This window comes from Pseudomonas sp. xss_4 (assembly GCF_043104125.1).
GTDB lineage: Bacteria > Pseudomonadota > Gammaproteobacteria > Pseudomonadales > Pseudomonadaceae > Aquipseudomonas > Aquipseudomonas parafulva_B.
In genome coordinates, this window is sequence record NZ_JBICKJ010000023.1 from 1 (window position 1) to 56,394 (window position 56,394).

Annotated in this window: 51 protein-coding genes, 1 tRNA gene and 2 pseudogenes (1 of these 54 only partly in view); 23 read left to right on the forward strand and 31 right to left on the reverse strand. The window is 61.6% G+C overall.

Features of this window, described 5'->3' with window-relative positions:
- Positions 1-185: 185 nt before the first annotated feature.
- A complete protein-coding gene (locus ACF8GB_RS04610) occupies positions 186-3,113 on the reverse strand; it encodes an aminotransferase (protein ID WP_392526639.1) in 2,928 nt (975 codons plus the stop codon).
- Positions 3,114-3,511: 398 nt separating this feature from the next.
- Between ACF8GB_RS04610 and ACF8GB_RS04615 the strand changes: the two are divergent.
- A pseudogene (locus tag ACF8GB_RS04615) lies at positions 3,512-4,087 on the forward strand (PAS domain-containing protein); the annotation flags it as partial.
- Between the two features lie 105 nt (positions 4,088-4,192).
- Positions 4,193-4,624 (forward strand): annotated as a pseudogene (locus ACF8GB_RS04620) (methyl-accepting chemotaxis protein); the annotation flags it as partial.
- Positions 4,625-4,740: 116 nt separating this feature from the next.
- Here ACF8GB_RS04620 and ACF8GB_RS04625 read toward each other — a convergent pair.
- The 7 genes from ACF8GB_RS04625 to gloB all read right to left on the reverse strand — a co-directional run bounded on the left by ACF8GB_RS04625 (position 4,741) and on the right by gloB (position 14,546).
- Positions 4,741-6,348, reverse strand: coding sequence for an ABC transporter ATP-binding protein (locus ACF8GB_RS04625; protein ID WP_058639805.1), 1,608 nt, complete (start codon positions 6,346-6,348; stop codon positions 4,741-4,743).
- 1 nt (position 6,349) lies between these two features.
- Positions 6,350-7,369 carry an ABC transporter permease gene (locus tag ACF8GB_RS04630; protein ID WP_058605100.1) on the reverse strand — a complete coding sequence of 340 codons (1,020 nt, stop codon included), beginning with the start codon at positions 7,367-7,369 and terminating at the stop codon, positions 6,350-6,352.
- Position 7,370: 1 nt separating this feature from the next.
- Positions 7,371-8,444 carry a microcin C ABC transporter permease YejB gene (locus ACF8GB_RS04635; RefSeq protein WP_023534831.1) on the reverse strand — a complete coding sequence of 358 codons (1,074 nt, stop codon included), beginning with the start codon at positions 8,442-8,444 and terminating at the stop codon, positions 7,371-7,373.
- Position 8,445: 1 nt separating this feature from the next.
- Entirely contained in the window at positions 8,446-10,281 is a 1,836-nt protein-coding gene (locus tag ACF8GB_RS04640; RefSeq protein ID WP_058639804.1) for an extracellular solute-binding protein, read from the reverse strand.
- A complete protein-coding gene (locus ACF8GB_RS04645) occupies positions 10,278-12,107 on the reverse strand; it encodes an extracellular solute-binding protein (protein WP_145254643.1) in 1,830 nt (609 codons plus the stop codon). Before ACF8GB_RS04645 ends, ACF8GB_RS04640 begins: the two co-directional genes overlap by 4 nt.
- Positions 12,108-12,235: 128 nt before the next feature.
- On the reverse strand, positions 12,236-13,666 hold the full coding sequence (locus tag ACF8GB_RS04650) for a lytic transglycosylase domain-containing protein (RefSeq protein WP_196141512.1): 1,431 nt from the start codon (positions 13,664-13,666) through the stop codon (positions 12,236-12,238).
- A gap of 100 nt (positions 13,667-13,766) precedes the next feature.
- Positions 13,767-14,546: a hydroxyacylglutathione hydrolase gene (gene gloB, locus ACF8GB_RS04655; protein ID WP_392526641.1), complete on the reverse strand. Its 780-nt coding sequence runs from the start codon at positions 14,544-14,546 to the stop codon at positions 13,767-13,769.
- 86 nt (positions 14,547-14,632) lie between these two features.
- Here gloB and ACF8GB_RS04660 point away from each other — a divergent pair, with 86 nt between their 5' ends.
- The 3 genes from ACF8GB_RS04660 to dnaQ all read left to right on the forward strand — a co-directional run bounded on the left by ACF8GB_RS04660 (position 14,633) and on the right by dnaQ (position 16,726).
- Positions 14,633-15,406 carry a class I SAM-dependent methyltransferase gene (locus ACF8GB_RS04660; RefSeq protein WP_058639801.1) on the forward strand — a complete coding sequence of 258 codons (774 nt, stop codon included), beginning with the start codon at positions 14,633-14,635 and terminating at the stop codon, positions 15,404-15,406.
- A 13-nt stretch (positions 15,407-15,419) separates the two neighbouring features.
- Positions 15,420-15,866, forward strand: a complete 447-nt coding sequence (gene rnhA / locus ACF8GB_RS04665) for a ribonuclease HI (protein ID WP_058639800.1) — start codon at positions 15,420-15,422, stop codon at positions 15,864-15,866.
- Positions 15,867-16,021: 155 nt separating this feature from the next.
- The gene (gene dnaQ / locus ACF8GB_RS04670; protein ID WP_230375146.1) at positions 16,022-16,726 is read left to right on the forward strand and encodes a DNA polymerase III subunit epsilon; all 705 of its coding nucleotides are present in this window, start codon (positions 16,022-16,024) and stop codon (positions 16,724-16,726) included.
- Between the two features lie 88 nt (positions 16,727-16,814).
- Here dnaQ and ACF8GB_RS04675 read toward each other — a convergent pair whose 3' ends face one another.
- A complete protein-coding gene (locus ACF8GB_RS04675; protein WP_023534782.1) occupies positions 16,815-17,033 on the reverse strand; it encodes a hypothetical protein in 219 nt (72 codons plus the stop codon).
- A gap of 155 nt (positions 17,034-17,188) precedes the next feature.
- On the opposite strand from ACF8GB_RS04675, the gene ACF8GB_RS04680 reads away from it, so the two are divergent.
- A complete protein-coding gene (locus ACF8GB_RS04680; RefSeq protein WP_078478309.1) occupies positions 17,189-17,749 on the forward strand; it encodes an NADPH-dependent FMN reductase in 561 nt (186 codons plus the stop codon).
- 82 nt (positions 17,750-17,831) lie between these two features.
- Here the strand turns inward: ACF8GB_RS04680 and ACF8GB_RS04685 are convergent, their stop codons facing one another.
- A complete protein-coding gene (locus ACF8GB_RS04685) occupies positions 17,832-19,904 on the reverse strand; it encodes a TonB-dependent receptor domain-containing protein (RefSeq protein ID WP_196186360.1) in 2,073 nt (690 codons plus the stop codon).
- A gap of 218 nt (positions 19,905-20,122) precedes the next feature.
- On the opposite strand from ACF8GB_RS04685, the gene ACF8GB_RS04690 reads away from it, so the two are divergent.
- Genes ACF8GB_RS04690 through ACF8GB_RS04700 form a run of 3 tightly spaced genes read left to right on the forward strand, consistent with a single transcriptional unit; the run spans position 20,123 to position 21,112 of the window.
- A complete protein-coding gene (locus ACF8GB_RS04690) occupies positions 20,123-20,407 on the forward strand; it encodes a helix-turn-helix domain-containing protein (protein WP_288399204.1) in 285 nt (94 codons plus the stop codon).
- An 8-nt stretch (positions 20,408-20,415) separates the two neighbouring features.
- Positions 20,416-20,757: a head completion/stabilization protein gene (locus ACF8GB_RS04695; protein WP_078478311.1), complete on the forward strand. Its 342-nt coding sequence runs from the start codon at positions 20,416-20,418 to the stop codon at positions 20,755-20,757.
- Between the two features lie 34 nt (positions 20,758-20,791).
- Entirely contained in the window at positions 20,792-21,112 is a 321-nt protein-coding gene (locus ACF8GB_RS04700) for a hypothetical protein (protein WP_228385183.1), read from the forward strand.
- Here the strand turns inward: ACF8GB_RS04700 and ACF8GB_RS04705 are convergent.
- Complete coding sequence (locus ACF8GB_RS04705; protein WP_058605088.1) at positions 21,109-21,498, reverse strand: helix-turn-helix domain-containing protein; 390 nt, start codon at positions 21,496-21,498, stop codon at positions 21,109-21,111. The genes ACF8GB_RS04700 and ACF8GB_RS04705 overlap by 4 nt on opposite strands.
- Positions 21,499-21,697: 199 nt before the next feature.
- Here ACF8GB_RS04705 and ACF8GB_RS04710 point away from each other — a divergent pair, with 199 nt between their 5' ends.
- The gene (locus tag ACF8GB_RS04710) at positions 21,698-21,958 is read left to right on the forward strand and encodes an ogr/Delta-like zinc finger family protein (protein WP_058605087.1); all 261 of its coding nucleotides are present in this window, start codon (positions 21,698-21,700) and stop codon (positions 21,956-21,958) included.
- 98 nt (positions 21,959-22,056) lie between these two features.
- On the opposite strand, the gene nuoN is transcribed toward ACF8GB_RS04710, so the two are convergent.
- The 13 genes from nuoN to ACF8GB_RS04775 all read right to left on the reverse strand — a co-directional run bounded on the left by nuoN (position 22,057) and on the right by ACF8GB_RS04775 (position 37,038).
- Positions 22,057-23,526 (reverse strand): NADH-quinone oxidoreductase subunit NuoN, encoded by a 1,470-nt coding sequence (gene nuoN, locus ACF8GB_RS04715; protein WP_058605086.1) that lies wholly within the window; start codon positions 23,524-23,526, stop codon positions 22,057-22,059.
- Positions 23,527-23,533: 7 nt separating this feature from the next.
- Positions 23,534-25,066: an NADH-quinone oxidoreductase subunit M gene (nuoM, locus tag ACF8GB_RS04720; RefSeq protein WP_058639795.1), complete on the reverse strand. Its 1,533-nt coding sequence runs from the start codon at positions 25,064-25,066 to the stop codon at positions 23,534-23,536.
- A gap of 49 nt (positions 25,067-25,115) precedes the next feature.
- On the reverse strand, positions 25,116-26,969 hold the full coding sequence (nuoL, locus tag ACF8GB_RS04725; RefSeq protein WP_078478313.1) for an NADH-quinone oxidoreductase subunit L: 1,854 nt from the start codon (positions 26,967-26,969) through the stop codon (positions 25,116-25,118).
- A complete protein-coding gene (gene nuoK, locus ACF8GB_RS04730) occupies positions 26,966-27,274 on the reverse strand; it encodes an NADH-quinone oxidoreductase subunit NuoK (RefSeq protein WP_003251446.1) in 309 nt (102 codons plus the stop codon). Before nuoK ends, nuoL begins: the two co-directional genes overlap by 4 nt.
- Positions 27,275-27,277: 3 nt before the next feature.
- Positions 27,278-27,778, reverse strand: coding sequence for an NADH-quinone oxidoreductase subunit J (gene nuoJ, locus ACF8GB_RS04735; protein ID WP_023534783.1), 501 nt, complete (start codon positions 27,776-27,778; stop codon positions 27,278-27,280).
- A gap of 10 nt (positions 27,779-27,788) precedes the next feature.
- Positions 27,789-28,337 carry an NADH-quinone oxidoreductase subunit NuoI gene (gene nuoI / locus ACF8GB_RS04740; protein ID WP_023534793.1) on the reverse strand — a complete coding sequence of 183 codons (549 nt, stop codon included), beginning with the start codon at positions 28,335-28,337 and terminating at the stop codon, positions 27,789-27,791.
- A gap of 11 nt (positions 28,338-28,348) precedes the next feature.
- On the reverse strand, positions 28,349-29,356 hold the full coding sequence (gene nuoH / locus ACF8GB_RS04745) for an NADH-quinone oxidoreductase subunit NuoH (RefSeq protein ID WP_027916254.1): 1,008 nt from the start codon (positions 29,354-29,356) through the stop codon (positions 28,349-28,351).
- Entirely contained in the window at positions 29,353-32,067 is a 2,715-nt protein-coding gene (nuoG, locus tag ACF8GB_RS04750; RefSeq protein WP_078478314.1) for an NADH-quinone oxidoreductase subunit NuoG, read from the reverse strand. The genes nuoH and nuoG overlap by 4 nt, the downstream gene beginning before the upstream one ends.
- Before the next feature lie 133 nt (positions 32,068-32,200).
- Positions 32,201-33,580 (reverse strand): NADH-quinone oxidoreductase subunit NuoF, encoded by a 1,380-nt coding sequence (nuoF, locus tag ACF8GB_RS04755; protein ID WP_023534745.1) that lies wholly within the window; start codon positions 33,578-33,580, stop codon positions 32,201-32,203.
- The gene (gene nuoE / locus ACF8GB_RS04760) at positions 33,577-34,074 is read right to left on the reverse strand and encodes an NADH-quinone oxidoreductase subunit NuoE (RefSeq protein ID WP_027916252.1); all 498 of its coding nucleotides are present in this window, start codon (positions 34,072-34,074) and stop codon (positions 33,577-33,579) included. Before nuoE ends, nuoF begins: the two co-directional genes overlap by 4 nt.
- Before the next feature lie 2 nt (positions 34,075-34,076).
- A complete protein-coding gene (nuoC, locus tag ACF8GB_RS04765; protein ID WP_023534867.1) occupies positions 34,077-35,858 on the reverse strand; it encodes an NADH-quinone oxidoreductase subunit C/D in 1,782 nt (593 codons plus the stop codon).
- 79 nt (positions 35,859-35,937) lie between these two features.
- Positions 35,938-36,615 (reverse strand): NADH-quinone oxidoreductase subunit B family protein, encoded by a 678-nt coding sequence (locus ACF8GB_RS04770; protein WP_023534774.1) that lies wholly within the window; start codon positions 36,613-36,615, stop codon positions 35,938-35,940.
- 9 nt (positions 36,616-36,624) lie between these two features.
- Positions 36,625-37,038, reverse strand: coding sequence for an NADH-quinone oxidoreductase subunit A (locus tag ACF8GB_RS04775; RefSeq protein ID WP_008096178.1), 414 nt, complete (start codon positions 37,036-37,038; stop codon positions 36,625-36,627).
- A gap of 901 nt (positions 37,039-37,939) precedes the next feature.
- Between ACF8GB_RS04775 and ACF8GB_RS04780 the strand changes: the two genes are divergently transcribed.
- Together ACF8GB_RS04780 and ACF8GB_RS04785 are read left to right on the forward strand one after the other, a co-directional pair.
- The gene (locus ACF8GB_RS04780; protein WP_197844715.1) at positions 37,940-38,182 is read left to right on the forward strand and encodes a hypothetical protein; all 243 of its coding nucleotides are present in this window, start codon (positions 37,940-37,942) and stop codon (positions 38,180-38,182) included.
- A 153-nt stretch (positions 38,183-38,335) separates the two neighbouring features.
- Positions 38,336-38,599, forward strand: a complete 264-nt coding sequence (locus ACF8GB_RS04785; protein WP_058605078.1) for a DUF3077 domain-containing protein — start codon at positions 38,336-38,338, stop codon at positions 38,597-38,599.
- Between the two features lie 183 nt (positions 38,600-38,782).
- Here the strand turns inward: ACF8GB_RS04785 and aceA are convergent, their stop codons facing one another.
- Both aceA and ACF8GB_RS04795 read right to left on the reverse strand, forming a co-directional pair.
- Entirely contained in the window at positions 38,783-40,108 is a 1,326-nt protein-coding gene (aceA, locus tag ACF8GB_RS04790; RefSeq protein ID WP_023534769.1) for an isocitrate lyase, read from the reverse strand.
- Between the two features lie 485 nt (positions 40,109-40,593).
- On the reverse strand, positions 40,594-41,328 hold the full coding sequence (locus ACF8GB_RS04795) for a secretin N-terminal domain-containing protein (RefSeq protein ID WP_196186363.1): 735 nt from the start codon (positions 41,326-41,328) through the stop codon (positions 40,594-40,596).
- 207 nt (positions 41,329-41,535) lie between these two features.
- On the opposite strand from ACF8GB_RS04795, the gene ACF8GB_RS04800 reads away from it, so the two are divergent.
- Entirely contained in the window at positions 41,536-43,245 is a 1,710-nt protein-coding gene (locus ACF8GB_RS04800) for a S8/S53 family peptidase (RefSeq protein ID WP_196186364.1), read from the forward strand.
- An 85-nt stretch (positions 43,246-43,330) separates the two neighbouring features.
- Complete coding sequence (locus ACF8GB_RS04805) at positions 43,331-44,773, forward strand: SulP family inorganic anion transporter (protein WP_196186365.1); 1,443 nt, start codon at positions 43,331-43,333, stop codon at positions 44,771-44,773.
- A 36-nt stretch (positions 44,774-44,809) separates the two neighbouring features.
- Here the strand turns inward: ACF8GB_RS04805 and ACF8GB_RS04810 are convergent, their stop codons facing one another.
- Positions 44,810-45,235, reverse strand: a complete 426-nt coding sequence (locus tag ACF8GB_RS04810) for a hypothetical protein (RefSeq protein WP_078478317.1) — start codon at positions 45,233-45,235, stop codon at positions 44,810-44,812.
- 177 nt (positions 45,236-45,412) lie between these two features.
- On the opposite strand from ACF8GB_RS04810, the gene ACF8GB_RS04815 reads away from it, so the two are divergent.
- Complete coding sequence (locus ACF8GB_RS04815) at positions 45,413-45,715, forward strand: hypothetical protein (protein WP_027916244.1); 303 nt, start codon at positions 45,413-45,415, stop codon at positions 45,713-45,715.
- 8 nt (positions 45,716-45,723) lie between these two features.
- Here the strand turns inward: ACF8GB_RS04815 and ACF8GB_RS04820 are convergent, their stop codons facing one another.
- Positions 45,724-46,977: an aspartate aminotransferase family protein gene (locus ACF8GB_RS04820; RefSeq protein ID WP_392526646.1), complete on the reverse strand. Its 1,254-nt coding sequence runs from the start codon at positions 46,975-46,977 to the stop codon at positions 45,724-45,726.
- Between the two features lie 334 nt (positions 46,978-47,311).
- Between ACF8GB_RS04820 and ACF8GB_RS04825 the strand changes: the two genes are divergently transcribed.
- From ACF8GB_RS04825 to ACF8GB_RS04860, 8 genes are all read left to right on the forward strand, one after another.
- On the forward strand, positions 47,312-48,694 hold the full coding sequence (locus tag ACF8GB_RS04825) for an amino acid permease (RefSeq protein WP_100851900.1): 1,383 nt from the start codon (positions 47,312-47,314) through the stop codon (positions 48,692-48,694).
- 57 nt (positions 48,695-48,751) lie between these two features.
- Complete coding sequence (locus ACF8GB_RS04830) at positions 48,752-49,249, forward strand: PaaI family thioesterase (protein WP_196127929.1); 498 nt, start codon at positions 48,752-48,754, stop codon at positions 49,247-49,249.
- A 37-nt stretch (positions 49,250-49,286) separates the two neighbouring features.
- Complete coding sequence (locus ACF8GB_RS04835) at positions 49,287-49,730, forward strand: GNAT family N-acetyltransferase (RefSeq protein WP_197844712.1); 444 nt, start codon at positions 49,287-49,289, stop codon at positions 49,728-49,730.
- Between the two features lie 109 nt (positions 49,731-49,839).
- Complete coding sequence (locus ACF8GB_RS04840; protein WP_392526647.1) at positions 49,840-50,229, forward strand: helix-turn-helix domain-containing protein; 390 nt, start codon at positions 49,840-49,842, stop codon at positions 50,227-50,229.
- Positions 50,230-50,292: 63 nt separating this feature from the next.
- Entirely contained in the window at positions 50,293-50,931 is a 639-nt protein-coding gene (gene uvrY / locus ACF8GB_RS04845; protein WP_027916239.1) for a UvrY/SirA/GacA family response regulator transcription factor, read from the forward strand.
- A 5-nt stretch (positions 50,932-50,936) separates the two neighbouring features.
- Positions 50,937-52,760, forward strand: coding sequence for an excinuclease ABC subunit UvrC (gene uvrC, locus ACF8GB_RS04850; protein ID WP_058605068.1), 1,824 nt, complete (start codon positions 50,937-50,939; stop codon positions 52,758-52,760).
- A gap of 33 nt (positions 52,761-52,793) precedes the next feature.
- On the forward strand, positions 52,794-53,354 hold the full coding sequence (pgsA, locus tag ACF8GB_RS04855) for a CDP-diacylglycerol--glycerol-3-phosphate 3-phosphatidyltransferase (RefSeq protein WP_023534788.1): 561 nt from the start codon (positions 52,794-52,796) through the stop codon (positions 53,352-53,354).
- Positions 53,355-53,418: 64 nt separating this feature from the next.
- A tRNA-Gly gene (locus tag ACF8GB_RS04860) sits at positions 53,419-53,494 on the forward strand.
- Positions 53,495-53,634: 140 nt separating this feature from the next.
- Here ACF8GB_RS04860 and ACF8GB_RS04865 read toward each other — a convergent pair.
- The 3 genes from ACF8GB_RS04865 to ACF8GB_RS04875 all read right to left on the reverse strand — a co-directional run.
- Positions 53,635-54,810, reverse strand: a complete 1,176-nt coding sequence (locus ACF8GB_RS04865) for an integrase core domain-containing protein (RefSeq protein WP_196186370.1) — start codon at positions 54,808-54,810, stop codon at positions 53,635-53,637.
- 138 nt (positions 54,811-54,948) lie between these two features.
- The gene (locus tag ACF8GB_RS04870; protein WP_197844709.1) at positions 54,949-55,605 is read right to left on the reverse strand and encodes a hypothetical protein; all 657 of its coding nucleotides are present in this window, start codon (positions 55,603-55,605) and stop codon (positions 54,949-54,951) included.
- Positions 55,606-55,886: 281 nt separating this feature from the next.
- Positions 55,887-56,394: the end of a hypothetical protein gene (locus ACF8GB_RS04875; protein ID WP_196186372.1), read on the reverse strand. Its footprint extends 641 nt past the window's final position; 508 of the gene's 1,149 nt are visible here — the last part of the coding sequence; its start codon lies beyond the right edge, outside the window; its stop codon occupies positions 55,887-55,889.

A 56,394-nucleotide genomic window follows, 5' to 3' on the forward strand; every position in this document is an offset into this window, starting at 1 on the left:
ATCAAGATCAAGATCAAGATCAAGATCAAGATCAAGATCAAGATCAAGATCAACAGCAACAGCAGAAAGTTGACTATTTATGGTCAGGAGTTGATACATGGCGTACGAGCAGAGTTCAGAGTTTGCCCGCGTTGCCGCAGGCTCACGTCCACGGCTCAAACGCTCCGGATTAACAGGCTATCGCCTCACACCCCCTGCGAAAGCACCCGATCAATACAGTCCACAAAATAATCCACACTTGCCCGCGTGGTGCACATCGGCGGTTTGATCTTCAGGATGTTCAGGTAATCGCCCGTCGGCTGCATGAAAATCCCCAGCTCGCGCAGACGGTTACACAGCACCATGGTTTCCTCGGTCGCAGGTTCCAGCGTATCCCGGTCGCGCACCAGTTCCAGCCCCAGATAAAAGCCCGAACCATGCGCCGCACCCGCCAAGGGATGCTTGTCGACCAGCGCTTGAAGGCGGGCCTTGAAATAGCGCCCCGTCTCGCGGGCGTTGTCCCACAGGCCCTCCTGCTGCAACACATCCAGTACCGCCATGCCAATGCGGCAACTGACCGGGCTACCGCCGGCAGAGGAAAAGAAGTAACCCTCAGCCTCCAGCGCCTCGGCGATTTCGCGACGCGTGATTACCACCCCCAGCGGCTGGCCATTGCCCATGCCCTTGGCCATGGTGATGATATCCGGCACCACGCCTTGCTCCTCGAAACCCCAGAAATGTTCCCCTAGACGGCCATAGCCCACCTGCACTTCGTCGGCGATGCATACCCCGCCGCGTGCGCGCACCTTGGCATAGGCCGCTTGCAGGTAGCCCGGCGGCAAGGCAATGCCGCCGGCATTGCCATACACAGGTTCGCAGATGATTCCAGCCAGCTGGCGCCTGCTCGCATCGAGTTCGGCCAGCCGGTTATCGACGTCGCGCAGGTAGTCAGCGGCGCTGTCCGGGCCTCGGAAACGGCCGCGGAACGTGTTTGGGGCTTCGACCGGGTGCACCCAGGCGGGGCGGGTTTCCAGGGCCTGCGGGTTGTCGGCAATGGACGTGGAGATCGCATCGGTCGCCACCGACCAGCCATGGTAGGCCTCCAGTACGCTGAGCATGTCGCGTCCACCGCTGTAGGCCCATGCCAGGCGGATTGCCAGGTCATTGGCTTCAGTACCGCTGTTGACCATGAAAACGCGGTCGAATCCGTCGGGCGCCAGGGCCAGCAGGCGTTCGGAGAATTCGGTGACGGCGGCGTAGTGAAAGCGCGAATTGGTGTTGAGCAGCGACCATTGCCGTGCCGACTCGGCCGCCATGCGCGGATGACCATGCCCGAGTACGGCCACGTTGTTGAGCATGTCTAGGTAAGAGCGACCTTGCAGATCGATCAGGTAGTTGCGCCAGCCGCGCTCGATCTGGGGTGGGTCTAGGTAATAATGCTTCTGCGACCGGGCAAAACTGGCCCCGCGTCTAGCCAGTAACGCGTGAGGGTCTGGCAGGGCGTCTGCGTTGCAGTCCAACCTCAGTAAGCCCGCAGGGGAAGGGCACAGGGCCAGCCATGCTGGCGCGCGGGAGGGCGCGGCGAAGAACGGCGGTTCGAGGCTGCTGTCCAGGCATAGCTGGACGCTGAGCCTCTCCCCGCTGTTGCCCAAGGCATCGCCCTTTCGCAACCAATGCCCATCGGCGGGGGCCTGTGCCAAACCAGTGAGCCACAGGTCCCATGAGGAGCTGCGCAAGTACCCGCTCTGTTCATCTACAGACCGCCACGTGCCGTCCTGCGGCGCCTGCACGGCCGTGCCAGGCTCCAGTTTCAGCTCCACCCCCAATGCGCAGGTTGCCGGTTCTTCGCTACGATCGATGTGTGTCTGGGACAAGCGATACTGCCCATGCAACGTGCATGCTGGTGCTGACTGGGCTGCCAGCAGGCGCTGGTCGAAACCTGGCACCTCCCAATTGCCGGCATCGCAGTGCACGCTCAGCACCCCCAAATCGAGGCGGGCGACCGGGTGGCCAGCCACGGTAGGTAGCAGCGGTGCGCAATCAACGAAGCAGGGGGCCGAAGGCGCCGAACCAGCTGCCTGTAAAATGGCGACTTCCATCAGTGCCAACGGTGCGGCCTGCGCAGTCTCGAAAATCTGCCATTCATGGGCGGCGTTATCGCGAATGTACTGGTTATCGGGGTCGATGGCCTGCTGTTGAGCACTGCTGAGCACCAACACGATTGCACGGTTGACCACCAAGGGCCACAACGCGCGTAGTTCTGCCTCGGTCAGCGGATTGACCGCCTGATAGGCACTGACGGCGGCAAGCACTCTGAAAGGGTCACCGTCGGCATGATGCAGCAGCGCTGCGCAGGTCACCGACAGATCGGCAACGCGCCAGGTGCGAACCAGGTCGCCGAAATCGATGAGCCCCTGCAGTTGCCACTGGCGCTGCGCATCTTGAGCCCAGACGGTGTTGTCATCGGTGATGTCCAGGTGCACGGCCTGGATGGGCAACTGCTTCATCAGAGGGGAAAGGCGGATGGCAGCGGCTCGTGCTGCCTCGCTCAGCCGTCCGCGTAGCCTTGGGTCTTCCACCTGTGCCAGCAGGCGGTCAATCAATGCCGGGGCGTGCCTGGGGTCCCATTGCAGCGTGCGTGCCAGACCTTCGTGGTCGAAATCTGCAAGGGCCCTGTCGACCTGCGCGCAAAGGGTGCCCATCGCCTGAATCACAGGGGCTGGAAGCCACCCGCATCGGGTCAAGGGCTGTCCTTGCAAGTATTCCAAAACCCGGATCCTCAGCGCTTGCCCTTCGATATCCAGTGTCAGCAGGGTGTTGCCAGTCTTTGCGGCAACCACCGAAGGCACTGGCAAGCCCTGGTCACGCAGCACACCCAGCGCAGCATGCTGAGCGTGCAGCTCGGGCTCGGCGTAGCTGGCGTGGCACGCCTTGAGCACGAACTTGCCCTGGCCAGTATCCATAAGCACATTCAGATCCTGTTGACTGCCAAGCGGCTGTAGTTCGCCGCAGAGGCCGTAATGCTCCGAGAGCAGTTCACGTGCCTGGGAGAGTGCTAGGCAGGGCGCTGGCAGGCTCACACGTTCTGTGATCTGGCGAAGGACGGTGGCGGCATCATGAAGACGTGTAGGCATGGGTCGTACCGGGTCATAAGGAGACTGACGTTATTTATGCGCGTTCTGGGCGATGAAGAAAGACGATTGTCTTCAGTTTTTCTGAAAACGCTCCACGCGGCAGCGCGGAGCAAAGGCCCTTGTATTGAACCTGTACACAGGTGATTTCTTGTACAGAAAGGTGATATCTGGATGATGGCGTCCTTCCCCGCGCCTTCGTCCCGTTCAATCACATTTATTAAGCCTGTCTATAGGAACGACCGCCGTATCTTCGAGTCGAAACGGCATCAGGGACGTGATGGACAGACCCCAGGCATCCTTTGGACCGCGCTGTGGGCCTGTACAAGTATTGACTGATCTGTCACACGTAAGCAGTGACAGTACGCTGGTGCTGACGCACCCCACCCTCAGGTGACCCCATGTTCAATCGGCAACTCAAAGCTACCTTGGCCGCCCGCGAAACCGAACTGGCTACGCTTCGTCAGCGCCTGGACGTTTTGGAAAGCGGCGCATTTTTGCGCCTTGATGCACAACGTCGCGCTCTCGAATGCAGCCCGGCGTTCGCCACTGCCTTGGGCGTTTCGCCCGAAGCGGTGGTAGGGCAGCCACTCGGGAACTGGCTGGCGGCGCCGGCGCAAGAAAGCCAGGCGCTGTTGGAGGCCCTGTTGCGCTCCAGCGCCATCATCCAGTTCGACCTTGAGGGCAAAGTGCTGGCCGCCAACCCCAACTTCCTGACGGCGTTGGGTTACCGCCTGGACGACGTGGTGGGGCAGCATCACCGCATGTTCTGCAGCCCTGATGAGGTCAAGGGCGAGGCATACAGCAACTTTTGGCGCACCCTCAACGCAGGTCGCTATGTGACCGGGCGTTTCAGGCGCCTGGACCGCCACGGGCATGAGGTCTGGCTCGAGGCCAGCTACAACCCGGTCAGCGATGCCAGCGGCAAGCTGGTGAGGGTAGTCAAGTTCGCTTCCTTGGTGACCGACCAGGTGCAGCGTGAAGAGGCCGTCAAGCAAGCGGCGCAGGTGGCGCTGGAGGTGTCGCTGCAAACCGATGGCAGCGCCAGCGAAGGGGTCGTGGTCATGCAGGAAGTGGGGCAGTCCATGCAGGGGGTCGCGCGTCAACTGCAGTCGGCCGGTGACACCATCAGCGCGCTCGGCCAGCAATCGACGGTGATCAGTGCCATCGTCCAGACCATTGGCGCCATTGCATCGCAAACCAACTTGTTGGCGCTCAACGCAGCCATCGAGGCGGCGCGGGCGGGTGATCAGGGGCGTGGCTTCGCCGTGGTGGCAGACGAGGTGCGCAAACTGGCCGGTCGTACCAGCGCGGCCACGGCGGAAATCGATGCGGTGGTGGCACGTAACCAAGCGTTGGTGACCCAGGCCGTGGGCGAAGTGCAAAGCAGCCGTGCCGAAGCGGCCAATGGCCTGCAGCTGGCTGACCATGCAGGGCATGTAATCAGCAGTATCCAGGAAGGTGCCAAGCGCGTGGTCGGCGCTGTCGAGCGGGTCAGCAAGGACCTGCGTTAGCGTCCTGCAGGTCAGGGCGCAGTGTGAAACGCCCGCCGCCGCCTGACAGCGTGTCAAACCGACGCGCCCTGTAGAAGAGCGCGTCGGGCCGGGACACGGTTAACGCGCCGTGGGCGTTAACGGGCTTCAGGCTGCAAGAACGCGGCCTCCAGCAGTTGCTGGGTGTAGGGGTGTTGCGGGGCCTGAAAGATGGTTTGAGCATCCCCTTGCTCGACCACATGGCCTTGCTTGATCACCATCAGCTGATGGCTCAAAGCCTTGACCACTGCCAGGTCGTGACTGATGAACAGGTAGGTGAGGTTGTATTTCTGCTGCAGGTTGCGCAGCAGCTCAACCACCTGGCGCTGTACCGTCCGGTCCAGCGCGGAGGTGGGCTCGTCCAGCAGGATCAGCGCCGGCTTGAGCACCAGGGCTCTGGCGATCGCGATGCGCTGGCGCTGGCCGCCTGAGAACTCATGGGGGTAGCGATGGCGCGTCTGCGGGTCGAGTCCGACCTCCTGCAGCGCTGCGATGATGGCGGCTTCCTGTTCCTGGGCGGTCCCGATACGGTGGATGCGCAGGCCTTCACCCACAATCTCGGCCACGCTCATGCGCGGGCTGAGGCTGCCGAACGGGTCCTGGAATACCACCTGCATTTCCCGCCGCAGGGGGCGTACGGCTTGCTGGTTCAGCCCTTGCAGTTCTTTCCCGTGGAAGCGGATGCCACCTTGGCTCCCGATCAAGCGCAGAATCGCCAGGCCCAGGGTCGACTTGCCTGAGCCCGACTCGCCCACGATGCCCAGGGTCTGCCCCTGGGGCAGGCTGAAATTGATACCGTCCACGGCTTTGACGTGGTCGACGGTGCGGCGCAGCAAGCCTTTCTTGATCGGAAACCACACCCTCAGGTCATCCACTGCCAGCAGTGGCGAGCCGGGGGTGTTGTGCGCCGGCAAACCGCTGGGTTCGGCGTTGATCAGCATCTGTGTATACGGGTGCTGTGGGGCATCGAATAGCGTGGCGCAGTCGGCTTGTTCGACGATCTGCCCCTGCTGCATCACGCACACCCGGTGCGCGATTCGCCGTACCAGGTTCAGGTCATGGCTGATCAACAACAAGGCCATGCCCAGGCGCGCCTGCAGCGCCTTGAGCAGGTCAAGCACCTTGAGTTGCACGGTCACGTCCAGCGCGGTGGTCGGTTCGTCTGCAATCAACAATTCTGGCTCGTTGGCCAACGCCATGGCGATCATCACACGTTGACGTTGCCCGCCCGAGAGTTCATGGGGTAGGGCCTTGAGGCGCTTGCGCGGCTCTGGGATGCCGACCATCTCCAGTAACTCAAGGGTGCGAGCGGTGGCCTGCTTGCCGGTCAGCCCCTTGTGGATGAGCAGAATTTCGTTGATCTGCTTTTCGATGCAGTGCAGCGGGTTGAGCGAGGTCATCGGCTCCTGGAAGATCATCGCGATACGGTCGCCACGAATGCGCTGCATGCTCTTTTCGTTCTGCTGCAGCAAATCCTTGCCTAGGTAGCGGATCGTGCCACCGGGATGACGCGCCAGGGGGTAGGGCAGCAAGCGCAGGATCGAGTGGGCAGTCACCGACTTGCCCGAACCGCTTTCTCCGACCAGCGCCAGCGTTTCACCTTTGCGGATATCGAAGCTGATGCCGTCGACCACCCGGTTGGTGTGCTCGCCGTTCACGAACTCGACGGCAAGGTCACGCACTTCGATCAGGTTTTCTTCGCTCATGTCACTTCCTCGGGTCGAAGGCGTCGCGGGCGGACTCGCCGATGAATACCAGCAGGCTCAGCATCACGGCCAGCACGGCAAATGCGCTGATGCCCAGCCACGGCGCCTGCAGGTTGGACTTGCCCTGCGCAACCAATTCGCCAAGCGACGGAGCGCCCGGAGGCAGGCCGAAGCCGAGAAAGTCCAACGCGGTCAGCGTGCCGATCGCGCCGGTGAGAATGAACGGCATGAACGTCATGGTCGAGATCATGGCATTGGGCAGGATATGCCGGTACATGATCGCGCCGTTGCGCATGCCCAGTGCGCGCGCGGCGCGAACGTACTCCAGGTTGCGTCCGCGCAGGAATTCGGCGCGGACCACGTCCACCAGGCTCATCCAGGAAAACAGCAGCATGATGCCCAGCAACCACCAGAAATTGGGCTGCACGAAGCTGGCCAGGATGATCAGCAGGTAGAGCACTGGCAAGCCGGACCAGATTTCCAGGAAGCGTTGCCCAGCCAGGTCCACCCAGCCACCATAGAACCCCTGCAAGGCACCGGCGATCACGCCGATGATGGAGCTGAGCACGGTCAGGGTCAGGGCGAACAGTACCGAAATGCGGAACCCGTAGATCACCCGTGCCAACACGTCGCGCCCTTGATCATCGGTGCCCAGCCAGTTGTCGGCTGAGGGTGGAGCGGGGGCGGGCACGCGCAGGTCGTAGTTGATGCTCTGGTAGCTGAACGGTATGGGTGCCCATAGCACGAAGCTATCTTTCTTGGCCAGCAGGTCACGTACGTAGGGGCTCTTGTAGTTGGCTTCCAGCGGGAACTCACCGCCAAACGTAGTTTCCGGGTAACGCTTGAAGGCAGGGAAGTACCACTGGCCGTCGTACTGCACGGCAATGGGCTTGTCGTTGGCGATGAGCTCGGCGCCCAGGCTCAGCCCGAACAGGATCAGGAACAGCCACAGCGACCACCAGCCACGGCGGTTGGCCTTGAAACGCTCGAAGCGACGACGGTTCAGGGGGGACAAGGCCATGTCAGTGCTCCCGGCTGGCAAAGTCGATGCGTGGATCGACCAAGGTGTAGGTCAGGTCGCCGATCAGTTTCACCACCAGCCCCAGGAGGGTGAAGATGAACAGGGTGCCGAAGACCACCGGGTAATCGCGGTTGATGGCCGCTTCGAAACTCATCAGGCCCAGCCCGTCGAGGCTGAAGATCACCTCGATCAGCAGCGAGCCTGTGAAGAAGATGCCGATGAACGCCGAGGGAAAGCCTGCGATCACCAACAACATGGCATTACGGAACACGTGGCCGTACAGCACCCGTGACCGGCTCAGGCCCTTGGCCTTGGCGGTGACCACGTACTGCTTGTTGATCTCGTCGAGAAAGCTGTTCTTGGTGAGCAGCGTCATGGTGGCGAAGTTGCCAATCACCAGGGCCGTGATCGGCAACACCAGGTGCCAGAAATAATCGAGGACCTTGCCCGTGGTGCTCAGCTCATCGAAGTTGTTGGAGGTCAGGCCGCGCAGTGGGAACCAGTCGAAGTAGCTGCCGCCGGCGAACAGCACGATCAGCAGGATCGCGAACAGGAACGCCGGGATGGCATAGCCCACGATGATCGCCGAGCTGGTCCACACATCGAAGTGACTGCCGTGTCTGACCGCCTTGGCGATCCCCAGGGGGATCGAGATCAGGTACATGATCAGCGTGCTCCAGAGCCCCAGCGAGATCGATACCGGCATCTTCTCCAGGATCAGGTCGATGACCTTGGCGTCACGGAAGAAGCTGTCGCCAAAATCCAGCCGGGCATAGTTCTTGATCATGATCCACAGGCGTTCGGGCGGCGATTTGTCGAAGCCGTACATGCGCTCGATCTCCGCCACCAGCGCAGGGTCCAGGCCTTGGGCACCCCGGTAGTTGGAGCCGGCCACCGACACCTCGGCGCCCCCACCTGCGATTCGGCTGGTGGCGCCTTCGAACCCTTCGAGCTTGGCGATCATCTGCTCCACTGGCCCGCCAGGAGCGGCCTGGACGATGATGAAGTTGATGATCAGGATGCCGAACAATGTGGGGATGATCAGCAGCAGTCGCCGCAGGATATAGGCCAGCATGTCAGTTGGCCTCGCCGGCAGTGGCCTGGCTTGCCTTGGGCGGTGTGCCGGGCTTGATCCACCAGGTGTCGATGCCGATGTCGTACTTGGGCGAAACCTTGGGGTGACCGATGTGGTTCCAATAGGCCACGCGCCAGGTCTTGATGTGCCAGTTCGGAATCACGTAGTAGCCCCACAGCAATACCCGGTCCAGGGCGCGGCAGTGGTCGATCAGGCTCTGGCGCGACTCGGCGTTGATCAGGCCATCGACCAGTTGGTCGATGGCAGGGTCACGCAGGCCGATGAAATTGCGGCTGCCGGGGTTGTCGGCGGCCGCGCTGGACCAGAATTCCCGTTGCTCGTTGCCAGGGGAGTTGGACTGGGGGTAGCCGCCGACAATCATGTCGTAGTCGCGCGAGCGCAGGCGGGTGATGTACTGAGACACATCAACCCGGCGGATGTTTAGCTCGATACCCAGGTCCGCGAGGTTGCGCTTGAAGGGCAGCAAAACCCGCTCAAACTCGGTCTGGGCAAGCAGAAACTCGATGCTGACCGGCTGGCCGTTGGTGTCGACCATCTTGTCGTCGACGATTTTCCAGCCCGCTTCCTGCAGCAACTTGTAGGCTTGGCGCTGCTGTTCCCGGATCATCCCGCTGCCGTCGCTGACCGGGTTATGGAAGGCCTGGGTGAAGACCTGCTCAGGCACCTGGCTGCGCACCGGGTCGAGGATTTTGAGCTCGCCAGGGCCGGGCAAGCCACGGGCCGCCATCTCTGAATTCTCGAAGTAACTGCCGGTGCGCGTATAGGCGCCGTTGAACAGCTGCTTGTTGGTCCATTCGTAGTCCAGCAGCAGGCTCAGCGCCTTGCGCACGCGTATATCCTGGAAGACCGGCCGGCGGATGTTGAAGATGAAGCCCTGCATGCCGGTGGGGTTGCCATTGGGCAGCTCCTCCTTGATCAGGCGGCCATCGCGCACGGCCGGCACGTTGTAGGCTGTGGCCCAGTTCTTGGCGCTGACCTCCAGCGAATAGTCGAAGGCGCCGGCCTTCAGTGCCTCCAGCGCAACCGTAGTGTCGCGGTAGGAATCGAAGGTCATGGCGTCGAAATTGTAGAAACCACGGTTGATGGGCAAGTCCTTGGCCCAATAGTCCTTGACCCGCTCATAGCGCACCGAGCGCCCGGCCTTGACCTCGGCCACCTTGTAGGGCCCGCTGCCCAGCGGAATTTCCAGGTTGCCGCGGTTGAAGTCGCGCTGCGCGTACCAATGCTTGGGCAGCACGGGCAACTGGCCGAGAATCAGCGGCAGTTCACGGTTGCCCTTGTGCTTGAACGTGAACACGACCTTGAGCGGGTCTTCGGCGACCACCTCGGCCACGTCCGCGTAGTACTGGCGGTACAGAGGGGCACCGTCCTTCATCAGCGCATTGAAGGTGAACACCACGTCTTCGGCGCGCATGGGATGGCCATCGTGGAACCGCGCCTCGGGGCGCAGGTAGAAGCGCACCCAGCTGTTGTCAGGCGCCTTCTCGATCTGTCGAGCGACCAGACCATATTCGGTGAAAGGCTCGTCCAGGCTCTGGCGCATCAAGGTGTCGTAGATGATGCTGATGTTTTCGGCCGATACCCCCTTGTTGATGAAGGGGTTGAGGCTGTCGAACCCACCAAAGCTGGACTGGCGGAAGGTGCCACCCTTGGGAGCGTCCGGGTTTACGTAATCGAAGTGCTTGAAATCCGCTGGGTATTTGGGCGGCTCGTCGTACAGGGTGAGTGCGTGCTGCGGCGCTGCCAGCGCGGGAAGGCTCAGGCAGGCCAGCAACAGGCTGCCGGCCAGCCGGCGCAAGGAATGCGTGGGCGTCATTGGGCTTTCTCCGAAGTCTTGATCCACCAGCTGTTCAGCCCGAGGGTATAGGGCGGCGTGGTGACGAAGCCGAACCGATTGCGGTAGGCCAGGCGGTGGTTGTCGAGGTACCAGTTGGGAATCATGTAGTGCTGCCATGACAGCACGCGGTCCAGCGCTCGCGCCGCTGCGACCTGGTCATCACGGGTGCGCGCCGCCAGCAAGGTGTCGAGCAGATGATCGACCACAGGGTCGTCAACCCCGGCGTAGTTCTTGCTGCCTTTGGTGGCCGCCTGGCTTGAATGGAAGTACAGCCACTGCTCGAGGCCCGGGCTCAGGGTCTGGTTCAGGGTCATCAGAATCATGTCGAAGTCGAACTGGTCCAGTCGCTGTTTGTACTGGGCGCGGTCCACAGTTCGCAAGCGCGCGTCTACACCGATGCTGGAGAGGTTTTCGACATACGGTTGCAGGATGCGTTCCAGGTTGGGGTTTACCAGCAGCACTTCCATGCGCAGCGGTTGGCCCTTGCTGTCGACCAGGCGCTGGCCCTTGAGCGTCCACCCGGCCTCCGCCAGCAAGGCCAGGGCCTTGCGCAACGTCTGACGGTCGATCCCGCGCCCGTCCGTGCGGCTGACCTGGTAGGGTTCGGTGAACAGCTTGGCCGGAAGCTGGTCGCGAAACGGGGCCAGCAACAGCCATTCCTTGCCCTGGGGCAGGCCAGCGGCTGCGAATTCGCTGTTGGGGTAATAACTGGTCGAACGGCGGTAGGCGCTGCTGAACAGCGCACGGTTGGTCCACTCGAAATCGAACATCAGGCCCAGCGCCTGGCGCACCCGTGGATCGCTGAAGGTGGCCCGACGGCTGTTCATGAACAGGCCTTGGGTCTGGGTCGGGATGCGGTGGGGAATCTGCGCCTTGATCACCTCGCCGCGCCGTACGGCGGGGAAGGTGTAGCCGTTGGCCCAGTTCTTGGCCTGATGCTCGATGTAGATGTCGAACTCGCCTGCCTTGAAGGCTTCGAAGGCAACGGTCGAGTCGCGGTAGAACTCGTACTCGACACGGTCGACGTTGTACTTGCCGCGATTGACTGCCAGGTCCTTGCCCCAGTAGTTTTTCACCCGCTCGAATACCAGGCGCCGGCCTGGCTGTACCTGGGTCACCCGATAGGGCCCGCTGCCCAGCGGGGGCTCGAAGGTGGTAGCCTTGAAGTCGCGTGTGCGCCAGTAATGCTGGGGCAGAACCGGCATTTCCCCAAGGCGCAGGATCAGCAGCGGGTTGCCGGCACGCTTGAACACGAAGCGGATACGCAGCGGCCCAAGAATGTCCACCCGCTGAACTTCCTGCAGGTTGGTCCGGTAAAGCGGATGGCCCTCCTTGAGCAGTGTGCGGAAGGAGAAGGCCACGTCTGCCGACGTGATGGGCTTGCCATCGTGCCAGCGGGCTTGCGGACGCAGGTTGAACACCACCCAGCTGCGGTCCTGGCTGTATTCGACCGAGCGGGCGATCAGCCCATAACTGGAGGTCGGCTCATCGCCCGAGGGGTCGTACTGGCCGGTGCCCACCATGAGGGTTTCGTTGAGTTCGTTGACCCCATACTGTTGAAAGTTGGGCGTGCTCACCGGGCTCGTACCCTTGAAGGTGTAGGGGTTGAGGGTGTCGAACGTACCGAAGGCCATCGCCCGCAAGGTGCCACCTTTGGGGGCTTGCGGGTTGACCCAGTCGAAATGGGTGAACGAGGCCGGGTACTTGAGCGTGCCGAACTGCGCGTAACCGTGGCTCTCGCTCACGGTTGCGACGGCGGGAAAGCTCAAGGCCAGGCTGAGTGTAAGAAGGAGGGGACGTATCAAGTCGGCATCCGATCCAAAGGCATTGGGCTTTGATCGGGCTACAGTAACAGTTTGCACTGGCGCGGCAAGCGCCAAACGGCAAGAAAACACAGGTACGCGCACGTACGGGTGTCTCCTTGCCGCCAGGGTCAGTGGCCGACGTAGACGGTCAGGGTCTGGCCTGGTTTCAGCGCATGGCCACTGCGCGGGTTCCAGCGCTTGAGGTGGGTCATCTCGACATTGAAGCGTTTGGCCACCAGATACAGCGAATCGCCCTTGCGCACCTTGTATTGAGTGGTGCGTTTTGCCGAACTGGCGACCCGGTTGGCGGCGCCGCTGGAGGCTTTGCCGCCGCGCAGGGCTAGCACCTGGCCTGCGCGCAGGCTGCTGCCCGAAAGGCGGTTCCAGCGCTTGATGTCCGCAATGGACACACGGTTGGCCTTGGCGATGGCCCCCAGGTTGTCACCACGCCTGACCTTGTAGCTGCGCGCAGCCACGGGCGCCTTGGCTTCGGCCACGGCGCGAGCGAAAGCGGCCTTGGGCGGCTGAAGAGTGACCAACTGCTCGGGGTTGAGGTTGGAGAGGCTGGCCGAGAGCAACTGCGCCTTGGCCGTGGGTACCAGCAACTGCTTCGGGCCATCGACCGTCATGCGCTTTTTAAAGGCTGGGTTCAGCTGGATGAGTTCGTCTTCGTCGATGTCGGCGAAGGCAGCCACCCGCGTCAGGTCGAGCCGGTCGTTGATCGCGACGGCCTCGAAGTACGGTTCGTTGGCAATCGGCGTCAGGTTCACGCCGTAGGCTTCAGGCGTGGAAACCACCTGGGACAACGCCAGCAGTTTCGGCACATAGTCACGGGTTTCCTGAGGCAGCGGCAGATTCCAGTAGTCGGTGGGCAAGCCCAGCTTCTCGTTGCGCTCCATTGCCCGACTGACCGTGCCTTCCCCAGCGTTGTAGGCCGCCAGCGCCAGCAACCAGTCGCCGTTGAACATGTCGTGCAGGCGGGTCAGGTAGTCAAGCGCGGCGTTGGTCGAAGCGGTGACATCGCGGCGCCCGTCATAGAAGTTGGTCTGGCGCAGGTTGAAGTGCCGGCCGGTGGCTGGCATGAATTGCCACATGCCGGCTGCACTGGCGCGTGAGTAGGCCATAGGGTTGTAGGCGCTCTCGATCGCCGGCAGCAGGGCCAGTTCCAACGGCATGCCGCGCTCTTCAAGGCGTTCGACGATGTAGTGCAGGTAGAGGCTGCCGCGCTCGCCAGCACTTTCGATGAACGTTGGGTTACTGGCAAACCACAGGCGCTGCTGATCGATGCGCGGGTTGACGTCGCGGTACTCCTGGAGCACGAAGCCCTGGCGCATGCGTTCCCAGACATCCCGAGGCGCTTGCTCGACCGGCTTGACCAGCAACGGCGCGGGTCTTGGCTTGATTCGCGCTTGCTGGCTGTGCGCGCGGACGCTATCGGCTTCGTCGAGCTGACGTGTGCTCTGGCAGCCCACCAAGGTGGCGGCCAGCGCGAGCGCACTGACCTGGGCCAGGCGCGTCAGCGCGACGGAATGAGAGGTTCTGCGGCTTCGGGAAGACATCGGCGGGCACAGGTATCCGGGCAAAAAATTTCGGCGATTCTAGGAACCGCTCCGGACCGGGTCAACCTCTGACCGCCACTTGCGATATATCTTGGGGTTATCAGAAGCTATCTTTCCAAGACCTCAAGGCAGCAAAAACAGCGACATGCGAGGTGTTGGAATGTCCCTTCCATTCGTCTGCTTTTTGTTTAACAGATGTTTCAGCGGTGCGCAGGAAAGGGTTGGTCAGCCGTTCCAGGGCAATGGTGGTGGGCAACGTGATGCGGTCTTGCGCACGCAGACGGGAAACCGCTTCGAAGCGCTCCAATACATCTTCATTGTCAGGTTCCACGGCCTTGGCGAAACGCAGGTTGCTCAAGGTGTATTCATGGGCGCAGTACACCAGGGTCTCGGCTGGCAGGGCTGCCAGGCGGGCCAGGGCCGGTTGCATCTGCTCGGCAGTGCCCTCGAACATGCGCCCGCACCCAGCTGCGAACAGGGTGTCGCCACTGAACAGTACAGGTGTAGCCGCGCCACCGTTGAAGAACGCAATATGCCCCAGCGTGTGGCCTGGCACGGCAAGCACGTCATACACCTCTCCCAGCACCGTGACCTGATCGCCATCGTCCAGTGCCACATCCCTGCACGGGATGCGCTCGTTGGCCGGGCCGTGTACGTGCGCGCCAGTCAACGCCTTGAGCCGCTCCACACCGCCCACATGGTCATTGTGGTGATGAGTGATGAGCATGTCGGTCAGCTGCCACCCCGGGTGAGCGGCGAGCCACCGTTCTACCGGGCCGGCATCGCCAGGGTCGACCACCGCGCAGTGGCATTTGGCAGTATCCTGTAACAACCAGATGTAATTGTCCGAGAAAGCGGGCAACGCTTCGATCTGTATCATGGTGGGAATCCGATTCGCCTTGCTTGGCACATGAAGGCATCTTAGCCGCGATGGCGCGGTGGGAGAACCTTCCGAGGAATTGCACAATGACCGACCAAGCCTTCGCCCAGGCCGACCCGGACTGGGTCAAGCTGATCAGCCTGGCCCGTGAGTGGTTTCAGGGCCCGCTCGGCCAGTTGATGCTGCACGAAGAACAGAAGCTGCTGGAGGAAGAGCTGGGGCGCTTCTTCGGTGGCTACCTGGTGCACTACGGCCCCTGCGCCGATGCCCCGCCCAGTGCGCCGAAGGTCCAGCGCAACGTGCGCCTCGGCGCACCGCTGCCGGGGGTGGAGATCGTCTGCGAGGAACAAGCCTGGCCGTTGAGCGAGCACGCGGCCGATGTGGTGGTGTTGCAGCATGGGCTGGATTTCAGCCTGTCGCCCCATGGGCTGTTGCGTGAGGCCGCCAGCGCCGTGCGCCCCGGCGGCCACCTGCTGGTCGTCGGGATCAACCCGTGGAGCAGCTGGGGAGTGCGTCACCTGTTCAGCCGTGGCGCTTTGCGCAAGGCTCGCTGCATCTCGCCTTCGCGACTGGGTGACTGGCTCAATCTACTGGGCTTTGCCTTGGAGAAACGTCGCTTCGGGTGCTATCGTCCGCCGCTTGCTTCGCCTGCCTGGCAGCAGCGCCTGCAAGGGTGGGAACGCATGGCGGGCGGTTGGCAGAGCGCTGGCGGCGGTGTCTATGTGCTGGTGGCGCGCAAGATGGTCGTGGGCCTGCGGCCGCTGCGGCCCCAGCGTCGCGAGCCGATGGGCAAGTTACTGCCGTTGCCATTGGCCAAGGTCAACCGCACCTCGGCGACCCCCGATCCCGATAAGCAGTGAATACGAGTGGTACATGAGCGATAGCGTCGAAATGTTTACCGATGGTGCCTGCAAGGGCAACCCTGGCCCCGGCGGCTGGGGTGTGCTGATGATTTTCAAGGGCGTTGAAAAAGAGTTGTGGGGCGGCGAACGTGAGACCACCAACAACCGCATGGAGTTGATGGCCGCCATCCAGGGGCTCATGGCGCTCAAACGTGAGTGCGAGGTCGTGCTGACGACTGACTCGCAGTACGTGATGAAAGGCATCAGCGAGTGGATGGTCAACTGGAAAAAGCGTGGCTGGAAGACCGCGGCCAAGGAGCCTGTGAAGAATGCCGACCTGTGGCAGTTGCTGGACGAACAGGTCAACCGCCACAAGGTGACCTGGAAGTGGGTGCGCGGCCACATTGGCCACCCCGGCAACGAGCGTGCAGACCAGCTGGCCAACCGTGGCGTGGACGAAGTGCGCGCCCGGGCCTGAAGCCCTGAACCCGATCCCAGGTGCGAAGGGGGCACAGCGCTTGCCTTCGGCCTGCTGTTATACTGCGCACCTTTGTAAGCGATGCAAGTTGGAGTCCCCAGGTGGAGCAACAGCAAGACAAGCGGTTCGTTATCCTCGATACCGAAACCACGGGTATGCCGGTCAGCGAGGGGCACCGCATCATCGAGATCGGCTGCGTCGAGGTGGTCGGCAGGCGTCTGACAGGCAGGCACTTCCACGTCTACCTGCAGCCTGACCGCGAAAGTGACGAGGGCGCGATCAATGTCCATGGCATCACTGACGCCTTTCTGGTTGGCAAACCTCGCTTCAGCGACGTAGCCGAGGAGTTCTTCGCGTTCATCCAGGGCGCCACGCTGGTCATCCACAACGCAGCGTTCGACGTGGGGTTCATCAACAACGAGTTCGCGCTGCTGGGCCAGCAGGACCGTGCCGACCTGTCCCAGCACTGCACCATTCTCGACACCTTGTTGCTGGCGCGGGCGCGTCATCCGGGGCAACGCAACAGCCTGGATGCCTTATGCAAACGCTACGATATCGACAACTCGGGGCGCGAACTGCACGGCGCGCTGCTCGACGCCGAGCTGCTGGCAGATGTCTATCTGGCGATGACCGGCGGCCAGACCAGTCTGTCGTTGGCAGGGCACGGCAGCGATTCGGACGAAAACGGGCAGGGCAGTGGTGGAACTGACATACGCCGCATCAGCGGACGTGCGCCAGGCCGGGTCATTCTGGCCACACCGGATGAGCTGGAATCACATGCCGAACGTCTTGCAGCGATTGCAAAGTCCGCCGGCGGCCCCTCGCTCTGGCAGGCGCTGACCGAGCGGTCAGCGGACTGAAAAAGTCACGGCCCGTTGCTGTTCAATCCAGGCCCGCAAAATCGGTACAAACATGATTGAGTAGCAACAGGCTAGTACTGTCTCCCTGTCATGGGATACGAATGATTTCGACACCGGTGCGGGCAAGCTCGAATCGATTTTCACCCAGGTAGTTGACGCGGTCGCCGATGGCAAGGCGGTAAGTAGTGATAGGTGCGCCGGTCGTGCTGCCGTCCAGTTGCAGGGTAGATTCCTGGAACTCGTGAACGGGATAGATACGGCCTTCGGCGTCGCGGGCATGGAATTGGCCGACCATTACTGCTGCCATTTGGGTGGAACCCTCTGAATTGCGTAGGAAATGTCTGTAGCAGTAGACCTTCCAAGGGCAAGGGAAGTTTTCGCGGCCAGGAAAAAAAACCAAAGCCGTGCAAAACGGTCATCTATAACTACATCGTCCCTGAAAACGTGAAGTTGGAGATTGCCATGACCCAGGTCTATTCGGTTGCCGTCGTCGTCGGTAGCCTGCGCAAGGATTCCTATAACCGCAAGGTGGCCCGCGCGCTGTCTGAGCTGGCGCCGTCTAGCCTGGCACTGAAGATCGTCGAGATCGGCGACTTACCCATGTATAACGAAGACCTGGAAACCGATGCTCCGCCAACTGCCTGGACACGCTTTCGGGAGGACATCAAGGGCAGCGATGCGGTGCTCTTCGTCACGCCAGAGTACAACCGGACCATGCCAGGCTGCCTGAAAAATGCCATCGACGTGGGTTCAAGGCCTTACGGGCAAAGCGCGTGGGGCGGTAAACCGGCAGCCGTGGCGAGTGTGTCGCCAGGCGCGATCGGCGGCTTTGGTGCCAACCATTCGGTGCGTCAGTCTCTGGTGTTCCTGGACATGCCGTGCATGCAGATGCCGGAGGCCTACATTGGCGGCGCTGCCAGTTTGTTCGACGAGTCAGGCAAGCTCAACGACAAAACCCGGCCGTTTCTGCAGGGCTTCATCGACAAGTTCGCGTCTTGGGTGAAGCTCAATCGGTCCGTATGACGGTGGGCTAGGCGGCGCCACATTGCGCAGGCCAGCCGGCCGGCGCAATGTCTGTCAGCCAGAGAATGCTCGATTGTGGCAGTCAATGGAAGGTATAGGACACTCCAGCATAGACCGCAGCGCCTTCCCCCGGGGTGGAGCGGGCAATGTCGCGCCCTGCGTCATTGAAGCCTGGGGTAACGGTTGCCGCGTAACGCTTGTTGGTCAGGTTGCGTAGATCCAGCCAGGTCTGCCAGTCACGCTGCGGCGAGTCCCAACCGAGACGGGCACCGAGCGTAGCGTAATCGTCGGCGTGGTAGCTGTTGGCGTAGTCCACTTGCACCTTGGACGCCATCTGCGTGTTGAGCCCGGCGTAGAAGCCATTGGGCCAGTCGAAGCGCAACTCGGCCTGGTAGTAATGCATGGGGATGCCCGGCAGGCGGTTGTGGCCGAATTTTTCGTCGTCGCGGTAATGGAAGTCACTGAAGGTATAGGCCTGGCGCAGGCTCAGGCGGCCCATGCCAGACTGTTCCCACAGGGTGCTGTCCAGCCCGGCCTCCACCCCTTGATGCACCGTGGCGCTGGCGTTGAATTCCGAGGTGAAGTTCGGCACCACCTCGACCGCGAGCAGTTCGTGGCGTACCTGGGAGTAGTACCAGGCAAGGTCCCATCGCCCGACCGCGGACTCGCCGCGCGCACCCACCTCCAGCGTGGTGGCGGTCTGGTTCTGCATTTTGATCGGTTGAATCTGCTTGCCGCCAACGCTTGGCGCACTCCAGATCAATGACCAAGGGTGCGGCGGTTCTACCGACCGGCTGAGGTTGCCGTATACCTGCAGGTCGGGGCGTATGTCGTAGCGCAGGCCCACCCGTGGCGCATAGTCCCAGTCGTGCAGGGACACCTTGCCGCCCTGGGCAGGGTAGGTCACGTCGCTCTCGCGGCGGGTATAGATCGCGGCCAGGCCTGTGGTCAGCCACACATTAGGTACCAGCTCCAGGTCGTTACCCACGTGCAACACGGTGTCTGAGCCTTGGTAGGTAAAGTCTCGGGTGCGGTCTGCGAATACATGGCCGTTACGAGCAAACTGCGACGCGCCGCTGTTGGGCAGGTGTTTGGTGGTGCGCCAGCCGATTGTGGACTTGCTTTCGCGCCCGAACAACGTATCGCGGCGCCTGTAGTCGAGTGTGCCGCTGACGTCGGTATAGGCGACTTTCAGGCGCATGGGCCCTTCGCGAAGGTCCATGGGGTAATCGTGGTACACCAGGCCAGCTTCAAGCTTGGCGTCATCATCGAGGTAAAAGGTTGTTTTGTTGCCCACCCAGGTGCTGCCCGGTTGCGGGCGACTGTCATCGCGAGCCAGGTAGCCTGGATTGGCTGCCTGCGGGTGGTGCTTGATCTGGTCTTTGGTCAGGCGACCGGCCAGTTCGTTTTCGGTTTCCCGGTAACGCAGGTAGAACCGCGTTTCCAGGTTCGGGTTGAAGCGGTAGCCGATGTTGGCGGCCATCCCGCTGGCGCTGCCACTGCTGTGCCGCTGATAGCCGTTGTACTCGACGTCGGTAAGGGCCACGTAGTAATCCAGGTCACCGAGTACCTGGCCCGAACTGATGTGCCGATGCTGATAGCCCCGGCTGCCCACTTCGTAGCGTATTTGCATTGGCGCGGCATCGCGGCCCGTGTGGGTGACATAGTTGATCGCGCCGCCGAGGGCCAGGGCACCTTGATCAAAGCCATTGGCCCCCCGTAGCACTTCGGCGCGGCTCAACCATAACGGTTCGAACAGCTCGTAGGGCGTGCCACCTGGTCCAGTCAGGGGCAGGCCATCGAACAGGGTGTACACACCCGAGCCATGCGCACCCGGTGCCCGGTTGATGCCCGAGCCACGGATCGACAGCTTGATCCCATCGTTGCCTGCCGACTGGGCGAATACCCCTGGCTGGTAGGCCAGAACGTCCTGATTGCTGGCCACGCGGCCTTGTCCAATGCTGTGCATGTCCACCATGTTGCTGGCGCCCGGTATGGCCCGCAAGCGCTCACTGGCGGCGCTCAGGTCGTCCTGTTCCTCCTCGGTGATCAGCACCTGGCCCAGTTCGACCGGCGCCGCTGCCAGCGCGGGCTGGGCGGCCATGAACACACCCAGCATACCCACGCAGGGGGTAAGGGACAAAACGCAACGCATTGTAGGGCTCCAGATAGATGGCGGACGAATATCAGCATTGAGACGAGCGAGATGGCGCTCGGAGCACGTCGAAAGTCGGCGAATTCATCGGGTTTCCAAGGCGCGCAATTGTATGAAGTTTCCGTACAAAGCCCGCCGCTAGAGTAGGCGCGTACTTGCTTCGTAAGGTGACTGCAGGCCGGCAGCATCGCCGGTCGTCACTTACCCGGAGTTCGAACATGGCTACCGATCCAAGAGGTCCACAACAATCCGTCTCAGCTAAACCCACAGGCGCGCCTACCGGCGACTCCCCAATCGCCCCCGCGCGCCTGACGCCCCGCGAACACCAGGTACTGCTGTGGTGCGCCTACGGTAAGAGCTCGTGGGAAATCGGGCAGATACTAGGTTGTAAGGAGTCGACGGTGAATTTTCATGTATCCAACATCATGCGCAAATTCGATGTGCCTACCCGGGTAGGGGCAGTCATCAAGGCTATTCGTTATGGCCTTTTGGCCGAAGCGTGAGGTGATTTATGAACCATCAAGACACTGCTCGTGCTGGCGACTGCCATGACCCATTCTGGCCACGCATTGATCTGAACGGGCTGCGCAAGCGCCTGAAGTTGCAGCGAACCACGGGGGATGCGGCAATCGAGGTAGCTGCTCATTGCGCCGTGATCAAAGCCGCTCGCGAGTTTGCCAACTGGCGCGTCGCGTTGCGAAGCCTGGGCTACAGACGCCTGGATGATGTGTGCGGGCATGACCATGGGCGCGCGCTGCGGATTTGTTATCTGTGCTTTGTGGACGCGGCAATCATGCTCTATCTGGGCCTGCCCTACGTACGCTCACCACGCCGGGGTGTGCGTCATGGCTGAACGACTTAACGCAGGGGGTGAATTCCAGGCGGTCATGGAGCTGCTGAGCGCCGAAGCCAGCGTGTTGTTTGCCGCCTTGCTTGGCGCGTTGCTGGTCAGTGCAGCTCGAGATCGGCTGATCACCGATACGGCCAAGCGGCTTACATTGAGCAAGAAAATACTGCTGGTGTTCGTGACGGTTGGGGTAGGGCATCTGTTCGAACCTTTGATTTCGTCCATCGCGCCTTTGCTGACCCCTGGTATGTCGGCCTTCGTCGCCGCTGTCGTGGTCATTCCCATCAGCTTGAAGGTCATGGTCTGGCTGGATTCGCTGGATCCGCGCGAGCTGATTCAGCGTTGGCGCCGTCGGGGTTAAGGGGCACTACTGCCAGAACCCTTACTGAGCTCGGTCAATCGCTGTTCCAGCAGCTGTATCCGTTGTTTGTCCTTGATCACGAGCAGGATGGCCTGGCGGTCAGTGGGGGACAGAGTGCGCAATCGCCCCAGCAGATCCGACTCCCACTCAGCGTTTTCTTGAGCAAAAAAAGCAGCTTGGCCCTTGCCCAACAGCAACCAGTCAAGAGAGCACGCATAGTGTACGGCAATCTCTACGCAAAACGAATATGGGACACTGTTGCGGACTTTCCAGCTGCTCAAGGTCTGCGGGCTGATCGACAACGCCCGTGAAAGCTCCGCATCAGTGTGGGTACCGGTCAGCTGCTTGAGACGCTCCATGACGGCAGCGAGCGCATGAGTACTCATAACAAATATCCATCACTGGTTTAATGATATTCCATGGGCTTAAACTACTCGTTACGAATACAGCCCTGTGCTTTTAGGAGGATTCCCGCATGAGGAACTTGAAGATGAGCCACCCAGCCATGCATTCAGCCAAAACTTACGTGGCCCTAGGATCATGCCTACATCGCAGAAGCAGCAACAATGCTAGCAGGTACTTCTCGTGAGTACTTATAAACTGGTTTGCCCGCATTGCCACAGCCGCATGCGCATACGTACCAGCGAAGGCCGTCATATTTTCCTGCGAATTGCCTATTTGCAATGCACCACCGAGGCGTGCGGTTGGTCAGTACGGGCTGAGTTCGAGATGACCCACGAGCTGTCCCCAAGCGGCATGCCCAACCCTGGCGTTTACCTCCCACCCGCCAAGGGCGACGTGCGCAAGGCGGCATTACCGGACACAGCCGCTGTGCTGGCGCGGTGAGTGAGGCGCAGCGATGTGGCCAAGGATGGCGTACCACGTTAATGGCGCGGATACAAAAACACCCCGCACAAGCGGGGTGTTTCGCGTTGCCAGACCGATCAGCCGATCAGTTGCAGGCTTGCTTGCTGGACAAGGTCCAGCAAGGGCTGTGGATACACGCCGAGAATGAACGCAAGCACGGCGACGGCCAGCAGCATGACGCCACCGGTGCGCTGTTCCCATTTCAGCGGGGCATCATGACGGCGCAGGTTCGGCTCTACCAGGTACAGGGTCACCATGACGCGCAAGTAGTAGTACACGCCAATGGCGCTACCGATTACCAGAGCACCTACTAGCCACCACAGTTGCGACTCGACACCGGTGGCAATGATGTAGAACTTACCGATGAAGCCAGCGGTGAGCGGGATGCCGGCCAGCGAAAGCATCATCACGGTCAGCACGGCAGTCAGGTAAGGGCGACGCCAGAACAGACCGCGGTACTCGTACAGCGCGTCAGCGTCGCGGCCACCGTAGGGCGAGGACATCAGGGTGATGACGCCGAACGCCCCCAGGCTGGTGAGCACGTAGGTGACCAGATAGACGCCCATGGCCTCCAGCGCCAAGCCCTTGCTGGCGACCAGCGCGATCAGCAGGTAGCCGAAATGGGCGATGGACGAGTAACCCAGCAGGCGCTTGAGGTTGTTCTGAGTCAACGCCAACAGGTTGCCGACCAGGATCGAGGCCACGGCGATCACTGCAAGCACCGTGCTCAGCACACCGCTGCTGGCGGCAGGGGAGAGCATGAACAGGCGGATGACCACTGCGAAGACCGCTACTTTGCTGGCCGTAGCGAGGAACGCTGCAACCGGCGCCGGGGCACCTTCGTACACATCGGGCGTCCACAGGTGGAACGGTACCAGCGACAGCTTGAACGCCAGCCCGACCAGCATCATGCCCAGACCCAGTTGAGCCAGCAGGCTCGGCATGCTGGTGGCAGCCAGTGCCTTGCCCAGCTGGTCGAAGGTCAGGCTACCGGCATCTGCGTACAGCAGCGCCATGCCGAACAGCAGGAAGGCCGAACCTGCGGCCGACAGCACCATGTACTTGATGCCGGCTTCAAGCGAGCGCTTGTTGAAGAAGGCGTAGGCCACCAGGCCATAGACCGGTACCGACAGCAACTCAAGGCCGATGAACAGGCCCGCCAGGTGGTTGGCGCTGACCAGCACCAGCCCGCCCAGTGCCGACATCAGCAGCAGCAGGTACAGCTCTTCGCGGTTGCCCGGGAAACCCTTGGCGCCTTCGCCCAGGTAGGCATGGGCCAGCGTCACGCACGCCAGGGTCGCGACCAGCATGATCGCCATGTACAGGCAGGCGAACTTGTCGATGGTGATCAGCGACGTGACCGCCAGGGGCGCGACCTTCAGTGCCGGCAGGATCGAGAGCAGGGCCAGGTTCAGCCCCACGGTGGACAGCAGGAATGTCTGCGAGTGATTGCGCTTCCAGGCGATCGCCAGCATCACCACCACCGTGGTGATGGTGGTGATCAGCATCGGCGCCAATGCGATGAAGTGTTGAGTGGTGAATTCCATAGCGCTCTTACCGGGCCGAAGCGAGTTGAGTGAAAGCGGAACCGAGCCACTGCTGCACACCACTCATGGTGGCGGCAGAGGTGTCGAGGAACGGCTGTGGATACACGCCCAGCAGCACCAGCAGTACCGCCAGGCCCAGCACCATGACCAGCTCGCGGGTGTCCATGCCGGCCAGTACGGTGTCCGATTTGCTCGGGCCGAAGTAGGCGCGATGAATCATGATCAGCGAGTAGACCGAGCCGAACACCAGGCCAGTGGTGGCGATGACGGTGATCCACGGCACGTGTACGAAGCTGCCGAGCAGGATCAGGAACTCACCCACGAAGTTGCCGGTACCTGGCAGCCCCAGGGAGGCGGCAGCGAAGAACAGGCTGATGGCAGGCAGGTAGGCGATGCGGTGCCACAGCCCGCCCATCTGGCGCATGTCACGGGTGTGCAGACGCTCGTACAGCTGGCCGGACAGGATGAACAGCGCGGCAGCCGACAGGCCGTGAGCCAGCATCTGGATGACTGCACCTTGCAGTGCTTGCTGGCTACCGGAATAGATGCCGATCAGCACGAAGCCCATGTGCGAGACGCTGGAGAAGGCGATCAGGCGCTTGATGTCGGTCTGGGCAAAGGCCAGGAAGGCGCCGTAGAAGATGCCGATCAGGCCCAGGGTCATGGCGATGGGCGCGAACTCTGCCGATGCATTGGGGAACAGCGGCAGGGCAAAGCGCAGCAGGCCATAGGCCGCGGTCTTGAGCAGGATACCGGCCAGGTCCACGGAGCCTGCAGTAGGCGCCTGGGCGTGGGCATCGGGCAACCAGGAGTGGAACGGTACCACCGGCAGCTTCACCGCAAAGGCAATGAAGAAGCCCAGCATCAGCAGGTACTCGGTACCGGCCGGCAGGTCGGCCTTGAGCAGGTCGCTGTAGTTGAAGGTGATCACACCGGTATTGGTGTAGTTGACCAGGACCAGGCCCAAGATCGCCACCAGCATGATCAGGCCACTGGCCTGGGTGAAGATGAAGAACTTGGTCGCCGCGTAGATGCGCGTCTTCTTGCCGTCCGCTGAGCTATGACCCCAGAGCGCGATGAGGAAGTACATCGGCACCAGCATCATTTCCCAGAAGAAGAAGAACAGGAACAGATCCAGCGCCAGGAACACACCGACCACACCGCCCAGGATCCACATCAGGTTCAGGTGGAAGAAGCCGACATGGCGCTGGATCTCTTTCCAGGAGCACAGCACCGACAGCACGCCCAGCAGGCCTGTGAGCAGGATCATCAGCAGCGACAGGCCGTCGAGCGCCAGGTGGATGCTGATGCCGAAGCGCTGGATCCACTGGACTTTGTATTCCAGGGCCCATGCAGGCTCGGCGCCCGGGGCAGGGGCAAGGGTGTAGTCGCCGTTAGCCCACAGCCACAGGCCGATGCCGAGCAACAGGGACATGGTCAGCAGCGCGATCCAGCGCGGCAGGGTAGCGCCGAAGCGCTCGCCCAGCCAGCACAGGAAGCCGCCGATGAAGGGGATCAGGATCAGCCAAGGCAAAATCATGACGGGTTGGTTTCCTTTTGCAGGGTCGCAAGGTTCGCAAGGTTCATGGTCATACCGCGGCCACTACCACAGCGCCGAGTACCAGCACTGCGCCAATGGCGATGGAGGCGGTGTACCAGCGCAGCTGGCCCGTCTCGGTCTTGGTCATGGCCACGTGGCCACCGCGAGCCAGGCGAGGGATCAGGCCGATACCGCGGTCAACCGGGTCTTTGCGCAGCAGGTGGCTGATCAGCAGGTAGGGCTTGACGAACAGCTTGTCGTAGATCCAGTCAAAGCCCCAGGCCGCGAACCACCAGGCCGACAGCACGCGGCCGATACCACTGTTGGCCACCGCGCTGACGAAGCTGCGCTTGCCCAGGAACAGCAAGGCGGCGAGCAGGATACCGGCAATGGCGATGGCGCCCGAGGTGATCTCCAGCGCATGCTTGGCTTCACCGCCAGCATGGCCTGCGCTCTGTGGCAACACATCAGCCAGCGGCGGGGTGATCCATGCGCCGACGAAGGTCGACAGCACGATCAGCACGCCCAGTGGCAGCCAATGGCTGATGCCGTGGCCGGCATGAGCTTCGGTCTTGGCTTCGCCGTGGAAGGCGATGAAGATCAGGCGGAAGGTGTACAGCGAGGTCATGAAGGCGCCGACCAGGCCGGCGTAAAGCAGGCCGGAGTTGCCGCTGGCGAAGGCTTCCCACAGGATCTCGTCCTTGGAGTAGAAGCCCACGGTCACGATCGGCAAGGCCGCCAGGGCAGCGCCACCGACCACGAAGCTGGCGTAGGCCAGGGGCAGTTTCTTCCACAGGCCGCCCATCTTGAAGATGTTCTGCTCGTGGTGGCAGGCCACGATGACGGCACCCGAGGCCAAGAACAGCAGCGCCTTGAAGAAGGCGTGGGTCATCAGGTGGAAGATCGCCGCATCCCAGGCGCCGACGCCCAGGGCCAGGAACATGTAGCCGATCTGGCTCATGGTCGAGTAGGCCAGGATACGCTTGATGTCGGTTTGCACCAGTGCAGCGAAGCCCGCCAGCACCAGGGTCACGCCACCCACCACGCCCACCAAGTGCAGGATGTCCGGCGCCAGCAGGAACAGGCCATTGGTACGGGCGATCAGGTAGACACCAGCCGTGACCATCGTCGCCGCGTGGATCAGCGCCGACACTGGGGTCGGGCCGGCCATGGCGTCTGCCAACCAGGTCTGCAGCGGCAGCTGCGCGGATTTGCCCACGGCACCGCCCAGCAGCATCAGTGTTGCCAGCACCATCCAGGTATCACCGGCCTGGAATTTCTGCGGTGCCAGCACCAGCAGTTCCTGGACGTTCAGCGTGCCCAGCTGGGCGAACAGGATGAACAGGCCGATGGCCATGAACACGTCGCCAATCCGGGTGACGATGAAGGCCTTGAGCGCTGCGTTACCGTTGTTGCGGTTGCTGTAATAGAAACCGATCAACAGGTAGGAACACAGGCCCACCCCTTCCCAGCCGAAGTAGATGAACAGCAGGTTGTCGCCCAGGATCAGGAACAGCATGCTGGCGATGAACAGGTTGGTGTACGAGAAGAACCGCGAGTAGCCGGTCTCGCCACGCATGTACCAGGACGCGAACAAGTGGATCAGGAAGCCCACACCCGTCACTACGCCCAGCATGGTGACCGACAGGCCATCAAGGTACAGGGTGAAGTTCGGCGCAAAGCCATCCACCGACATCCACTGCCACAGCAGCTGGCTGTACGCACCGCCTTCAGGCGGGGCGACGTTGAACTGCCAGATCACGTAGGCGGCCGTGGCCGCCGACAGGCCCACCGAACCGACGCCGATCAGAGCGGACAGGTTCTCCGAGAACCTCCCGCGCGAGAACGACAGCAGCACAAAGCCGATGAGGGGAAAGACGAAAGTCAGGAAGAGAAGGTTCATCCGCGCATCTCACTGGCAGCATCGATGTCGAGAGTGTGGAAGCGGCGATACAGCTGCAGCAGGATGGCCAGGCCAATGCTGGCCTCGGCTGCTGCCAGGCTGATCACCAGAATGAACATCACCTGGCCATCGGGTTGGACCCAACGGGCACCGGCGACGACGAACGCCAGGGCAGAAGCGTTCATCATGACTTCCAGGCTCATGAGCACGAAGAGGATGTTGCGGCGGACCATCAGGCCAACCAGACCTAAGCAGAACAGGATGCCGGCGACGGCCAGACCATGTTCGAGAGGGATAGCACCCATGATTTACTCCTTCGCCTCATTGCGGCCCAGGTGGAAGGCGGTGACAGCTGCCGCGAGCAGCAGCATCGACGCCAGTTCGACCACCAGCAGGTAGGGGCCGAACAGGCTCACACCCACTGCTTTCGGGCCCACGGTGGTACCGCTGATGGCAGCGCCGCTGGGTGCGACGAACAGCACATACAGCAGTTCCACCAGCAACAGGGCGCCGAGGATCACCGGCCCTGCCCAGATACCGGGCTTGAGCCAGCCGCGCTCCTGGGCGACCGACGCCGGCCCCAGGTTAAGCATCATCACCACGAAGACGAACAGCACCATGATGGCGCCGGCATAGGCGATCACTTCCAGGGCGCCCGCGAACGGCGCGCCAAGGGAAAAGAAGATCATCGCCACGGAAATCAGCGAGATGATCAGGTAGAGCAGGGCGTGTACGGGGTTTGTGCCGGTCACCACCCGAAGGGTGGAGACCACGGCGATCCCGGATGCGAAGTAGAAAGCGAATTCCATCTTTCTGTCCTTATGGGAGCAAGCTCTTCACGTTGATCGGCTCGGCTTCGTTCTGCGCAGCGCCTTTCGGCTTGCCAGCGATTGCCATGCCCGCAACACGGTAGAAGTTGTAGTCAGGGTTCTTGCCGGGGCCGGAGATCAGCAGATCTTCTTTCTCGTACACCAGGTCCTGACGCTTGAACTCGGCCATTTCGAAATCCGGAGTCAGCTGGATTGCGGTGGTCGGGCACGCTTCTTCGCACAGGCCGCAGAAGATGCAGCGCGAGAAGTTGATGCGGAAGAACTCCGGGTACCAACGGCCGTCGTCGGTTTCTGCCTTCTGCAGCGAGATGCAGCCCACCGGGCAGGCTACCGCGCACAGGTTGCAGGCCACGCAGCGCTCTTCGCCGTCGGGGTCGCGCGTCAGGACGATGCGGCCACGGTAGCGTGGCGGCAGGTACACGGGTTCTTCGGGGTACTGCAGGGTGTCGCGCTTGCGGAACCCGTGGGAGAACACCATGGCCAGGCTGCGCAGCTGGGTGCCGGTGCCCTTAACGATGTCGCCGATATACTTGAACATGGGTCAAATCCTCACTGGGCCGCGACGGCTGGCGTGTTGTAAAGCACGATCGCAGCGGTCACCAGCAAATTGATCAGGGTCAGCGGCAGGCAGAACTTCCAGCTGAAGTCCATCACCTGGTCATAGCGTGGGCGCGGAATGGAGGCGCGCAGCAGGATGAACAGCATGATGAAGAACGCGGTCTTCAGGGCGAACCACAGGAACGACAGTTGCGGCAGGATGCCGAACGGGCCGTGCCAGCCGCCGAAGAACAGGGTGACCAGCAGCGCCGAGATGAGGATGATGCCGATGTACTCACCGACGAAGAACATGCCCCACTTCATGCCGGCATACTCGATGTGGTAGCCGTCGGCCAGTTCCTGTTCCGCTTCCGGCTGGTCGAAGGGGTGACGGTGAGTCACGGCCACGCCAGCGATGAAGAAGGTGCAGAAGCCGAAGAACTGCGGAATGATGAACCACAGGTTCTGCGCCTGGTACTCGACGATGTCGCGCATGTTGAACGAGCCGACCTGCACCACCACGCCCATCAGCGCCAGGCCCAGGAACACTTCGTACGACACGGTCTGGGCCGAGGCCCGCAAGCTGCCCAGCAAGGCGTACTTGTTGTTCGAGGACCAGCCGGCAAACAGCACGGCATACACCGACAGACCGGCCATGGCGAAGAAGAACAGCAGGCCGATATTCAAGTCGGCCACGCCCCAGGTCGGGGTGATCGGGATGACCACGAAGGCAATCAGCAGGGCGCTCATGGCCACGACCGGTGCCAGGGTGAAGATCACGCGGTCGACGAAGGGCGGGTTCCAGTCTTCCTTGAAGAACATCTTGAGCATGTCGGCAGCGATCTGGAACATGCCGAACGGGCCGACGCGGTTCGGACCGTAACGGTCCTGCCACCAGCCCAGCAGGCGCCGCTCGATGAAGCTGAGCAGCGCGCCGCAGACCACCACCGCCAACAGGACCACGATGGCCCGTAGCACGGTGAGGATCACGTCGATCACTTCGGGGGTGAACCAGCTCATTGTGCTGCCTCCTGCAGGCCTTCGACGGATGCCCCGAACACGGCTGGCGGGATGCCGGCCAGGCCCTTGGGCAGCGCGACCAGGCCAGCGCCCAGCGCTTCATTGATACGCAGCGGCAAGCGTAGCGCCACACCCGCGACGTTCAGGTCCAGCAGGGCGCCTTCGTTGACGCCCAGGCGATCGGCTTCGGACTTGGCCAGGGCCACGTAGGCAGCCGGAATGCGCTCTTGCACTGGCGCGGCACGCGAGGAGCTTTCTTCGCTGCCGAACAGGTGGAAGAACGGTACTGCCGTCCAGGTGCCGCGGGCCGGGTTGAAGGCGCCAGGCACCGTGGTGAACCAGGCCAGGCCATCACCTTGGGATTCGATCAGGCGTACGCCGGGGTCGCCGGCACGCAAGTGACCGCCCACCTCGTCCTGAAACTTGTTCCAGGCCTGGGGCGAGTTCCAGCCTGGCGACCAGGCGAACGGGACCTGCTGACGTGGCTCGGCCGAGCCCGAATACCCTTCCATGGAGAAGGCGAATGCCGTATCGCGGTCTTGCGGGGTACGCGGCTCGTGCACGCTGATGTTGGCGCGCATGGCGGTGCGACCGGAGTAGCGCAGCGGCTCGCGGGCAAGCTTCAGGCCCTTGATGCGGAAGGCGGCGCTTGGCGCGGCGTCGACGATGCCAGCCAGTTGCGGGGCCGCCTGGGCGCAGGCGTGGGTCACGTGGTCCAGTTGGGTCCAGTCCACGGGCTTGGCCAGCAAGGTTGCACGCAGGGCGTGCATCCAGCGCCAGCCTTCGTGGACCTGGATGCTGCTGTCCAGGTACTGCGGGTCGAACACCTGGAAGAAGCGCTGGGCACGGCCTTCCTGGCTGACCAGGGTGCCGTCGCCTTCGGCGAAGGAAGCGGCCGGCAGTACCAGGTGAGCGCGCTCGACCGTCGGGGTTCTGGAGTGATCGGCAACGATGACCACCTTGGCCGCTGCTAGGGCAGCGTCCACTTTGGCCGCAGGCACACGGGCGTAGAGGTCGTTTTCCAGCACCACGATGGCGTCGGCCTTGCCGTCGATGACCGCATCCAGCGCAGCGTCGACCGATTCGCCACCCAGCATGGCCAGGCCAAGGCTGTTGGCTTCAGGTACCACCAGGCTCAGCGAGCCTTGTTTGTCGCGCAGCTTCAGGGCTTTGGCGATGTTGGCGGCGGCCTCGATCAGCGAGGCATCGGCCAGCGAGGTGCCGGCAATGACCAGCGGGCGCTTGGCGGCGATCAGGGCATCGGCGATGCGCTGTGCCAGGGCCTTGGCCTCGTCGTCCAGGCCGGCGACAGCGGGTGCACTTGGGTCGATGGCATGGGCCACGGCAAAACCAAGGCGGGCCAGGTCCGCCGGGGCTGCATGCACGCACTCCTCGGCCACGTCGTCGAGCTTGGTCTCGGCCAGGCTGGCGATGAACAGGGGGTACAGCGCATGCTGGCCGATGTTCTTGACGGCGGCGTCGAGCCACGGCTGAACCTTCATCGCCTCGGCCATGGCCTCGGCCTTGCCCTTGGTGGCCTGGCGCACGGCCAGGGCGACACGGGCAGCGGTCTGGGTCAGGTCTTCACCGAGCACGAATACCGCGTCGTGGTCTTCGATGTCGCGCAGGGTCGGAACGGGCAGGGGGCTGTTGTTCAGCACCTCCAGCGCCAGGCGCACGCGCGCCAGTTCACCGGCTTCCATCCCACAGTGGAAATACTCGGCACCGACCAGTTCGCGCAGGCCATAGTTGCTTTCCAGGCTGGCGCGTGGCGAACCGATACCGACGATGGTGCGGCCGCGCAGCAGGTCGGCGGCTTTGTCCAGGGCAGCGTCCAGGCCCAGCTTGGTGCCGTCGGCCAGTTGCGCCTGGCGTGGACGATCCGTGCGGTTGACGTAGCCATAGCCGAAGCGGCCCCGGTCGCACAGGAAGTACTGGTTCACCGAGCCGTTGAAACGGTTCTCGATGCGGCGCAGTTCACCGTAACGCTCGCCTGGGCTGATGTTGCAGCCACTGGAGCAACCGTGGCAGATACTCGGGGCAAACTGCATGTCCCACTTGCGGTTGTAGCGTTCGGAGTGGGTCTTGTCGGTGAACACGCCGGTTGGGCAGACTTCGGTCAGGTTGCCCGAGAACTCGCTTTCCAGCACGCCGTCTTCAACGCGGCCGAAATAGACGTTGTCATGGGCGCCATAGACACCCAGGTCGGTGCCACCGGCATAGTCCTTGTAGTAACGCACGCAGCGGTAGCAGGCGATGCAGCGGTTCATCTCATGGGCGATGAACGGGCCAAGGTCCTGGTTCTGGTGGGTGCGCTTGGTGAAGCGATAGCGGCGCTCGTTGTGGCCGGTCATCACCGTCATGTCTTGCAGGTGGCAGTGACCGCCTTCCTCGCACACGGGGCAGTCGTGCGGGTGGTTGGTCATCAGCCATTCGACGACGCTGGCGCGAAACGCCTTGGACTCGTCATCGTCGATGGAGATCCAGGTGCCGTCGGATGCAGGCGTCATGCAGGACATGACGATACGCCCGCGGGTGTCGTTCTCGTCGGTGTACTGCTTGACCGCGCACTGGCGGCAGGCACCGACGCTGCCAAGCGCCGGGTGCCAGCAGAAATAAGGGATGTCGAGGCCAAGTGACAGACAGGCCTGTAACAGGTTGTCTGCACCGTTGACTTCGAGCGCTTTGCCGTCTACGTGGATAGTGGCCATTGTTCAAAGTTCTTCGTTGGCCCGCGTGAGCAGGCGTGGCTAATGGAAATCGGTAAGCCTGCGACACGCCGCGATCGGGTCGGGCCTGTCGGCAAGCTGGCGGGTGGCACGGACCACCCGCTGGAACATGTTGTTATGCGCCGACTACGGTCGGCCCTGCCTGAAGCGGTCTTGCCAGGTCAGGGCGCAACGCCTCGCCAGCGACGACCGGCGCGACACCGGCCTCGAACTCAGAGCGGAAGTACTTGATGGCACTGCCAAGCGGCTCCACCGCACCCGGTGCGTGGGCGCAGAAGGTACGGCCTGGGCCAAGGAAGTTGACCAGCCCCAGCAGGGTCTCGATGTCTTCGGCACGGCCCTGGCGGTTTTCCAGGGCGCGCAGCATCTTCACGCTCCATGGCAGGCCGTCACGGCAGGGTGTGCACCAGCCGCACGACTCACGGGCGAAGAACTCCTCCATGTTGCGCAGCAGCGAGACCATGCTGACGCTGTCGTCCACCGCCATGGCAAGGCCTGTGCCCATGCGGGTACCGACCTTGGCGATACCGCCTGCGTACATCTGCGCGTCCAGGTGCTCGGGCAGCAGGAAACCGGTGCCGGCGCCGCCCGGCTGCCAGCACTTGAGGCGGAAGCCGTCGCGCATGCCGCCAGCGTAGTCCTCGAACAGTTCGCGTGCGGTGACGCCAAACGGCAATTCCCACAGGCCTGGATTCTTGACCTTGCCGGAGAAGCCCATCAGCTTGGTGCCATGGTCTTCACTGCCTTCGCGGGCCAGCGACTTGTACCAGTCGTTGCCGTTGGCGACGATGGCCGGCACGTTGCACAGGGTCTCGACGTTGTTCACGCAGGTCGGCTTGCCCCATACACCCACGGCGGCAGGGAAGGGCGGCTTGGAACGCGGGTTGGCGCGGCGACCTTCGAGCGAGTTGATCAGCGCGGTTTCTTCGCCGCAGATGTAGCGGCCTGCACCGGTGTGCACGAACAGCTCGAAATCGAAACCGCTGCCCAGGACGTTCTTGCCCAGCAGGCCAGCGGCCTTGGCTTCATCGATGGCGCGGTTGAGGTTTTTCGCCGCAGTGGTGTATTCGCCGCGCAGGAAGATGTAGCCGCGGTAGGCCTTCAGCGCGCGGGCGCTGATCAGCATGCCTTCGATCAGCAGATGGGGCTGTTGCTCCATCAGCATGCGGTCCTTCCAGGTGTTGGGCTCCATTTCATCGGCGTTACACAGCAGGTAACGGATGTTCATGGATTCATCCTTGGGCATCAGGCCCCACTTCACCCCGGTGGGGAAGCCAGCGCCACCACGGCCCTTGAGGCCGGAGTCCTTGACGCTTTGCACGATCTCGTCAGCCGACATCTGCGCCAGCGCCTTGCGGGCAGCGGCGTAGCCGTTCTTCGATTCGTACTCGGCCAGCCAGACCGGCTCGCCGTCTTCACGCAGGCGCCAGGTCAGCGGATGGGTCTCAGCCGAGCGCGCGATGCGGTTGGCCGGGCCGAAGGAAGTGATGGTCATGCGTAACCCTCCAGCAGCTTGGAGACGCCAGCAGGCTGCACGTCGCCAAAGGTGTCGTCGTCGATCATCAGCGCCGGGGCCTTGTCGCAGTTTCCAAGGCAGCAGACCGGCAGCAGGGTGAAGCGGCCATCGGCAGTGGTTTGCCCCAAACCAATGCCCAGCTCGCTCTGGATCTGGCTGACCACCGACTCGTGGCCGCCGATGTAGCACACCATGCTGTCGCACACGCGGATGATGTGGCGGCCCACCGGCTGGCGGAAGATCTGGCTGTAGAAGGTGGCGACGCCTTCGACGTCGCTGGCCGGGATACCCAGCACCTCGCCGATGGCGTGAATGGCGCCGTCCGGCACCCAGCCACGGGCTTTCTGCACGATCTTGAGGGCTTCGATGGACGCCGCACGCGGGTCCTCGTAGTGGTGCATTTCATGCTCGATGGCCGAGCGCTCGGTTTCGCTCAGGGCGAAACGGTCTGTCTGGATAAGCGTGCTGTTCATGCTTAGCGGTCCACGTCAGCCATAACGAAGTCGATACTGCCCAGGTACGCAATGAGGTCGGCAACCATGCTGCCTTTGATCACCGAAGGGATCTGCTGCAGGTGCGGGTAGCTCGGGGTGCGGATCCGGGTGCGGTAGCTCATGGTGCCGCCGTCGCTCGTCAGGTAGTAACTGTTGATGCCTTTGGTCGCCTCGATCATCTGGAACGACTCGTTGGCCGGCATGACCGGGCCCCACGACACTTGCAGGAAGTGGGTGATCAAGGTCTCGATGTGCTGCAGGGTGCGCTCTTTGGGCGGCGGCGTGGTCAGCGGGTGGTCCGCCTTGTACGGGCCTTCCGGCATGTTGCGCAGGCACTGGTCGATGATGCGGATACTCTGGCGCATCTCCTCGACACGGACCATGCAGCGATCGTAGGCATCGCCGTTGTGGGCCAGCGGCACTTCGAACTCGAAGTTCTCGTAGCCGGAGTAAGGGCGCGCCTTGCGCAGGTCGAAGTCGCAACCGGTGGAGCGCAGGCCGGCACCCGTAGTGCCCCAGGCCAGCGCCTCTTGCGTGTTGTAGGCGGCCACGCCAATGGTACGGCCCTTGAGAATGCTGTTCTGCAGGGCGGCCTTGGTGTATTCGTCCAGGCGCTTGGGCAGCCACTCGACGAAATCCTTGACCAGCTTGTCCCAGCCACGCGGCAGGTCGTGGGCGACGCCGCCGATGCGGTACCAGGCCGGGTGCAGCCGGAAACCGGTGATCGCTTCGATCACCGTGTACGCGCGCTGGCGGTCGGTGAAGGTGAAGAACACCGGGGTCATGGCGCCCACGTCCTGGATGTAGGTGCCCAGGAACAGCAGGTGGCTGGTGATGCGGAAGAATTCGGCGAGCATGATGCGAATCACGTCGACCTTCTGCGGCACCTGGATGCCGGCCAGCTTTTCTACCGCCAGGACGTACGGCAGGTTGTTCATCACACCGCCGAGGTAGTCGATACGGTCGGTGTAGGGAATGAAGCTGTGCCAGGACTGACGCTCGGCCATCTTCTCGGCACCGCGGTGGTGGTAGCCGATGTCCGGTACGCAGTCGACGATTTCTTCACCATCGAGCTGCAGGACGATACGGAAGGCACCGTGGGCAGACGGGTGGTTGGGGCCAAGGTTGAGGAACATGTAGTCCTCGTTGGCGCCCTGACGTTTCATGCCCCAGGCTTCGGGGTTGAAGCGCGCCGACTCTTCCTCAAGCTGCTGCTTGGCCAGGGTCAGGCTGTAGGGATCGAACTCGGTGGCGCGGGCCGGGTAGTCCTTGCGCAGTGGGTGACCTTCCCAGGTCGGCGGCATCATGATGCGGCTCAGGTGCGGGTGGCCGGCAAAATCGATGCCGAACATGTCCCACACTTCACGCTCGTACCAGTTGGCGTTGGGCCAGATGCTGGTCACCGACGGCAGGTTCAGGTCGCCTTCGCTGAGCGAGACCTTGATCATCACATCGCTGTTACGCTCGATCGACAGCAGGTGGTAGAAAACGCTGAAGTCGGCGGCAGGCAGGCCACGGCGCTGGGTGCGCAGGCGTTCGTCGACCCCGTGCAGGTCGTACAGCATGCTGTAAGGCTTGGCCACGCCACGCAGGAAGCTCAGCACTTCCTTGAGTTGGGCGCGCTTGACCCACAGCACGGGCATACCGGTGCGGGTTTCCTGGGCGACGAATGCTTCGGCGCCAAAACGGTTGTGCAATTCGACGACCACATCTTGGTCGTTTGCCTTGTAGGGCGGAATGTAAATAGCGTTGTCCGCTGTCATGGTCTCGGTCGCTTTGGGTCAACGTTAAGAATGAAGCCAGGCCGCAGGCACCCTCGGGCACCGGCGGCAGGTCGCTGGATCAGACTTCGTCGGGGCTGCGCAGGTTGGTGACGGCAATGCGCTGTTCACGACGCAGCTCTTTCTGGGCAGGCATCTCGGCACGGTAAATGCCTTGATCACCCACGACCCAGGAAAGCGGACGTCGCTCTTGGCCGATCGACTCCTGCAGCAGCATCAAGCCTTGCAGGAAAGCCTCAGGGCGTGGCGGACAGCCGGGCACGTAGACGTCCACGGGGAGGAACTTGTCGACCCCCTGAACGACCGAGTAGATGTCGTACATGCCGCCGGAGTTGGCGCACGAACCCATGGAAATGACCCATTTGGGCTCGAGCATCTGCTCGTAGAGGCGCTGGATGATCGGCGCCATCTTGATGAAGCAGGTACCGGCAATGACCATGAAGTCGGCCTGGCGCGGCGAGGCCCGGATGACTTCGGCGCCGAAGCGGGCGATGTCGTGGGGCGCCGTGAAGGCCGTGGTCATTTCCACGTAGCAGCAGGACAGGCCGAAGTTGTACGGCCACAGGGAGTTCTTGCGGCCCCAGTTGACGGCGCCACGCAGCACATCTTCGAGCTTGCCCATGAAGATGTTCTTGTGGACCTGGTCTTCGAGCAGTTGATCGGTGACGGTTTCCCGTTCACCAACCGGATACTGCTCGTTGGGTGCGTCCGGATCGATTCTGGTGAGATTGTATTGCATGCCAAAGCCTCATTGTTTCAGCTTCGCTTGCCGCTTGCGGCGACCTTCGGGTGCCCAGTCAAGGGCCCCGACGCGCCATAGGTAGACAAGACCTGCCAACAGAATTGCTATGAAAACGAGTGCTTCGACGAACCCGGTCCAGCCGCTTTCGCGGACGGACACAGACCATGCAAAGAGAAAGAGGGCTTCGATATCGAAGATCACGAAGAGCATCGCGACCAGATAGAATTTTGCCGACAGGCGCAGGCGCGCGCTGCCGGTGGGCAGCATGCCGGATTCGAAGGGTTCGTTCTTGGCGCGGCCCCAGGCCTTGCTGCCGAGCAGGCTGGACAGGCCGAGCATGAAGGCGCACAGGCCGACGACACCCAGAAGGAAGATGGCAAAGCCCCAGTTGTGGGCGATGAGTCCTGCCGAATCGGACATGCTTTAAATCCTTATACAGAGACCCAGCTCTGCAGTCTGAAATAAGTGTAGAGCGGCGACGTGGTGTCGCACTTGCAGTGACCAAATGTCGCAGCTGAATCAATCCTGCTGATTTTATGGGTAAACCCGGGCCAAGTAAAATTTCCGTAGCAAATTTATTCGCAGGGTCAACAACATAATCAGCCTGTAACTGGCTGAAAGCCTTGAAATTCGGGCATTGCGCGCGCTTTTGTTAATTATGTTTCTTGCGAGTGGTAACGAATTACGAATGGAGTAATGATAATTAATATCATTTGGACTGATGCCTCTTATTTGGTCCGTTCTGCACCTTGTAAAGTTCATCTGCAGATTTCCTCTGCTTGCAAATGCGAAAAGCTCGTGTTCTAGCACTTATCGACACGCTGGGTACCGCCCTGGGTCAATACTAAAGCGCGTTTGCGGTGGTGGGGTCGCGCGTGGCGCTGTGCCTGCAAGCATAGACCAGGGTGCTCTGATTGCTCCTCGTCGTGGCTGCACGCGCTGGATAGGCAGGGCTCGCTCTAGGCGACATCGCACACGCAGAGCGGGCTCAGCGCCAGGTGCAGTTAGGCGCGGGGTCACTGGAATGTCGGATTTAACCCCTTCCCTGTAGGGCATTTCCCAAACATACTCTTGCCGCCTGTTTTCCGTTGCGGCTGCCCGGGTAGCGCTCTAGTCTCGGCCTGTCGTTGCTCATCAACGACACAGCTTTGACAGGCTGTGACGGTAAATAGTGCGCGGCTTTCCTATATGGTGGCTGTGCGTGCGGGCACGCTTGCGTGCGCCGGAACTTAGCTATTTCCGCCGGTCTGTCAACCCACGTACAGCTGCCGCCCTTCTGTTTGACAGCAGGTGGGTGGCCAGCCATAGAAGGTAAATAGCTATGTTGAAGATAGTCCCCGATCCACCTCGCATCTCTCATTCCCTCGAAGACACCCTGATCCAGGCCACCGACCACGCACTCTGCGCAGCGACCGTGGTGCATCAGGCCTTGCTCCAACAGCCCAAGTCACCTGCATCGATCCTCATGATGACCTCGATGCATGAACCCGAAGCGCTTCGGGCTTTGCTTGAGTCGGCCTTGATTCAGGTGCAGATGCCAGCCGGTGCCAAGCCTTTGCACTGAGGCTGATCGATGTGTAGCGACAGCTGGCCTTTGGCGGGTAAGTCCACGCCTACACAATCACCGCAGCCTGCAATGTTCCACATTGACGGCGGGAGCGGGTCTGCCCGCATCAGGGGTCGGCTATGCAGTCGGACATTTCCAGGGGATTCAAACATGACCACAGAAGACACCCAGTTCACCGTCGGTCAAACAACGTTTTGCCAAGGTGAAAACGGCACGCACGCGTTGTTTCGCATCGAGCCCGGCATACCGTGCCGGGATGCTCGCGAGCAGTCGTCAGAGTTGATGGGTTACGTTCGCGAACTGACCATCATCGGCTTGACGGAGGACAGGCCAATGATGATCTGGGCGGCCCACTACCTCAGCGCCATGGCCAAGGCATTGATGGATGACGCCGAACTGGGCATGGCGCACTGAGGTACTGTGCGGTCACATGTCTAGATGCAGTTTTGCATGGCGAGCGCTCAGCTGGCAGCTGAGTAGTCATTGCTTGATGCCTGCATGCCGTTGCAGGTGCAGTGCATGCCTGCTTGTGTCAGGTGCATGAGACAAAGCCCCAAGCTTAGGAAGCTTGGGGCTTTGTTCGGTTGCAACCCACTATCAGTGGAACTGCTCTTCCTCAGTCGAACCGGTGAGCGCAGTCACCGACGAAGCCCCGCCCTGAATCACGGTGGTCATGTCATCGAAGTAGCCCGTACCCACTTCCTGCTGATGCGCCACGAAGGTGTAACCCTTGCTGGCGTCGGCGAACTCCTGCTCCTGCAACTTCACGTAGGCGGTCATGTCGTTGCGAGCGTAGTCGTGCGCCAGGTTGAACATGCCATGCCACATGTTGTGGATGCCGGCCAGGGTGATGAACTGGTGCTTGTAGCCCATGGCCGACAGCTCGCGCTGGAATTTGGCGATGGTGGCATCGTCCAGGTTCTTCTTCCAGTTGAACGAAGGCGAGCAGTTGTACGACAGGATCTGGTCCGGGTACTCCTTCTTGATCGCTTCGGCAAAGCGGCGGGCTTCGTCCAGATCCGGCTTGGCGGTCTCGCACCAGATCAGGTCGGCGTACGGGGCGTAGGCCAGGCCGCGGGCGATGGCCTGGTCTAGCCCTGCGCGCACTTTGTAGAAGCCTTCGCGGGTGCGCTCGCCGATCACGAACGGCTGATCGTAGGGGTCGCAGTCACTGGTCAGCAGGTCGGCGGCGTTAGCGTCGGTACGGGCCAGGATGATCGTTGGTACGCCCGAAACGTCGGCTGCCAGGCGTGCGGCGACCAGCTTTTGCACGGCTTCCTGGGTCGGCACCAGCACCTTGCCGCCCATGTGGCCGCATTTTTTCACCGAGGCCAGCTGGTCTTCGAAGTGCACGCCCGCAGCGCCTGCTTCGATCATGTTCTTCATCAGCTCGTAGGCGTTGAGCACGCCGCCAAAACCGGCTTCGGCATCCGCCACGATGGGCGCGAAGTAGTCGATATAGCCTTCATCGCCTGGGTTCTTGCCAGCCTTCCACTGAATCTGGTCGGCGCGGCGGAAGGAGTTGTTGATGCGCTTGACCACCGTCGGCACGGAGTCGACCGGGTACAGCGACTGGTCGGGGTACATGGACTCGGCGGAGTTGTTGTCGGCAGCTACCTGCCAGCCCGACAGGTAGATGGCCTGGATGCCTGCCTTGACCTGCTGCACGGCCTGGCCGCCGGTGAGGGCGCCCATGCAGTTGACGAAATCTTTTTCCGGGCGGAACGATGGATGTGCACCTTGGGTAACCAGCTTCCACAGCTTTTCTGCACCCAGGCGGGCCAGGGTGTGCTCCGGCTGCAGGGAGCCACGCAGGCGAACGACATCGGCGGCGGTGTAGGTACGGGTCACGCCTTTCCAGCGCGGGTTTTCGGCCCAGTCTTTCTCAAGGGCTGCAATTTGCTGTTCGCGTGTCAGTGCCATGGAAGTAAACCTCGTCGCATCGATCTTGGGTTAATTGTGCGGATGCTCGGGGCAGATCAGGGCGCTGGCGGCAGTCCTGTTAAAGCAGGTACGGCGGCATCGGGCAAGGATGAGGGGTAAGGCGGGCAGTCAGGTCCATCGGTGCCCCGGCAGGTCGGCTCGTGGATGCCTCGCTGCGGTGCTACGCGAATGCTGTGACGGCGGTGACGCACTTGAGTCCCTCGCAACCACTTGCTCGTTGCAGTCGCCACCTCGTCGAACCGCCTTGTGGGCTGTACGGACACAGGGCGCCTCCAAGGTGACAGAGGGCGCCCCGAAGGCCCTTGCCAGGGCCCCTGATTAGCGGGAGCGAGGCCATCATGCCCTCGTGAAAAAGTGCCTGTCAAACGTTTTGTAGTGCTTTTTTAGGTCTACTACATCTTTGGTCTAATACGACTCATCAGTCAGTTCAGAGGCCTTTGGTCGAGGCCGCAGACTGTCTGGGATCAGTCCAAAACATCGACTTTCACTCGCACTGTCATGTTTTTTCCCCGCTCGGTGCTGTAGATATGGCTTGCGCTGCTGAAACCGGCCTGACTCTGCTGGTTGTACCCGGCCATATCGATCCACTCGCCAACCTTGCCGGTCAAGGTTGTGTCGGTGCTTTGAACATCCACTACATCTGCACGTTCGCGGCTGATACGATCATTATTGGTGCTGATCTGTAGGCGAACGGTGTCCCCAGTAAGCATCGGCGTTACGTAAAAACCTTGGGTGACATTGCGGTATTGGGTGTCGCTCTGCACGCGCCCGTATCCATCGGTGCTGGAGCTGGTGACGGGGATGCTCTGGCCGACCTGAATCAGCGCTGGTTGGCCTTCGCTGGCCTGGATCTGCTGTACGCCGCCGTCGCGGTTGGAGGTGCCGTGGCGGATGATCCTGGCGTTGCCGCGGGTATCCTGAAATTGGCTGTCGCTGGTGTCGACGCTGATCAGCAAGCGCTTGGCGGCCGTGTCCAGTTGCTTGAGCACGTTACGCAGCTCGCCGATGCGTTGTGGGCTGGCATTGACGATGAGCTTGTTCTCGAAGGCACTGACGGTGCCGTCCTGGCCGATGAAGGCTTGCGCGGGCGCCAGCAATTCGGCGCTGCTGCGGTACTGCAGCGGCACGACCTCAGTCTCGGCCTGTGCGGCCAGGCTGGCCAGCATTGCCAGCGAGATGAAAAGCGGGCGTGTGGACATGGGCAGGTCTCCGTAAAAGGTGAGTGTAATCGCTGCATCGGCAGCGCCTGGACTTCCTGAGCTATTTCGCAGCAATTAATTCCTGGATCGTCAGTGGTGCCATCTTGGACCTCGGCTTCCACAAGGAGGGTCCCGAAGGACAGGGCAGCGGCTGAACCTTGGCAGGGGTCGTGGGTCGCAATCACAGGCCATCCGGGGGCGACTGTCATGAAACGCTGGTTCATCGTATGGGGGTGCTTGTGGAGCGCCGGTTTGCAGGCAGCGCCTGATGTGCTGCGCATCCAGCACCTGCAACGCTGCGGTGATGTATTGAGTACTGAGCGCCAGCAGTGGTGCCTGCGCGTGACGGGGCTGGGTGAACAGCCGCCAACATTCAAGGTTGGGGGTGTGACAGTGCCTGCTAAAGCGTTGGAGCGCCAAGGTGACACGTTCACGCTGACCCTTGGAGACCAGCCTGGACCGAGTGCGCCGTTGTGGCTGGAGGTCAACGGGCAGGCCAGCAACCCTGTGTGGTTGACTCGTCAACGCAGTCATGTGGTCGCCGCAGGCCCCGATGAGGTGGCCAAGAACATGGACGGCCTGACCACCTACCTGAATCTGGTCAGTGTGCTGGTAGAAGAGAAATACGACGGTCTGCACGAGGCCAGGCGCATTGCCGAAAAGTACGGCGCGCAGGTGGTGGGCGCCATAGCGCCGCTGAACGTCTACCAGTTGCGCTTGCCGGTGCACGACCTGGTGCAACGGGACGCCATGATCCTGCGCATGGGCACGGAGGTCAGTGTCGATGCGGTGATCGTGGAAGAGTCGGCTCCCGAACGGGGCGAGGAGGGGGACGACCGCGCCGAACCAGCTATCACCCAGGCCGATGAATGGGCCGCGAACCGCTTCATGGACGCCTTGTACTACTATCAGCGCCGCATCCCTGCCTCCAGAATCCCTGTCCAGCCTGTGCGTGTGGGTGTGATCGAGAGGGGTGTGGACTTCGGTGCAGCTGGCTTCACGCGTTATCGCGGCGCCTGCGAGCACGGGCAGACGTGCGTGTATGCCAGGGACGGCAGCGAGTCTGCTAGCCATGGCACTCATGTGGCGGGCATTTTCGCCGCCCAGGATGAAGGCTTTCTCGCTGGGCTGGGCAAGGCAAGCCCGGGGTTCGATGTGATCGTCGACCGTAATTCCGACGCCGGTATCACGGCCAATATCGCCGCATCCGTCAACCTGGTGCAGGACGGTGTGCGGGTGCTGAACTGGAGTTGGGGCATTCACCGGGTAGGTGCCCGTAACATCAAGGGAGATGAGGTCGACTCGCTGGTCCGTTCCGGGCTGGCCATGAGCGGTTATGAAGAGCTGCTGGAGGAGTTTTTCCTGTGGCTGCGGGCCAAGCATCCAGATGTCATCGTGGTGAATTCCGCGGGTAATGGGGCTTCGTGGTCGGGCACGGACGAATACCGATTGCCGTCGTCCTTCGTCACCGAACAGTTGCTGGTGGTGGGCGGCCATCAGCGCAGTGAGCACGCTGTACCCGTCAGTGACCCGCGGCATGTGCGCAAGCGCCACAGCTCCAACATCGACAGCCGTGTGGATGTCAGCGCCGCCGCATGCCTGCGCCCCTCCGGCGAAGCCAAACCCCATTGCGGCACGTCCTATGCCACGCCTTTGGTGGCGGCCACCGTGGCCGCGATGCTGTCGATCAACCCGGCGCTGACCCCGACGCAGGTGCGTATGCTGCTACGTCGCAGTGCGCTGACCCTTGGCGAGCAGCAGGATTTCGAGGCGATGGATGCCGAGGACTTGACTGCCCCCATTTTGCCGTCGGAGCGAGGCGGGCGCCTGGATGACCCGGACCTTGGGCGTTCTGCGCGCCTGGACATGCAGCGTGCCCTGGATTTGGCGGTGCAGAGCCGCGATCGGGTGCGCTGATCGGTGGCTCCTGGCTGACAAATTCCGTAACATCGCGCCTTTGTTTTCGCACTCCGTCCGTTCTGGACCGTCACCCAGGAATTCCATGAAACCCGTTCGCCTACGTGCCGACCTGCTGGCCGGCTTGACCACCTCGTTTGCCCTCGTGCCCGAATGCATCGCGTTCGCCTTGGTGGCACACCTCAACCCCTTGATGGGCCTTTATGGCGCATTCGTCATTTGCACGCTGACCGCGCTGTTCGGCGGCCGGCCGGGGATGATTTCCGGTGCTGCGGGCTCGATGGCTGTCGTGATCGTCGCTCTGGTGGTGCAGCACGGCGCGCAATACCTGCTGGCCACGGTGTTGCTCGGGGGCGTGGTGATGATCCTGTTCGGCGTGTTGCGTCTGGGCAAACTGGTCAGGCTGGTGCCGTACCCGGTAATGCTCGGCTTCGTCAATGGTCTTGCGATCGTCATTGCCATGGCCCAGCTTGAGCATTTCAAGCAAGGCGAGCGCTGGCTGCACGGGGTGCCCTTGTACCTGATGGTCGGCCTGGTGGCCTTGACGATGGCGGTGGTCTACATTCTGCCCAGGCTCACCCGCGCCGTGCCTCCGGCGTTGGTTGCGATCCTGGGCGTAGGCCTGTTGGTGTACCTGTTCGACCTGCCGACCCGCACCCTGGGTGACATGGCCCACATTGCCGGTGGCCTTCCGCAGCTGGCTTGGCCGGCGGTGCCCTGGACCCTTGAAACTTTGCAGATCATTGCCCCTTATGCCGTATTGATGGCCATGGTGGGCCTGCTCGAAACCCTGCTCACCCTCAACCTGACGGACGAGATCACCGAAAGCCGCGGCTTTCCGGACCGCGAGTGCGTGGCGCTTGGGGCGGCCAATATGGTGTCGGGATTGTGCGGCGGCATGGGTGGATGCGCCATGATCGGTCAGACGGTGATCAACCTCAGTTCCGGTGGGCGAGGGCGGCTATCAGGGGTGATGGCCGGGGTGATGATCCTGTTGTTCGTGCTGTTCCTTTCGCCATTGATCGAACGTATCCCCTTGGCGGCCCTGGTGGGTGTCATGTTCGTGGTCGCGCAACAGACGTTCGCCTGGGCGTCGCTGCGGGTGCTGCACAAGGTGCCGGTGAACGACATGCTAGCGATCATCGCCGTCACCGTGGTGACTGTGTTCACCGACCTGGCCATGGCCGTGCTGTTCGGCATCGTGATCGCGGCGGTGAACTTTGCTTGGCAGCATGCGCGCGAACTGTACGCCGACAGCCATGAGGACGAGCACGGGCACAAGCGTTATCAGGTGCACGGCACCTTGTTCTTCGCCTCGACCGCGCCGTTCCTGAACCAGTTCGACCCGGCCAATGACCCGGCCGAGGTGACCTTGGACTGCCAGCACCTGAGCTTTGTGGACTATTCGGCCATTGCCGCGCTGAAAACCTTGCGCGAGCGCTATGCCAAAGTCGGCAAGCACCTGCGGGTGGTGCATTTGTCCGAACGTTGCAAGAAGCTGCTCAAGCGGGCCGGCGAACAGCACTGAGGCGGCGGCCCCCCGCATGGGCCGCAGGCCAGAGCTTCAGTCAGCCGGGGCCTGCAGGTGCCACTGTCCGTCCGCTTCATGGGCCAGCCCGCTGGCGGGCAGCAGGGCGAGCAGGCGCGGGTGCAGCGCTGCATCCGTGAAGGTCTGTACGGTGGTCAGGTCGAGGATGCCGGACAGCGTCAGATCCACCTTGGTGTACGACAGCCAGGCCTTTTTCAGGACTTGCGCCACGTCGCTGGCGGCGGTACTGGCGAAGCGGCGATGCCATGGCCGGCCGTCGAACGAGAATGTGTGCGCCAGGGCGTAGCTCGTCTGGTCGGCGCCTTCAAGGCAACGGTGGCAGCGGCAGGGCCCCTCGCCAAACGCATTGCGCAGATAGCTGTTGAAATCGACCACCGGCTTGAGGGACAGGCGTTTGTCGACGTCGAACAGGTCGGCGATCATGGGTTCTTCAGCGCTCACTCGGGATCCTCTTATGCTAGGGCGTGTATCGGCCGGCACCCTAACAGATCGTTGCGAGCAGATCACCTGTGTTGGCCTGCACCGCGGCGGTTCGGCGGGCGAACGCTAGAGACAAGGCGCGGCCGCTGCCGTACTCTACGCGCCCCTATGCCCACCCACGTTTCGAGGTAGACCCGCTTGAGCAACCAGTACCCGTACATCGCCACCATCACCATCAGCGCCGAAGACCGAGGCGGCGACATCGAAGCCTCGGAAAACGCCAGCATGCGCGTGGGCCTGGAAGCGGTGACCGAGACCCTCAAGAAGGTGCATTTCGTCGGTACGCTGGCCGCTCCGGAAAAGAACGCCACGCACATCTGCGTGACCCTGGAGAATGGCCTGACCTACTACGGCCCGATCGTCAACGGCCACGCCGAACTCGAAGGCGGCTGGATTGCCTTCGAGTCCGATATGCTTACCCCGCAAGAGCTGGGTCTCTAAGCCCCTCTTCAGGAGCCAAGCTCGGCAAGGCACTGCTCGAGAATATCCAAGCCTTCCTCGAGCACGTAGGCCTCGATGGTCAGCGGTGCCAGCAGGCGTATGATGTGCCGTGCCTTGCCGCTGGGCATCAGCAGCAGACCTTTTGCGCGTGCCGCTTCCATCACCTTGCTCAGTTGCGCCGGTGCCGGGCTGCCGTCGGCATTGACGAGCTCGATCCCGCGCATGGCGCCGACGCCGGTCAAGCGGCCGATGAACGGGCTCAGGTCTGTAGCCTTCCAGTGCTCGAAGCGGCGCACGATTGCCTGTTCCTGGCGTTCGCCCCAAGTCGCGATATTCTCGTCGGTCATCTGTGCCAGGCTGGCCAGGGCCGCTGCGCAGGCGATCGGGTTGCCTGAATAAGTGCCACCCAGGCCGCCCTTGGGCAGCGCTGCCATCAGTTCCTTGCGCCCGACCACCGCACCCAGCGGCATGCCGCCGGCAATGCTTTTGGCCAACAGCAGCAGATCGGGCTCAAGCCCTAAACGTGGGAAGGCGAAGCGCTGCCCGGTACGCCCGAAGCCCGACTGGATCTCGTCGATGATGATCAAGATGCCATGCTCGTCGCAGAAACGGCGCAGGGCCTGGGCGAACGTTGGGTCAAGGGCGAGGAACCCGCCTTCACCTTGCACCGGCTCGAAGATGAACGCCGCCACGTCCTCCACCGCCAGCTCGACGCTGAACAGGCGGTCCATGGCCTTGAGGGCCTGTTCGCAGGTAACCCCGGTGTCGGTGCTGGGGTAGGGCAGGTGGTACACCGGCCCCGGCAGCTCGCCGACCCGCTGCTTGTAAGGGGCCACCTTGCCATTGAGGCTCAGGGTGGCCAGGGTACGGCCATGGAAACCGCCATCGAAGGCGACGATGGCGCGCTTGCCGGTCGCTGCGCGGGCCACTTTCAGGGCGTTTTCGGCCGCCTCCGCGCCGCTGTTGGTCAGCATGCCGGCCAGCGGGTAAGCGACCGGGATGAATTGGCTCAGTTGCACCATCAGCTCAAGGTAAGGGGCATGTGGGGCTGCGTTGAAGGCGTAGTGAGTCAGGCGGCTGGCTTGTTCCTGTATGGCCTGTACGACCGCCGGATTGCAATGGCCCAGGTTCAGCACGCCAATGCCGCCTACGAAATCGATGTAGCGTTTCCCTCGGTCGTCCCATACCTCGGCGTTGCGGCCATGTGAAAGGGTGATGGGATGAACGATGGCGATGGATTGGCTGATGCAGTCGTGGTTCATGAGGCGGGGACCTGTGGGCGATGTACTGCCTATCCAAGCGCCTAGGGGTCAGGGGGTGCAAACGAATTATTGGATTGGTTTCATTCCTACGGTTCTTGATGTGTTCGAGGCTGTGATCAGTGGTGCACTGGTCATGCTCTTTGAACAACATGATTCACCCTTTTGCAAGGGAGGCTCATACGCCACGCTAGGGAACGTAGTCCACGTAGGAGGACGCTTAATCATTCCCTCAAGGAATTACGTACTGATAAAACGTCGTTTGTGACACCTCTGGCAAGTCTCAATACTTACCCGGATCAAAAAATGACCGTGCGATCCAGTCAGAGGGTTCAACATGGCTTCCCCGAACAACAAGAAACAGCGTTCCTTGCAACATGGCCTGACATCCCGTCAGGTATCGATGATTTCCATTGCCGGCATCATAGGCGCCGGGCTGTTCATTGGCTCCTCCAACGCCATCGCCACGGCAGGCCCGGCGATCCTCATTTCCTATGCCATGACCGGGCTGCTGGTGTTGCTGGTGATGCGCATGCTGGGCGAGATGGCCATCGCCAACCCCAACAGCGGTTCTTTTTCCACCTACGCCTCGCAGGCCATCGGCCCGTGGGCGGGCTTTACCATCGGCTGGCTGTACTGGTGGTTCTGGGTGCTGATCATTCCGGTCGAGGCCATCGCCGGCGCTGATATCCTACATGCCTACTTTCCCGGGGTGCCGTCCTGGCTGTTCGCCTTCCTGATCATGCTCGTGCTATCAGGTACCAACCTGATCAGCGTCAAGAACTTCGGCGCCTTCGAGTACTGGTTCGCGTTGATCAAGGTCGTGGCCATCGTTGCCTTCATCGTCGTATGTACCCTGGCGGTGACTGGCTTCTGGCCCTTGGCCGACGTGTCCGGGGTCAGCCGACTCTGGGATACCGGAGGCTTCATGCCCAACGGCTTTGGCACCGTACTGGGCGGTGTACTGATCACCATCTTTTCGTTCTTCGGCGCGGAGATCGTCACCATCGCTGCCGACGAAACGGCCAACCCCAAGGACAAGATCCGTCGTGCCACCAACCTGGTGGTGTATCGCATCGCGATCTTCTACCTGGCTTCGATCTTCCTGGTGGTTTCGCTGGTGGCCTGGAATGACCCAGGGCTCAAGGCAGTCGGCTCGTTCCAACGGGTCCTTGAGGTGCTGAACGTGCCTGGCGCCAAGCTGCTGGTGGACATGGTGGTGCTGGTGGCCGTGACCAGTTGCATGAACTCGGGGCTGTATACCGCCTCGCGCATGCTGTATTCGCTGGGCGCCCGCGGGCAGGCTCTGCCCATTACCCGGCGCATTGCAGGCTCCGGCGTGCCTACGGTCGCGGTGATCCTCTCGACGTTGGCAGGGTTTGCCGGGTGTCTGGTCAACTACGTGTTCCCAGGCAAGGTGTTCGGCTTTCTGCTGTCCACCACCGGTGCCATCGCGTTGCTGGTGTATCTGGTCATCGCCGTGTCCCAACTGCGCATGCGCGCGCGCGCGGAGCGCGAAGGGCGCTTGCTGGAGCTGAAGATGTGGTTGTTCCCCTGGCTCACCTGGCTGGTGATCGCCACCATCGTCCTGGTGCTGGGGTACATGTTGTTCAGCGATGCCTATCGGTACGAGACATTGATGACAGCCGGGGTCACGACGTTCATCCTCGTGGTGGCGCTGGCCAGGCGCCCAGGCAAGGCGAGCCTGCAAACCGCGTGACCTATCTGCTTTAATGAGGGCGTAGCGCGCCCTCATTACAACAAGCACAGGAAGCGTATGAACGATCAAGCCTTGAGCCTGCAGGCAGTGGCTGCCCCGGATGGCATTTGCTATGGCTGTGGCAGCGCCCATCCGCACGGGCTCCGTGTACAAAGCCATTGGGCCGAAGACGGCATTCATCTGGTCTGTCGACACACCCCCGACGCTACCTTTACCGGCTGGCCGGGGCTGGTCTATGGCGGATTGCTGGCAATGCTGGTGGACTGCCACTCCAATTGGACGGCCATGGCCTATCACTATCGAAGCGAAGGCCGGGCGCCTGGCAGCTTGCCGCGTATCGATTGCGTCACTGGCCGCCTGGGGCTTGAGTACCTCAAACCGACACCCATGGGGGTTGAGCTGCTGCTCAAGGCTCGAGTCGAGGGAGAAGTGGCACGCAAAAGCCGGGTGATCTGCGAGGTGTGGGCCGATGGGGTGCTCACCGTCAGGGCCGATTCGGTGTTCGTTCGTGTCGATACCGATGCATTGCAGCGCCAAGCCCACGCAAGGGCGTGAGTTCGTTCCGGCCAAGCCTGCCTGAGCGGGAGAACGCGTGATGCTGCAACTCATTCCTGCCACTGACAGTGATCTGACGTTCGCCCGCGACCTGACGCGCCGCCTCATGCTGCCGTATTACCACCAATACGACCTGCTCTGGGTGGAGCAGGCTTTCGACCAGGCCTGGCAGTGGCGCGAGCAGTGGCTGGTGACCGATACCGACGCCGTGTTGGGTTTCTGCAGCCTCAGCCAGGATAGCCAGGCACTGTTCATCCGGGAGTTGCATTTGCTTCCCGCTTACCAGGGGCAGGGGATTGGCAGCTGGGTGCTCGAAACGCTCGCACAATGGGCAGCCCAACGGCGCTTGGCGCTACTCAGGCTGATGGTGTTTCGCACCAATCCGGCGCGCAGGCTTTACCAGCGACAAGGGTTCGTCGAAATGGGCGAGGATGATTGTTTTGTGCGCATGCAGCGCAGGATCGATTGCTCAGGGCAATGATGCCTTGTCCCAGTCGTCCGGCAGCGGCATAGTGCCCTTTGTAACCGAGGCAGCGGTGCATGTGGACGTGGCGCTGCTCGGAGATACCCAGGGACAAGGAGACGCCCGGATGAATGGAATCGGCCCCCGGCTGCGGGAAGAACGTGAACGGCTGGGTATGACCCAGCGTGTTTTCGGCGATATCGGTGGGGTGGAACCCAACGCGCAGGGCAGATACGAAAGTGGGGAGCGCATGCCACGTGTCGATTACCTGGCTGCGGTAGCGGCCAGGGGGGTTGATGCGCTGTATGTTCTGAACGGGGTACGCACCCCTGTACCCTTGCATGGGCTTAGTGCGCAGGAGTCGGACGTGCTCAACGCGCTTCGGGGCCTGGCTGAGGCCGACAAGGCGGCGATTGTCCACCTGTTGAAACGTCTGTCTGACCACAGGCATGAGCAGCCGGGGCGTATAGGTTCGGACCCGGGTCGTCAGTCGTTTCTGACGAAAGCAATGCGCTAGGCCGGTCTTGAAAAATTTTGTTAAGGTGGCGTCATACAATCGCCCTGCTGAAGAGGTGTGTGCTTGATTAGGGTCCTAGTGGTCGACGACCACGATCTGGTACGAACCGGTATTACGCGCATGCTGGCCGATATCGACGGCTTGCAGGTGGTAGGTGAAGGGGACTCCGGCGAATCGGCGCTCAAGCTTGCGCGCGAGCTCAAGCCAGACGTTGTGCTGATGGACGTCAAGATGCCTGGTATTGGCGGTCTTGAGGCCACGCGCAAGTTGCTGCGCAGCCACCCTGACATAAAGGTGGTTGCAGTGACCGTGTGTGAAGAAGACCCGTTCCCCACGCGCCTGCTGCAAGCCGGGGCGGCCGGCTACTTGACCAAGGGCGCCGGCCTCGATGAGATGGTCCAGGCCATTCGCCTGGCATTTGCCGGCCAACGCTACATCAGCCCGCAGATTGCTCAGCAGTTGGCGCTAAAATCGTTCCAGCCACAGGGCTCGCCATTCGATGCATTGTCCGAGCGTGAAATCCAGATTGCCCTGATGATCGTCGGCTGCCAGAAAGTGCAGATCATTTCCGACAAGTTGTGCCTCTCGCCCAAGACCGTCAATACCTACCGGTACCGGATCTTTGAAAAACTCTCGGTCACCAGCGACGTCGAACTGACATTGCTGGCCGTTCGCCACGGTATGGTTGACGCAAGCCTGTAAATCTCATGTCTGAAGTCTTTGATGCCAGCGCATTCCTGGCGACTTGCAGTGGTCGCCCGGGTGTGTACCGAATGTTCGACGCCGATGCGCGGCTGCTCTACGTGGGCAAGGCCAAGAACCTCAAGAAACGCTTGGCCAGTTATTTTCGCAAGTCCGGGCTGGCGCCCAAGACCGCTGCACTGGTCAGCCGCATCGCCCAGGTGGAAACCACCATCACCGCCAACGAAACCGAGGCGCTGCTGCTGGAGCAGAACCTGATCAAGGAGTGGCGCCCGCCGTACAACATCCTGCTGCGTGACGACAAGTCCTATCCTTATGTATTCCTTTCCGACGGTCAGTTCCCGCGGCTTGGCATTCATCGGGGCGCGAAGAAAGCCAAGGGGCGCTACTTCGGCCCCTACCCAAGTGCTGGGGCCATCCGCGAGAGCCTCAGCGTGCTGCAAAAGACCTTTCTGGTACGGCAATGCGAAGACAGCTACTACGCCAACCGCACCCGTCCATGCCTGCAATACCAGATCAAGCGCTGCAAGGGGCCCTGCACCGGCCTGGTCAGCGCCGAGGAATATGCCGAGGACGTACGCCATTCGGTGATGTTCCTGGAAGGGCGCAGCCAGCAGTTGGGCAATGAGCTCAATGCCGAGATGGAAAAGGCCGCCATGGACCTCAATTTCGAAAAAGCAGCCGAACTGCGCGACCAGATCGGCCTGCTGCGCCGCGTACAGGACCAGCAGTACATCGAAGGGGGCAGCGGCGAAGTCGACGTCATTGCCGCGTTCGTCAACCCCGGCGGCGCTTGCGTCCACATGATCAGCGTCCGTGGTGGGCGTGTGCTAGGGAGCAAGAACTTCTTCCCGCAGGTCGGCATCGAGGAAGACGTTTCCGAGGTGATGGCGGCATTCGTTTCCCAGTACTACGTCGGCAACCCGGAGCGTGAGTTGCCGGGGGAGCTGATCGTGAACGTGGTGCACGAGGACTTCGAGGCCATCACCGAGGCCCTCAATGCTCTACGCGGCCGCGAGCTGACCATCAGCCATCGCGTGCGTGGCACCCGTGCGCGCTGGCAGCAGTTGGCAGTGACCAATGCCGAGCAGGCGCTCAACGCACGCCTGGCTAATCGCCAGCACATGGCAGCACGCTTTGACGCACTGGCCGAAGTACTGGGCCTGGACGAAGTGCCGCAGCGCCTGGAGTGCTACGACATCAGCCACTCCAGTGGCGAGGCGACGGTCGCCAGCTGCGTGGTGTTCGGGCCGGAAGGGCCGATCAAGTCGGACTACCGGCGCTTCAATATCGAGGGCGTCACGGCCGGCGACGACTACGCCGCCATGCACCAGGCCCTGACCCGTCGTTACGGACGCATTCGCGATGGCGAGGGCAAGCTGCCGGACGTGCTGCTGGTGGACGGGGGCAAGGGCCAGTTGAACATGGCGCGCGATGTGATGCAGGAACTGGGGTTCAGCGAGTTGACCCTGCTTGGCGTGGCCAAAGGCGTGACGCGCAAGGCTGGTTTCGAAACCCTCTACCTGAACGATGTGCACAACGAATTCACCCTCAAGGGTGATTCGCCAGCGCTGCACTTGATCCAGCAGATCCGCGACGAGGCCCACCGCTTCGCGATCACCGGCCACCGTGCCCGTCGCGGCAAGGCCCGGCGGGTGTCGAGCCTGGAGGATGTGGCAGGCGTCGGGCCCAAGCGCAGGCGGGACTTGCTGAAACATTTCGGCGGCCTGCAAGAGCTCAACCGCGCCAGTGTCGACGAGATTGCCAAGGCACCGGGTATCAGTAAAAAGCTTGCCGAGTCGATTTATGCCAGCCTGCATAGCGAGTAGAATGCCGGGTTCAACCCGCGGCCAGTCGTACCGATGAATATTCCAAACCTGCTCACCGTTCTACGCGTTCTGCTCATCCCGATTTTCATCCTGCTGTTCTACATGCCGTTCCATTGGAGCTACATGGCCGCCAGCAGCGTATTTGCCGTCGCCGCCGCCACCGACTGGCTGGATGGCTACCTGGCGCGTCGGTTGCAGCAGAGCACCCCGTTCGGTGCGTTCCTGGACCCGGTGGCCGACAAGCTCATGGTCGCCGTTGCGCTGGTGCTGCTGGTGCAGACCCACGCCAACTTCTGGCTCACCTTGCCGGCTGCAGTCATCATCGGTCGCGAGATCGTGGTGTCGGCGCTGCGCGAGTGGATGGCCGAACTGGGCGCGCGGGCGCACGTGGCCGTGTCCAATCTGGGCAAGTGGAAGACGGCTGCACAAATGCTGGCGTTGGTGATCCTGCTGGGCAACCCGCCAGCGGTAACCTTCTGGGTGATCCTGGGTTACGGGTTGTTGTTAGTCGCGGCGGGCTTGACCCTGTGGTCGATGGTGCATTACCTGGTGGCTGCCTGGCCGCACCTGCGCGAAGGCTCGGAGCAGAAATAAAAGTTTTTTTGAATCAAGGGGTTGACGCCATTTTGGATATCGCTACAATGGCACCCATCACGACGCGGGAATAGCTCAGTTGGTAGAGCACGACCTTGCCAAGGTCGGGGTCGCGAGTTCGAGTCTCGTTTCCCGCTCCAATTTAGGTTCTGTAGACGTCCACCGAAGTCTGCAAGCCATTGAAAACAGGGCCTTTTGGCCCTTTTTTCATTCCAGCGAAGTCTACTGGAATTCACCCACATCTGTACGGATCACCCACATGGGTTACAAAAAAGTACACTCACACAGGTAACACCTGGAGTGTCACATATCCATCGATTGCATCCCTCTCATCGATCCTTCCAAGAATGATTGGACCGAAGATAACATCCCAGATCCCGTCTTCTACTTCCTCCAGTCCAATGGTCTGATGCTTGAGCACATTCCCCGCGTAGATCCTTAGGCCACGTCGATTGACTATGCCTGAGCAGTCGGCCTGGAGGCTATCGATGTGACTCGGGTAGGTCATGTCTGGCAGCTTTTCAGGGTGCTGGCGCGGTGAAGGTTCATAGCAGGATGCCGGTGTTTTCTGCTTCAGTGCTTCATGCAGACGTTCGTGATTGTAGTGCTGCATGAACCGGTCAAAGTGTTGTTGTTGAGCATCCCATTCAATTGCGGGCGGTGATGGAAGCGTGCTTTTCAGGGTCCGATGCATACGTTCATGTCGACCATTTTGCTCAGGCCTTCCGGGTGCGATCCGCTCAGGAATGATCCCAAGGCGCAACCACCAGATTGATAGCTGAGAAAGGCCAGCTCGTCCCTTACTTGCAAACGGGACCCCATTGTCGGTGCGGATGCGCTCCGGTAGACCATACTCGCGAAACACGCGGGTAAAAACTGCTTGGGTTTCCTGAAAATTGGTATTCGCCATGCTGTGGCACGCCAGCAAGAATCGACTGGCGTGATGCATGATGGTTAATGGATAACACCAGACTCCCGCACCCGTCAGGAACTGCCCTTTGTAATCGGCGCTGAACAGCTGGTTAGGGGTTTCTGCTTTCTGTAATGGCTTAGGGTAAACCGCGACGCGCTGACGCAATCGCCGTGGTTTGACGAGCTCAGCTTTCTTCAGGATGTTGTAGATCGAGGTCTTAGATGGCGGTTTCTGATCGGGGAAGCGCTCCTGCAAAGCCGCCTGGATTTTCTTGGGGCCGGGTTCTGTCTCGCCTCGACCGCGCAATTCAGTGATCGCCTCATGCACCGCAAGCGGCACCACCCATTCCTGGGAATGCCGACGACGGCTAAGGTCTTGGAGGCCGGCAGGTCCGTCCTTCTCATAGCGCTTGACCCACTTGTAGCCAGTCTTACGACTGATTTCATAGGCTTGGCAAAGCGCACTGAAGCTGGGCGGACCCTTGATGTAGTCCGCGATGAACAGCAGTTTCAGGTCCATAGGTCTCAGCTCTCGCCATGGCATGGTCAGATCCTCAAAAACCGACCCTGCCAATTAAAAACTGTTACCCATGTGTGTGAACTGATTGGTAACCCATGTGGGTGAGTCATACCAAAGCAAGGGCAGGAAGCGCTTTTTTGGCAAGGGAAAAGATTCGCCTGATCATGCTGTTGCCTCATGGCGCTGCAACACTTCGAGCGTGTGGAAGTAGCGTGTCTTGCGAAATGCCATGACGGCGGTTCCCAGGCTAAGCAATGGCAGGAGAGAAACGGCGGCAAGGCTGGGTTTATCGAACAGGGCTGCCAAGCCCACCAGGAATAGCAAGGCCACCAGTACTGTTCCCACCCAGAACAGCTTGTTCTTCCTGATGCTGAAGGCTTGTCCGGACGTATTCTGCCGGGATTTTGTTCGGGCTATGAGATAGGCCAGCACGAACAGAGTGGTGGATAGCAGATTCATGGTGAGAAGCACTGCTGCTTCGGCAAATGATGCGCCCTCCACAAGGTAGGGAGAGCGGATCAGGACCCACCCGCCACACGCACAAAGCGCATAGAACCAGGCGTCCTTGTACTTGGCAGGGCGTAGCTGGCAATGTTCGTTCAGCCAGTCGAATGCCTGCTTTTCGAGTTGGTTTGGTGCTTCATTGATGATCAGGGATATGGCGGGGCCGCGTTGTTCGAGCACTCTTTTGCCATCCAATTCGATCACATTAAAGTCGTGATCCATTCTGATCTTATCAAGGCGATGCCCTTCGCCCTGAAGCAACTTGAAGATCGTATCGTGCGCATTTTCGTCTGCCTGCTCGAACCGTATTTCCATCAGGCTCATTTCCTTGTTGATAGTGACTGAGGCGACGGGGGGAGTGGGTGCCCGTGGCGATTTACCAGGCGGTAGCCGAAGCTGGCGGGGTGGTCGTAGGCTGGGCGATAGTAGGTGTCGGTGCGGGATTTGACTGGCCGGGTATCCAGCCCGCGCAGGTCGGGAGCGGGGCCGCAGAGATTCTGGACTTCGTCGCTACATCCAGCGTTCTCGGAGCCACGGCGTGTGTACCTATCGAGCAACGGGCTGAAGCAGGGCCAGTGCCATACGCGAACCAGCCATCAGGCCTGCTTGGCCGGCTCGAAGCGTAGCGGGTTGCCCCAGCGATCCACCAGCCGGTAGCTGGCACCGTCAGGGCGGTAGTAGACATCGGTGCGGGATTTGACCGGGCGGGTGTTCAGGCCGCGCAGATCGGGGTTGGGGCCGCAGAGGTTCTTGACCTCATCGTTCCATTCAAAGCCCTCAAGGCGACGGCGTGCACGACTATCCAGCCATGGGCCAAAACAAAAATAATGCCAGATACGGCCCAAGGGGTAGATAACGTACTTGCCGTCCCAGCCTGTGGCACAGATACGTTTAGGCCCGTCGCGTTGTTCAGGGTCTTCCACTAGCCCTTGCTGTATCGCTTGTGGGTGCGGCTGAATAGCCTGTAGGCCGTGTTCCATATAGCGCCGCATAAACTCCAGACGCTGTAGATTGCTGTGGATAGAGGAATGATCTTCATTGCTTAATGCGATATCGATACCATAGATATCTCGTAGATTGTCATCAAGTGTACCGGGCGCGCGA

Excerpts from the sequence above, each read along its gene's own strand:
- ACF8GB_RS04610 (WP_392526639.1), bottom strand. The coding sequence starts at position 3,113 with ATGCCTACACGTCTTCATGATGCCGCCACCGTCCTTCGCCAGATCACA.
- ACF8GB_RS04625 (WP_058639805.1), bottom strand. The coding sequence starts at position 6,348 with ATGAGCGAAGAAAACCTGATCGAAGTGCGTGACCTTGCCGTCGAGTTC.
- ACF8GB_RS04630 (WP_058605100.1), bottom strand. The coding sequence starts at position 7,369 with ATGGCCTTGTCCCCCCTGAACCGTCGTCGCTTCGAGCGTTTCAAGGCC.
- ACF8GB_RS04635 (WP_023534831.1), bottom strand. The coding sequence starts at position 8,444 with ATGCTGGCCTATATCCTGCGGCGACTGCTGCTGATCATCCCCACATTG.
- ACF8GB_RS04640 (WP_058639804.1), bottom strand. The coding sequence starts at position 10,281 with ATGACGCCCACGCATTCCTTGCGCCGGCTGGCCGGCAGCCTGTTGCTG.
- ACF8GB_RS04650 (WP_196141512.1), bottom strand. The coding sequence starts at position 13,666 with ATGTCTTCCCGAAGCCGCAGAACCTCTCATTCCGTCGCGCTGACGCGC.
- gloB (WP_392526641.1), bottom strand. The coding sequence starts at position 14,546 with ATGATACAGATCGAAGCGTTGCCCGCTTTCTCGGACAATTACATCTGG.
- ACF8GB_RS04660 (WP_058639801.1), top strand. The coding sequence starts at position 14,633 with ATGACCGACCAAGCCTTCGCCCAGGCCGACCCGGACTGGGTCAAGCTG.
- rnhA (WP_058639800.1), top strand. The coding sequence starts at position 15,420 with ATGAGCGATAGCGTCGAAATGTTTACCGATGGTGCCTGCAAGGGCAAC.
- dnaQ (WP_230375146.1), top strand. The coding sequence starts at position 16,022 with ATGCCGGTCAGCGAGGGGCACCGCATCATCGAGATCGGCTGCGTCGAG.
- ACF8GB_RS04675 (WP_023534782.1), bottom strand. The coding sequence starts at position 17,033 with ATGGCAGCAGTAATGGTCGGCCAATTCCATGCCCGCGACGCCGAAGGC.
- ACF8GB_RS04680 (WP_078478309.1), top strand. The coding sequence starts at position 17,189 with ATGACCCAGGTCTATTCGGTTGCCGTCGTCGTCGGTAGCCTGCGCAAG.
- ACF8GB_RS04685 (WP_196186360.1), bottom strand. The coding sequence starts at position 19,904 with ATGCGTTGCGTTTTGTCCCTTACCCCCTGCGTGGGTATGCTGGGTGTG.
- ACF8GB_RS04690 (WP_288399204.1), top strand. The coding sequence starts at position 20,123 with ATGGCTACCGATCCAAGAGGTCCACAACAATCCGTCTCAGCTAAACCC.
- ACF8GB_RS04695 (WP_078478311.1), top strand. The coding sequence starts at position 20,416 with ATGAACCATCAAGACACTGCTCGTGCTGGCGACTGCCATGACCCATTC.
- ACF8GB_RS04700 (WP_228385183.1), top strand. The coding sequence starts at position 20,792 with ATGGAGCTGCTGAGCGCCGAAGCCAGCGTGTTGTTTGCCGCCTTGCTT.
- ACF8GB_RS04705 (WP_058605088.1), bottom strand. The coding sequence starts at position 21,498 with ATGAGTACTCATGCGCTCGCTGCCGTCATGGAGCGTCTCAAGCAGCTG.
- nuoN (WP_058605086.1), bottom strand. The coding sequence starts at position 23,526 with ATGGAATTCACCACTCAACACTTCATCGCATTGGCGCCGATGCTGATC.
- nuoM (WP_058639795.1), bottom strand. The coding sequence starts at position 25,066 with ATGATTTTGCCTTGGCTGATCCTGATCCCCTTCATCGGCGGCTTCCTG.
- nuoL (WP_078478313.1), bottom strand. The coding sequence starts at position 26,969 with ATGAACCTTCTCTTCCTGACTTTCGTCTTTCCCCTCATCGGCTTTGTG.
- nuoK (WP_003251446.1), bottom strand. The coding sequence starts at position 27,274 with ATGGGTGCTATCCCTCTCGAACATGGTCTGGCCGTCGCCGGCATCCTG.
- nuoJ (WP_023534783.1), bottom strand. The coding sequence starts at position 27,778 with ATGGAATTCGCTTTCTACTTCGCATCCGGGATCGCCGTGGTCTCCACC.
- nuoI (WP_023534793.1), bottom strand. The coding sequence starts at position 28,337 with ATGTTCAAGTATATCGGCGACATCGTTAAGGGCACCGGCACCCAGCTG.
- nuoH (WP_027916254.1), bottom strand. The coding sequence starts at position 29,356 with ATGAGCTGGTTCACCCCCGAAGTGATCGACGTGATCCTCACCGTGCTA.
- nuoG (WP_078478314.1), bottom strand. The coding sequence starts at position 32,067 with ATGGCCACTATCCACGTAGACGGCAAAGCGCTCGAAGTCAACGGTGCA.
- nuoF (WP_023534745.1), bottom strand. The coding sequence starts at position 33,580 with ATGACCATCACTTCCTTCGGCCCGGCCAACCGCATCGCGCGCTCGGCT.
- nuoE (WP_027916252.1), bottom strand. The coding sequence starts at position 34,074 with ATGAACAGCACGCTTATCCAGACAGACCGTTTCGCCCTGAGCGAAACC.
- nuoC (WP_023534867.1), bottom strand. The coding sequence starts at position 35,858 with ATGACAGCGGACAACGCTATTTACATTCCGCCCTACAAGGCAAACGAC.
- ACF8GB_RS04770 (WP_023534774.1), bottom strand. The coding sequence starts at position 36,615 with ATGCAATACAATCTCACCAGAATCGATCCGGACGCACCCAACGAGCAG.
- ACF8GB_RS04775 (WP_008096178.1), bottom strand. The coding sequence starts at position 37,038 with ATGTCCGATTCGGCAGGACTCATCGCCCACAACTGGGGCTTTGCCATC.
- ACF8GB_RS04780 (WP_197844715.1), top strand. The coding sequence starts at position 37,940 with ATGTTGAAGATAGTCCCCGATCCACCTCGCATCTCTCATTCCCTCGAA.
- ACF8GB_RS04785 (WP_058605078.1), top strand. The coding sequence starts at position 38,336 with ATGACCACAGAAGACACCCAGTTCACCGTCGGTCAAACAACGTTTTGC.
- aceA (WP_023534769.1), bottom strand. The coding sequence starts at position 40,108 with ATGGCACTGACACGCGAACAGCAAATTGCAGCCCTTGAGAAAGACTGG.
- ACF8GB_RS04795 (WP_196186363.1), bottom strand. The coding sequence starts at position 41,328 with ATGTCCACACGCCCGCTTTTCATCTCGCTGGCAATGCTGGCCAGCCTG.
- ACF8GB_RS04800 (WP_196186364.1), top strand. The coding sequence starts at position 41,536 with ATGAAACGCTGGTTCATCGTATGGGGGTGCTTGTGGAGCGCCGGTTTG.
- ACF8GB_RS04805 (WP_196186365.1), top strand. The coding sequence starts at position 43,331 with ATGAAACCCGTTCGCCTACGTGCCGACCTGCTGGCCGGCTTGACCACC.
- ACF8GB_RS04820 (WP_392526646.1), bottom strand. The coding sequence starts at position 46,977 with ATGAACCACGACTGCATCAGCCAATCCATCGCCATCGTTCATCCCATC.
- ACF8GB_RS04825 (WP_100851900.1), top strand. The coding sequence starts at position 47,312 with ATGGCTTCCCCGAACAACAAGAAACAGCGTTCCTTGCAACATGGCCTG.
- ACF8GB_RS04830 (WP_196127929.1), top strand. The coding sequence starts at position 48,752 with ATGAACGATCAAGCCTTGAGCCTGCAGGCAGTGGCTGCCCCGGATGGC.
- ACF8GB_RS04840 (WP_392526647.1), top strand. The coding sequence starts at position 49,840 with ATGAATGGAATCGGCCCCCGGCTGCGGGAAGAACGTGAACGGCTGGGT.
- uvrC (WP_058605068.1), top strand. The coding sequence starts at position 50,937 with ATGTCTGAAGTCTTTGATGCCAGCGCATTCCTGGCGACTTGCAGTGGT.
- pgsA (WP_023534788.1), top strand. The coding sequence starts at position 52,794 with ATGAATATTCCAAACCTGCTCACCGTTCTACGCGTTCTGCTCATCCCG.
- ACF8GB_RS04865 (WP_196186370.1), bottom strand. The coding sequence starts at position 54,810 with ATGCCATGGCGAGAGCTGAGACCTATGGACCTGAAACTGCTGTTCATC.
- ACF8GB_RS04870 (WP_197844709.1), bottom strand. The coding sequence starts at position 55,605 with ATGGAAATACGGTTCGAGCAGGCAGACGAAAATGCGCACGATACGATC.